The organism is Falsiroseomonas algicola, from assembly GCF_011040385.1.
Lineage (GTDB): Bacteria > Pseudomonadota > Alphaproteobacteria > Acetobacterales > Acetobacteraceae > Falsiroseomonas > Falsiroseomonas algicola.
In genome coordinates this window covers 278,601-332,815 of record NZ_JAAIKB010000006.1, presented here as the reverse complement: position 1 = coordinate 332,815, position 54,215 = coordinate 278,601, and the positions used below count along the sequence as shown (strand labels likewise).

Sequence of the window (54,215 nt, the reverse complement as noted above, 5' to 3'; positions counted from 1 at the left end):
TCCGCCGCGGCCAGCGCCGCGCGCTCGCTCGGCGGGGACATGCAGACCTTCCTGAAGCTGCTGACGACGCAGCTGCGCAACCAGGACCCGACCCAGCCCATGGACCCGAACCAGCTGACGCAGCAGCTGGCGCAGTTCGCGGGGGTGGAACAGCAGATCGCGACCAACCAGCACATGGAATCGCTGCTGACGCTGCAACGCACCTCGGCCCTGGTCGCGGCGACGCCGATGATGGGGCGGGAGGTGGAGGTGGCCTCCGACCACCTGCAGCTGTCGAACGGCACGGCGCAGGAAGTGCGGCTGCCCGCCGCGACAAGCACCGTCACGCGCGCGCGCGTGGCGCTGACGGACAGCACCGGCGCGGTGATCCGGGATGCCGTGGTGCAGCTGGGCGCCGGGACCACGAGCTGGAGCTGGGACGGGAAGAACGCGCAGGGCCGCGCGCTGGCCGATGGCCGCTACGGGCTGACGGTGACGGGCGTGGACACCACCGGCGGCAGCACCGGCACGCTCTCCGCCGTGGTGGCGGGCACGGTCACGGGCATGTCGCAGGACCGGGATGGCGTGCAGCTGGCGGTCGGCGCGCTGACCACGGGCTTCGATACCTTGCGCCGCGTGCGTTGAAGGAGGGGCCGGGCGCGGGGCACCCGGCAGGGAATGCCGGTGCCACGCACCCGGAATCAATGGCTTGCGAGGCGTTGTTTCGCCTTGAAATGACTCAATAACCGATGCCACCGGAACGGGCCGCGGTTAACAGGAGGTAAAGGCACCCGGCAGAAGATGCCCACCGCGCGGCAGGACGCCGCCCGGGAGATCGCATGGTGCGCAAGCTTGCAACGGGCATGAAGGCGGGGCGGTGATGGGTGGCCTCGGCAACCTTCTGGCGGTCCTCCGTGGCCTCGGCCCCGCGCGCCTCATCGCGCTGGGCAGCGTCGCCGTCGCGACGCTGGGCGTCATCGGGTTCCTGGCCCTGCGCAGCGCCGATGCGCCGATGGCGCTGCTCTATGGCGATCTCGACCAGCGTGATGCGGCGCAGGTGGTGCAGGCGCTGGAACGGGCCCGGGTGCCGCACCGCATCAGCCAGAACGGCGCCGAGGTGCTGGTGCCGGTGGAGCAGGTGGCGCGGCTGCGCCTGCAGCTGGCGCGCGATGGCATTCCCGCCGGCGGGTCCGTCGGTTACGAGATCTTCGACCGCCAGGGCGGCCTGACCGCGACCCCCTTCCAGCAGGACCTCAACCGCGTGCGCGCGCTGGAGGGCGAGATCGCGCGGTCCATCCGCACGCTGCACGGCGTCTCCGCCGCGCGCGTCCACCTGGTGATGCCGCGGCGCGAGCCCTTCTCGCGGGAACGCGGCGAGGCGCAGGCGTCCGTCGTGCTGCAGATGCGGGGCGCGCAGCGGCTGGACCGGGAGGGCGTGCAGGCGGTGCTGCACCTCGTCTCCGCCGCCGTGCCGGGGCTGAAGCCGCAGAACGTCTCCATCGTCGATGGCCGCGCCGAATTGCTGGCGCGCGGCGGCCAGGCGCTGCCGGGGTCCGAGCAGGGCCTGGCGTTGACGGCGGAGGAGATGCGGCGCGCGCAGGAGATGCGCATCGCCCGCGGCGTGGAGGAGATGCTGGAGCGCACGCTCGGCACGGGCCGCGTGCGGGTGGAGGCGACGGTCGAGCTGGATACCGACCGCGTGCAGATCACCGAGCAGCGCTTCGATCCCGACAACCAGGTGCCGCGCAGCACCGCCTCCTCCACCGAATCGTCGCGCAGCGGGGAGCCGCAGAACGTCTCCGTCGCCAACCAGCTGCCCGGCGCGCCGACGACGCAGTCCTCCGGTCCGCAGACCTCCGAGAACAAGCAGGAGGAGACGACCAATTTCGAGATCGGCCAGACCAGCCGCACCACGGTCCGCCAGGCACCCGTGCTGAAGCGCCTGTCCGTCGCGGTGCTGGTGGATGGCGTGATGGATCCGGGCGATGGCACCGCGGCGCCGCGCTTCCGGGAGCGGAACCGCGAGGAGCTGGACCGGATCGCGGCGCTGGTGCGCGGCGCCATCGGCTTCGACGAGCGCCGGGGCGACCGGCTGGAAGTGGCGAGCCTGCGCTTCGCGGAGCCGATGGGCGGCCCGGCGGCCGAGGATGTGCCGAGCCTGCTGGCTTCCCTGCTGACGCCCGCCGTGGTGACGCGGCTGACGGAAAGCGCGCTGCTGGCGCTGGTGGCCCTGATGGCGCTGCTGCTGCTGGGCCGGCCCGTGGTGTCCCGCATCACCGCCTCCCTCCAGCCGCAGGCGGCGCTGGCCGGCGCGGGCGGGGGCATGCTGCCGGAGGATGGCGCGGCGCTGGCCACGACGCCGGCCGGCGCGCTGCCCGGCCCCGCCGGTGCCGTGGCGGAAGGCGCCGCCGCCACGCCGGAAGAATACGTCGATGTCGCGATGGTGCAGGGGCAGCTTCGCGCCTCCTCGCTCAGCCGCGTCTCGGCGCTGGTCGAGAAGCACCCCGATGAGGCGCTGGCCCTGATCCGCCGCTGGCTGTCGCCGGAGGACCGCCGATGAACATGACCTATTCCTCGACCGCGACGCTGTCCGGCCCGCACAAGGCCGCCGTGCTGATGCTGGCGCTGGGCGAGGAACGCGCGGCGATGCTGCTCGGCCGGATGCATGATGACGAGGTGCGCGACGTCTCCGCCGCCATGGCGTCGCTCGGGCCGGTTTCCGCGCCGGTGGTCGAGCAGCTCTGCAACGAGTTCAGCGACGCGCTGGGCGATGCCGGGTCGCTGATGGGCGGCTGGGAGGCGACGGAGCGTCTGCTGCTGCGATCCCTGCCCAAGGAACGCGTGACGCAGATCATGGATGAGCTGCGCGGCCCGGCCGGGCGGACCATGTGGGACAAGCTCGGCAACGTGAATGAAAGCGTTCTCGCGAACTACCTGAAGAACGAATACCCGCAGACCGTCGCCGTGGTGCTGTCCCGCATCCGGCCGGACCATGCGGCGCGGGTGCTGTCGCTGCTGCCGGAAGCCTTCTCCATGGAAGTCGTCATGCGCATGCTGCGCATGGAAAGCCCGCAGGCGGAGGCGCTGGAGGGCGTGGAGCGCACGCTGAAGGCGGAGTTCATGTCGAACCTGGCGCGCGCGTCGCGCCGCGATCCGCATGAGCTGATGGCGGAGATCTTCAACAACCTCGACCGCTCCACCGAGAACCGCATGATGGCGGCGCTGGAGAGCGTGTCGGACGACAGCGCGGCGCGCATCCGCCAGCTGATGTTCACCTTCGAGGACCTGAAGCGCCTCGACAACAACGGCATCCCCGTGCTGCTGCGCGCGGTGGAGAAGGACAAGCTGGCGATCGCGCTGAAGGGCGCGTCCGAATCGCTGCGGGAGATGTTCCTGCGCGGCATGTCCGAACGCGCCGGCCGCATGCTGCGCGACGACATCGCGGCCCTCGGTCCCGTGCGCCTCAAGGATGTCGAGGAAGCGCAGGCGATCATCGTCGCGCTGGCCAAGGACCTCGCCCAGCAGGGCGCGCTGCGCCTGACCGATGGCGCGCAGGAGATGATGGTCGAATGAGCATGCCCGACGAAGGTGGCGCGGGCTGGATCGCCGCGCTGCCGCGGCCGCTGTCCCGCGCTTCCGCACTGGCGGGCACGCCCTATGCCTTCGCGCTCGACGACTTCAGCGACCAGGAGCCGGATGTCGTGGCGCCGGAGCCCGAGCCGGAACCCGAGCCGGAGGTCGATCCGCTGCCCGCGCTGCTGGAGGCCGCGCGGGCCGAGGGATTCGCAGCCGGGCGCGAGGCCGGGCGCGACGAGGCGTTGCGCAGCATCGAGGCGGCGGCGGCGGCGACGCTGCGCGACGCGGCCTCCGCCCTCGCGCTCGGCGTGACGGAGGCGCGGGAGGTGGCGGAGGCGACGGCGGATGCGGTGGCGCGCGCGGCGCTGGCCGCGGTGGTCGCCGCGCTGCCGACCCTGGCCGCGCGATGCGGGGAGGCGGAGGTGATCCGCTTTGCCAGCGCGCTGCTGCCCTGCCTGGCCGGAGAGCCCGGCGTGACGCTGCGCGTGGCGCCGGAGCTGGTGGCGCCGGTGGCGGCGCGCTTCGCCCATGAGGCGCGGCTGGAAGTGATGCCGGATGCGACGCTGTCCCGCGGCGATGCCCGCGCGACCTGGCGCGGCGGGGAGGCGGCGCGGCATGCGGAAGCGGCGCGCCGGGTGGTGATGGATGCATTCGCCGGCTTCGGCCTGGCCTGAGGAGCGCAACATGAGCGAAAATCGCAATCCCCTGGTGCTGGACGAGCTGAAGGAGGGCGACCCCGCGCTCCGTCGTGCGGCCGGCAATGGCACCGGCGACCTCGGCGCCATCTACGACATCCCTGTCCAGGTCAGCGCCGTGCTGGGCCGCGCGACGATGCAGGTCAGCCAGCTGTTGAAGCTCGGCCGCGGCGCGATGATCGAGCTGGACCGCAAGCTGGGCGAGGCCGTCGACATCTACGTCAACAACCGCCTGGTGGCGCGCGGCGAGGTGGTGATGGTCGGCGACAACCGGCTCGGCATCACCATGACCGAGATCGTCAAGACCGACCGGGCGGGGTGATCGCATGTCCCGCCTGCTGATCCTCGGCGCGCTGTCCGGTCCGCTCGGCGTCGCCGCGCGCATGGCGCAGTCCCGCGGTGCGGCGATCGCGCAGGCGGACAACCTCGGCGCCGCGCTGGCGCATCTGCGCGGGCCGGGCGCGGACCTCGTCTTCTGCCATGTCGGACATGACGTGGCGGCGCTGCTGCGCGGCATGGCGGCGGAACGGATCGCCTGCCCCGTCATCGCCTGCGGGCCGGAGGAGAATGCGGTGGAAGCCATCGCCGCGGTGCGCGCGGGAGCGCGGGATTTCCTGCCGCTGCCGCCGGATGCCGACCTGATCGCGGCCATGCTGGAAGCCGCCGCCGGGCATGGGGAGGGGACTCAGGCGCCGGTGGCGCGCGATCCCGCCATGCTGGCGGTGCTGGCGCGCGCGAACCAGGTGGCGCGGGCGGAAGCGAGCGTGCTGATCACCGGCGAGAGCGGCACGGGCAAGGAAGTGCTGGCGCGGCACATCCATGCCGCGAGCCGCCGCGCGCGCGGCCCCTTCGTGGCGCTGAACTGCGCCGCGCTGCCGGAGGCGCTGCTGGAGAGCGAGCTGTTCGGGCATGAGAAGGGCGCCTTCAGCGGCGCCGTCGCCGCCCGCCGCGGCAAGTTCGAACAGGCCGATGGCGGCACGCTGCTGCTGGACGAGATCGGCGAGATGGACCCGCGGCTGCAGGCCAAGCTGCTGCGCGCGATCCAGGAGCGGGAGGTGGACCGCCTGGGCGGCACGCGCCCGGTCAAGGTCGATGTGCGCATCCTGGCCGCCACGAACCGTGACCTGGCCGCTGAAGTCCGCGCCGGGCGGTTCCGGGAGGATCTCTATTTCCGCCTCGACGTGGTGCGGCTCAAGCTGCCGCCGCTGCGCGAGCGCCCGGCCGACATCCTGCCGCTGGCCGAGCATTTCGCGCGCCGCTACGCCGATGCCAACGGGCTCGATCGCCGCCCCTTCGCCGCCGCCGCGCGCGCCGCCCTGCTGCGCCATCCCTGGCCCGGCAATGTGCGGGAGCTGGAGAATGCCGTGCACCGCGCGGTGCTGCTGGCCGAGGGGCATGAGATCGGCGCCGAGGCGATCGAGCTCGCGCCCTGCGCGCCCGCGAGCCTGCCGGTGGCCGCGGCGCCCGGCGGCGTGGAGGCGCTGGTCGGGCGGAAGGTGGAGGAGGTGGAGCGCGACCTCATCCTCGGCACGCTGTCGCATTGCCTCGGCAACCGCACGCGGGCGGCGGAGATCCTCGGCATCTCCATCCGTGCGCTGCGCAACAAGATCCATGACTACCGCGCTTCCGGCCTCTCCGTGCCCGCGGCGCCCGGCTATGCGGTGGATTGATCGATGAGCACGACGACGACGCGCTTCTCCGTGCCCGGCTGGGTCTCCGACGCCAGGCCGGGCGGCGACATCGCGCTGGCGCTCTGCGTCGTCGCGCTGCTGGCGATCATGCTGGTGCCGTTGCCGACGGTGCTGCTGGATTTCGGCCTCGCGGTCTCCATCACCTCCTCCGTCCTCGTGCTGATGGTGGCGCTGTTCCTGAACCGGCCGCTGGAATTCACCAGCTTCCCGACGGTGCTGCTGCTGACGACGCTGCTGCGCCTCGGCCTCAACATCGCGACGACGCGCGCGATCCTGACGCATGGGCATGAGGGCCCGGCGGGGGCGGGGCAGGTGGTGTCCGCCTTCGGCGCCTTCCTGATGGGCGGCGACGTGCTGATCGGCCTCGTCGTCTTCGCCATCCTGCTGATCGTGAACTTCATGGTGGTGACCAAGGGGTCGGGCCGCATCGCGGAAGTCGCGGCACGCTTCAGCCTGGACGCCATGCCGGGCAAGCAGATGGCGATCGATGCCGACCTGTCCGCCGGCATCATCGACGAGACGGAATCGCGCCGCCGCCGCAAGGAGCTGGAGCAGGAAAGCGCCTTCTACGGATCGATGGACGGTGCCGCGAAGTTCGTGCGCGGCGACGCCATCGCCGGCATCATCGTGACCTTCGTGAACCTGCTGGGCGGGCTCGCCATCGGGCTCGGCCGGCATGGCATGCCGCTGGCGGATGCCATCCAGTCCTACTCCCTGCTGACGGTCGGCGACGGCCTGGTCAGCCAGATCCCCTCGCTGCTCGTCTCCGTCGCTGCCGGCATCGTCGTGACCAAGGCGGGGGCGGAAGGGCGTGCCGACCAGCTGCTGGCGACGCAGCTCGGCGGCGGGCCGAAGCCGCTGGCGATCGCGGCGGGCGGCGCGGTGCTGATGGCGCTGATGCCGGGCATGCCGGCGCTGCCCTTCCTGGCGCTGGCCGGCGCGGCCGGCGGCGCCGCCTGGATGGGCCGCAACGCCAAGGGCGCGACCCCCGCCGAGGCCGCCGGCGCCGTCCCCGCCGCCGCCAGCGCAGCGGCGAGCGAGGAGGCGCAGGCGCAGGAGGCGCTGCGCGTGGATGGCGTGCGCGTCGAACTCGGCTACGGGCTGCTCTCGCTGGCCGCCGGCGACGCGCCGCGGATGACCGAGCAGATCCGCGCGCTGCGGCGCACCTTGGCGGCGGAGATGGGCTTCATGCTGCCCTCCATCCGCGTGCAGGACAACCTGACGCTGGAGCCCGACCAGTACCTGATCCGGATCAAGGAGCTGGAGGCGGGACGCGGTTCGCTGCGCGCGGCGCGGCTGCTGGCGATCGATCCCTCCGGCGGCGAGCCCTCGCTGCGCGGCGAGCGCTGCCAGGAACCCGCCTTCGGCCTGCCCGCCGTCTGGATCGAGGAGCAGCAGCGCGAGGAAGCGCTGGCCAGGGGCTGCACGGTCGTGGATGCCGCGGGTGTCCTGGCCACGCATCTCACCGAGATCATGCGCGAGAACATGGCGGAGCTGCTGTCGCACGCCGATACGCGCAAGCTGCTGGACGGGCTGCCGGAAGAGCAGCGCCGCATCGTGCAGGAGATCATCCCCGCCCAGGCCAGCATGGGCACCGTTCAGCGCGTGCTGCAGACGCTGCTGGCGGAGCGCGTTTCCATCCGCGACCTGCCGACGATCCTGGAGGGCATCCAGGAAGCGGTTTCCGCCGGCGCCCGCGCGGTGCCTGCCATCGTCGCGACGGTCCGGCTGCGCCTGGCGCGGCAGCTGACCGATGCGGCGCGCGGTCCTGCGGGACATGTGGCGCTGGTCTCGCTCGGCGCCGAATGGGAAGCGGCCTTCGGGGAGGCGCTGGTCGGGCCCGCGGAGGACCGCCAGCTGGCGATGGCGCCGTCGCGGCTGACGGAGTTCGTGCGGCGGCTGCGCGATGCGCTGGACCACGCGGCGGCGCAGGGGGAGACGCCGGTCGTCGTCTGCTCCGGCGCCATCCGCACCCATGTGCGCGCGGTGGTGGAACGCTTCCGGCCGATGACGACCGTGATGGCGCAGGGCGAGATCCATCCGCGCGCCCGCATCCGAACCCTCGGACAGGTCTGACACCATGCGAATCCGGGTGTTGAGAGCGGCCTCCATGCCGGAGGCCATGGCGCGGCTGCGGGAGGAGCTGGGGCCGGATGCGGCGCTGCTTTCCAGCCGCCCGGTGAATGGCGGCGTGGAGGTGACGGGCGCCCTCGACCTCGATGACGAGGAGGAGGAGCTGCCGGTGCTGATCGGCGCGCCGCCGCGCGCGCCGCTGCCCGCCGCCTGCCGGCTGCGTGCCACCGACGATGCGGCGGCCATCGCGCTCGACTTCCACCGCGTGCCGGAAGCGCTGGCGCGGCGCCTGGCGGCGGCGCCGCTGGAAGCCTCGCTGGAAGCGAGCCTGCGCTTCGCGCGGCTGCCGGATGGCGTGGCGCGGCCGCTGCTGCTGGCGGGCCCTGCCGGCGCGGGCAAGACGCTGACCTGCGTCAAGCTCGCCGCGCGCCGCGTGCTGGGGGGCGAGGAGCCGCCGCTGGTGATCAGCGCGGATGCGGAACGGCCGGCCGCGGCGGAACAGCTGGCGGCCTTCACCACGCTGCTGGGCGCGACGCTGGCCGTGGCGCTGACGCCCGCCGCGGCGGCGCTGGCGATGGAACAACGCAGCCCGGGCCAGCCCGTGCTGATCGACACCGCCGGCTGCGATCCCTTCGACCCCGCCCAGGCGCGCATGATCGCGCAGCTGATCGCGGTGACGGGTGCGGTGGTGGCGCTGGTGCTGCCGGCGAGCACGGATGCGGCGGAAGCGGCGGACCTGGCGCGCGCCTTCAGCGCGCTGGGGGCCACGCATCTGGTGGCGACACGGCTCGACGCCTCGCGCCGCATCGGCGCGGTGGTGTCCGCGGCGGCGACGGCGGGGCTGGCGCTGGCGGAAGCCGGCACGGGGCCGCAGGCCGCGGATGGGTTGACGATGATGGAACCGGCCTGGCTCGCCGCCCGGCTGCGGCAACGATCGCATATCGAGGTCTCCGCGTGGGAGGGAGTGGCACCATGAGCGCTGGAAACGGCCGCCTGATCGCCGTGGCTTCCGGCAAGGGGGGCGTGGGCAAGACCTGGCTGTCCATCACGCTGGCGCAGGCGCTGGCGCAGCGCGGGCTTCGCGTGCTGCTGGCGGATGCGGATTTCGGCCTGGCGAATGTGGATGTGCAGCTCGGCATTCATCCCTCGATCGACCTGATGAACGTCCTGACCGGCCGCGCCAGCTTCAAGGGCGCGGTGGTGCGGCACGAGGAAGGCGGGTTCGACGTGCTGCCGGGCCGTTCCGGCGGCACCGCCATGGCGAACCTGCCGACCGAGGCGATCGAGCATGTCGGCCTGCTGATGCGCAGCGCCGCCAATGCCTGGGACGTGGTGGTGCTCGACCTCGGTGCCGGGCTGGCGGCCGGCAACCGGCATCTGGCCGCGGTGGCGGATACGCTGCTGGTGGTCACGACCGATGAGCCGACGAGCCTGACGGATGCCTATGCCGTGCTGAAGCTGCATGGGCGCGACCGGCCGGATGGCGATGCGCGGCTGGTGGTGAACCAGGCGCGGGACGAGGCCGCGGGGCGGCGCACGGCGGCGGCGCTGCAGCATGCCTGCCGCACCTTCCTGCGGCGCAACCTGCCGGTGGCCGGGATCCTGCGGCGCGACGACCGCGTGCCGGATGCGATCCGCAAGCAGGCGCCGCTGCTGCTGCGCTATCCCAATTCCATGGCGGCGATGGACGCCACCGCGCTCGCCCGCGCGCTGTAGCGCGGGCGGATTCACGAAGGGTCCGGTGCGATGCACCGGGCCCATTCTCGTGGTCGTGACGAGCGCATGAAAAAGGCGCCGCCGGTTGCCCGGCGGCGCCTGGTCAGGCGGCGTGGTTCAGAGGTTGAAGCCGAAGCTCGGCGCCTGGATGGTGGAGGTGTCCTGCGCGATGGTGAGGTAGCGCTGGATCAGCTTCTCCTTCTTCGCGGGATCCGTCAGGTCCTCCACCTTGAAGCTGCGGTTCAGGGTCCGGGCCTGGGCCTCCACCTCCTGCAGCGCCAGCTCCTTCGGCAGGCCGGCGATGGTGCTGGCGATGCGGCGGAGCACCTTGTTGCCGAGCACGTCATAGACGCCGGTCTTGGTGTCGGTGGACATGTTCTTGAGGTAGAGCGCGTCGGAGACCGCCTGGCTCTTCGCCTCGATCGCCGTCAGACGCTTGTACTCCACCAGCCCGTCCAGGATGGCCTTTCGGGTGGAGGGCAGGCGCAGCGTGGAGAGGCCCGTATTGGCCATGTCCAGCTTCTCCGCCGCCGTCTTCCAACGGGTGTCGGAGAGGGTGTTGGCGAGTGACTTCTTGTCCTTCAGGTCGGACATAAGCACGCGCTTCGCCATGCCGACATTCTGCGCATTGTCGGCGAGGCCGAGCGCCTGGAGGACGATTCGCGTCGCCTCCGTGTCCTTGAACAGGTCCTCCGGCTTCTTCGCCTTGGCCAGCACGCGGTCGAGGCGCGCCATGTCGCGAAGGATCGCCGGATCCTTCGCGAGCCGCGCCTTCTCCTTCTCCGCCGAGGAGAGGCTGGTCTTGTAGTAGGTGAAGCGTTCCGGCGCGGTCAGCGTGACCGTGTTGGTGGAGGATCCGAACAGCGTGGCGAGCTGGGCGCTGGTCAGCATCCCCGCTATTCCTGCGGGGGGGCGGAGAGCATCGCGTCGTCATGCGGGAAGAGTTCCCGCACCCGGCGCATCGCCTCCCAGCACTTGCCTTCCTCCAGCTCCTCGATCGCGCGATCGATCAGGCGCTTCACGGTGGGGGAGGTGCTGGCTTCCGCATAGTCGGCGGCGAGCCCGCGGGCGAGGTCGAGGAACTGCGGACGCTCGTGATCCTCGCAGATATAGGCGGCCTGGATGGCGAAGTAGAGCCGGCGGGCCGGCGTGTTCGCATCGTTGGGCGCCAGGATCTGCTTGCCGAAGAGGAAGCGCACGCGGTTCGAGAGCACGACGGAGGCGCGCGTCTGGAACTGCAGCGCGGCTCCGTTGACCAGCATCTTGTCACCGGCCCGGAATTCCAGGACGAGGCGGCTGCTGCGGTTGGAGGGGGGGTTCATGGCGGCGCTCATCAGGCAGCCCTCTGGCGGGCACCAAGGCCCGCGGCGAAATCCTCGGCGATGGAGGCGAGGAAGTCGAGGTCGGGTGCCTCGGCATTCGCTTCCTTCACGGCACGGCGGGCGACGGCGGCGATGTTCAGGCGCAGGTCCCGCGGCAGGGTCGAGACGGGATCGAGGACGATGCCCTCGACGGTCGCGAAGACGCGGTGCGCATCGGCGGCGGCGCGGACGGCGCTGAGCGGCGAGGCATCGCGGATCGCATTGCGCAGGCGGGCGGCGAGGATGGCGAAGACATCCGCCTCCTGTTCCCGTTGGGACCGGCCGGACTGGGCGGCACCATAGGCACGGAAGGCAAGGGCGGCGTGGGCACGCGGCACATCTTGGGCCTCGGACAGCATGGCCGGTGTCTTCCTCGGCGACGGCGCGCGGGGCGCCTGGAAAGGGTCGGGTCTTGGTGGAGGGGTGGTCATGGGCCGGGGTCTCCCCCGGCCCATAGCCGTTCAGATCACTGGAACAGCTTCAGGAGCGCCTGCGGCGCCTGGTTGGCCGTGCTCAGCGACTGGGTGCCCAGCTGCTGGCGGATCTGCAGGGACTGCATGCGCGCGCTTTCCTTGGCCAGGTCGGCGTCGATCAGGGCGCCGAGGCCGCCGGACAGCGCGTCCAGCTTGTCCTTGTTGTAGGCGATCTGGCTGTCGATGGCGCGGCTGTCGTTACCGTAGGTCGCCATGGCCAGGTTCGTCTGCGCCTCGATGCCACCGAACTCACCGGCGCCGGTGCCGCTCAGCGCGGCCTTCCAGAGCAGGGCGTTCGCCGCATCGTCGGCGCCGGTCGCGACGGTCGCGGAGAGCGTCAGGTCGAAGGCGCCGGCCGTCTGACCCGCGAAGCTGTACGTGTCGCCCTTCTCGTTGCGCACGACGTTGTAGCTGCTGCCGTCGGCCGCAGTCGCACCGTCCGCATTCGCCGAGACGCCGAGCAGGGACTTGCCGTTGTACGTCGCGTCGTTGACGTACTGGCCGATCTGCTTGGCGAGCTGGTCGTACTGCTTCATGTAGTTCTCACGATCGGTGCCGGTGACGTTGTCGTCAGCCAGCTTGATCATGACGGTCTTGACGTCCTTCAGCGCGGAGCCGATCTGCGTCAGGCCGGCGAGCGTGGTGTCGAGCAGGCCCTTGGCATTGCCGAGCTGCTCGTTCGCGCTGGTCACGCCGGCGACGTCGCCACGCACCTTCTGGGCCACGGCGAAGGCCGCGCCATCGTCCTTCGCGTCGGAGACGCGCAGGCCGGTGGAGACGCGCTTCTGCGTCGTGGACATTTCGTCGGCTGTCCGGTTGAGCGACTGCAGCGCGACCATCGCACCGTAGTTCGTCATGACGGAGTTGGCAGCCATGGTTGTCATCCTCTTGCGACATCGCCCCGCGGATCTTCCGGGAGCGTGGAGCCAGCGGCCCACTCTTCGGGGCATGGCACCGGGGAACGACGGTCGCCTTCGGGATCATCCCCGGCACCATCAGGTCCGCTCGTTCATGGAGCGGCGGTGAGGGAAAGCTGATGCACGTCTATTGCCCAGCTGTTGACGGAACGCGTCATCCGCGCCGCCCCCCCGGCCCCGGCCGCGATTAACACGGCAGCACCAAATGCCTGCGATCAAGGCGGCGCCCTCATTGTCTGGATGTGCGATGGAAGACCTGCTCGCCGAGTTTCTCGCAGAGACGAGCGAAGCGCTCGCGGATCTCGATACCGCCCTTGTCGCCCTGGAACGCCAGGGCGGTGACAAGGAGACCCTCGCCCAGATCTTCCGCACCGTCCACAGCGTGAAAGGCGCGGCAGGCTTCCTCGGCCTGCACCGCCTGAGCGCGGTGGCGCATGCGGCGGAGAACCTGCTCGGCCTCTACCGCGATGGTGCCGCGACGGTCAGCCCCGCCGGCGTCACCGCCGTGCTGGGCGCGGTCGATGCGATCCGCACCATCCTGGCGGGCCTGGCGGAGAACGGCACCGAGCCTGCCGGCGACGATGCCGCGCTGGTGGCGGCGCTGGAGGCCGCGCAGAGCGGCGACGTGCCCGCATCCGCCCCGGTCGCGGAGAAGCCCGCCCCGATCATCGAGGCCGCGCCGCCGGTGGTCGAGAAGCCCGTGGCGGAAGCGGCCCCGGCGCCCGCCCCCGCGCCCGCCCCGGTGGCCGAGGCGCCGGCCGCGGCGCCGGCCGAGGCGGCCGCGGCGCCCGCCGCCAACCTGCCGACGCAGAGCATCCGCGTCTCGCTCGGCGTGCTGGACGAGCTGATGACGCTCGCCTCCGAGCTCGTGCTGGTGCGCAACCAGCTGCTGCAGATCGCGCGGGGCGAGGAGGCATCGCCCTTCGCCGCGCCGCTGTCGCGCCTGTCGCGCATCACCTCCGACATGCAGGAGGGCGTGATGAAGACGCGCATGCAGCCGGTCTCCGCCGCCTGGGGGCCGCTGCCGCGCATCGTCCGCGACCTCGGCACCGAGCTCGGCAAGAAGATCGACCTGGCGATGTCGGGCGGCGACACGGAACTCGACCGCCAGGTGCTGGAGCTGATCCGTGACCCGCTGACCCACATCGTCCGCAACAGCTGCGACCACGGGCTGGAAAGCCCGGAGGTCCGCCGCGCCGCGGGCAAGCCGGAGACGGGCCGTATCTCCCTCTCCGCGCGGCAGGAAGGCGGGCGGATCGTCATCGAGATCGCCGATGACGGCAAGGGGCTGGACCTGGTGCGCGTCCGTGCCCGCGCGCTGCAGCGTGGCCTGGCGACGGAGCAGGAACTGGCGGCGATGCGCGACGAGGATGTCGCGCGCTTCGTCTTCCATGCCGGCTTCTCGACCGCGGAGGCGATCACCGCCGTCTCCGGCCGCGGCGTCGGCATGGATGTCGTGCGCAGCAACATCGAGCGCATCGGCGGCACGGTGGACCTGCAGACCTTCGCGGGGCGGGGCACCACGCTGACCATCCGCATCCCGCTGACGCTGGCGATCGTCTCCGCCCTCGTCGTCCAGGCGGCGGGCGAGCGCTTTGCCGTGCCGCAGGCGACGGTGGTGGAGCTGGTCGGGCTCGGCGGCGGCGGCGCTTCCGTCGAATGGCTGGATGCGGCGCCGGTGCTGCGGCTGCGCGGGCAGCTGCTGCCGCTCGTGGCGCTCGGCCCGCTGCTGGGGCTGGAGCCCGCGCAGGAAGGCGGCGCGCCGGTCGGCGGCTTCGTCGCCGTGCTGCAGGGCGATGCCGGCCGCTACGGGCTGCTGGTCGATACCGTCTTCGACACGGAGGAGATCGTGGTGAAGCCCGTTGCGCCGATCCTGCGCGACCTCTCCGGCTTCTCCGGCAACACCATCCTCGGCGATGGCAGCGTCATCATGATCCTCGATCCCGGCGGGATCGCGCGCATGGCGGGTGTCGGCGCGGGCAGCACGGTGGTGGACCAGGCGGAAGTGGATACGCGGGACCTGACGCAGGTGCTGATCTTCCGTGCCGGCGGATCGCCGACGCCGATCGCGGTGCCGCTCGGCGTCGTGGCGCGGCTGGAATCGCTGCCGGGCAAGAGCATCGAGGTCGCGGGCGGCAAGCATGCCGCGCAGTATCGCGGCCAGCTGATGCCGCTGGTGCCGATCGGCCACTGGATGCCGCCGGCGCCGGAGGCGATGCAGCCCGTGCTCGTCTTCCAGGATGGCGCGCGGCAGCTCGGCCTGGTGGTGGACGAGATCGTGGACGTGGTGGAGGAATCGCTGGCGCTGCGGCCTTCCGCGGACCAGCCGGGCTTCCTCGGCTCCGCCATCGTCTCGGGCCGCGTCACGGATGTGCTGGATTGCGCCTTCTGGCTGCGCCAGGGCGACCCCAGCTGGTTCGGCAAGGCGGATGCGACGATCCCGAAGCTGCTGCTGGTGGAAGACAGCGGCTTCTTCCGGCAGATCGTCGTGCCGGCCCTGACCTCCGCGGGTTGGGACGTGACGGCGAAGGCCGATGCGGTGCAGGCCCTGCAGCTGCGGGCCGAAGGCCAGATGTTCGACGCCGTGCTGACCGACATCGAGATGCCGGGCATGGACGGCTTCGAGCTGCTGGAGGAGGTGCGCCGCGAAGGCCCCTGGAAGCGCACGCCGATGGTGGCGCTGACGGGCCGCGCGGGTCCGGCCGAGGTGGCGCGCGGGCGTGCCGCCGGCTTCCATGACTTCGTCGCGAAATTCGACCGGGACCGCGTGCTGAGCGCGCTGGCCGCCGCCATCGGGCAGGAGAACCGCGCATGAGCGCCGCCGTTTCCCAGGAATCCGACCTGCTGCTGACGCTGCAGGTCGGCGGCCGCCTCTGCGGCCTTCCCGTCTCCCGCATCCGGGACGTGATCCGCTGCGAGCGGATCGCCAAGGTGCCGCTGGCGCCGCCTGGCGTCGCGGGGCTGCTGAACCTGCGCGGCCGCATCGTGACGGCGGTCGATCTGCGCGACCGGCTTGGCCTGCCGCCCGCCGCGCCGGACGCCCAGCGCATGAACGTGGTGGTGGAGGAGCGGGGCGAGCTCTACAGCCTGCTGGCCGATGGCGTCGGCGAGGTGCTGTCGGTGAACCCCGAGAGCCGCGACGACGTGCCGCACACGCTGCGCGGGCCGTGGCGAGAGCATGCCGTCGCCGTGCACCGGCTGGAGGATGGCCTGCTGATCGAACTGGATGCCGACCGCATCCTGGCCTTCGGCGCCCGCAGCGGCGGCGACATGCGTCGATGACCATCGAGCCGCTGCGCGTCCTTGTCTGCGACGACAGCGCCGTGGCGCGCGCCGCCGTGGTGCGCATCCTGGATGGGGATCCCGCGATCCGCGTCGTCTCCCGCGCCCGCAACGGGCGGGAGGCGGTGGAGGCGGTCCGCGCCGGCGGCATCGATGTCGCGCTGCTCGACCTGGAGATGCCCGTGATGGACGGGCTGACGGCGCTGCCGCTGCTGCTGCGGGCTGATCCGGGGCTGCGCGTGCTGGTGGTTTCCTCCCTCTCCGCGCAGGGCGCCGGCGTCGCGATGAAGGCGATGCGGCTGGGCGCCGTGGACTGCCTGGGCAAGCCATCGCCGGGCCAGGACGGCATCTTCGCGGAGGAGCTGATCGCGCGGATCAAGGGCAATGGCGCGCTGCGCCGCCGCGGCGTGCCGCCTCAGCCCGCCCCCGCGCCGGCCGCGCCCATCCGGCGCGCGCCGATCGCGCCGGGGATGGGGCCGGCGGTGCTGGCGATCGGTGCCTCCACCGGCGGGCCGGAGGCGCTCGCCACCATCTTCCGCGCCTTCCGCGTGCGGCCGCGCATCCCGATCCTGGTCACGCAGCACATGCCGGATGCCTTCATCCCGATGCTGGCGGAACATCTCTCGCGCCTCGGCCCCGTGCCGGTGACGGTGGCGAAGGACCATGGCGCGCTGGTGCCGGGGACGGCGCTGCTGGCGCCGGGCGGGTCGCATCTTGTCGTCGCGCAAGGGCCGGAGGTGACGCTCTCCACCACGCCGCCGGAGCATTTCTGCCGCCCGGCGGTGGACCCGATGCTGCGCAGCGTCGCCGCCATCTACGGCGCGCGCGCCGCGGCGGCGGTGCTGACGGGCATGGGATCGGATGGCGGCACGGGGGCCGTGGCGGTGAATGCCGCGGGCGGCCTGGTGCTGGCGCAGGACCAGGCGAGCAGCGTGGTCTGGGGCATGCCGGGCGCGGTGGTGGAACGCGGCGCGGCGCGGGAAGTGCTGCCCATCCAGGAACTGGCACGGCGCGTCGCCGAGATCTCGGGGGGCGCATGACCGACGCCGGTTTCAACGAGATCGCGCGGGCGATCCGCGCCGTCTCCGGCCTCGCGCTCTCTGCCGACAAGGGCTACCTGCTGAAGGCGCGGCTGGCGCCGATGATGAAGCAGCGTGGGCTGGCATCGCTGACGGACCTGGCCAGCCGCCTGCCGACGGCGGAAGGACCCGCGCTGCTGCGGGAGATGGCGGAAGCGACGACGACGAACGAGACGAGCTTCTTCCGCGACGTGACGCCACTTCGCCAGATCGCGGAGGTGGTGCTGCCGGAACTCGATGCCGCGCGCCCCGCGGGCGCGCCGATCCGGGTCTGGTCCGCGGCCTGTTCCTCCGGCCAGGAAGCCTATTCGCTGGCGATGGCGGCGGAGGAAGCGGGCAGCCGCCGCCGCCTCGACATCCTCGGCACGGACCTGTCGGCAGCGATGGTGGAACGCGCGCGCGCCGGGCTCTACACGGCCTTCGAGATGGAGCGCGGGCTGTCCACCGCGCAGCGCACGCGCTGGTTCCGGGAGGAACGTTCGGGCTGGCGCGTGGCGGAGGCGGTGCGCCGCTGCTGCCGGTTCGAGGTGCTGAACCTGCTGGGCGACCTGCGCAGCCTTGGCACCTTCGACATCGTGCTGCTGCGGAACGTGCTCATCTATTTCGACCCGCCGACGAAGGAACGCGTGGTCGCCGCCTGCGCCGCGCATCTGGCACCGGATGGCGTGATCTGCCTGGGGGCGACGGAAACGCTGCTCGGCCTGCAGGCGCCGCTGGCGCCGGTGGCGGGGCTGCGCGGCGTGTGGAGGCGCGCATGACGATCGCGCTTTCGGCCCGCCGCGCGGCCGATGCGCTGCGGGTCGTGGGATCCGGCGAACGCATCCAGGGCGCGGTCGCGTCCATCGATGCGCTCTCCGTCGAGGTGACGGGGTTGAGTGGCTTCGTCGCGGTGGGGTCGCGGCTGACGCTGGCCTCGCCGGAGGGCGAGGTGCCGGCGGAGGTCGTCGCCATCTCGCCCAAGGCGGCGCGGGCCGTGGCTTTCGCGCCGCTGGATGGCATCCGGCTCGGCGCGCCGGTGGCGCTGGCGGGCACGGCGACGCTCTCCCCCGGGCCGGGCTGGCTCGGGCGCGTGGTGGATCCGCTGGGGCGGCCCGTGGATGGCAAGGGGCCGCTGCCGCCGGGGCCGGTGGCGCTGCCGGTGCGGGTGAAGGCGCCGGAGGCGGCGCTGCGCGCGCGGCTCGGGCCGCGGCTCGACCTCGGCGTGCGGGCGCTGGACGGGTTCTGCACCATGCGGCGCGGGCAGCGCCTCGGCCTCTTCGCGGCATCCGGCGTCGGCAAGTCCACGCTGATGTCCATGCTGGCGCGCGGCGCCGACTGCGATGCCGCGGTGATCTGCCTGGTCGGTGAGCGCGGGCGGGAGCTGCGCGAGTTCATCGAGGACGACCTGGGCGAGGAAGGGCTCGCGCGCAGCGTCGTGGTCTGCGCGACCTCCGACGCGCCGGCGCCGATGCGGCGGGAAGCGGCCTTCGCGGCCATGACCATCGCGGAATCGCTGGCGCGGGAGGGCAAGCATGTCCTGCTGATGATGGACAGCGTCACGCGCTTCGCGCTGGCCTGCCGGGAGATCGGCCTGGCGGCGGGCGAAGTGCCGGCGACGCGCGGCTATACGCCCGGCGTCTTCGCGGAGCTGCCGCGGTTGCTGGAACGCGCGGGCCCCTGCCTGGAGAATCAGGGCGGGCATATTACCGGTCTCTTCACCGTCCTGGTGGAGGGTGATGACCATGACGAGCCGGTGGCGGATGCGGTGCGCGGAATCCTGGATGGGCATGTGGTGCTGGATCGGAAGATCGGCGAGCGCGGGCGCTGGCCCGCGATCGACGTGCTGCGCAGCCTGTCCCGCACCGTGCCGGGCTGCCTGACGGAGGCTGAGCGGCCAGTGGTGCTGCGGGCGCGGACGCTGCTCTCCATCGCGGCGGAGATGGCGGACCTCGTCCGCCTCGGCGCCTATCGCGCCGGCACCGATCCGGCGGTGGATGAGGCGCTGCGGCTCGCTCCGCGCATCGAGCAGTTCCTGGCGCAGCGCAAGGATGAGCCGCGCATCGGTGTCGATGCGGCCTTCACGCGGCTGGCGGAGGCGATGCGCTGATGGCGCGGCACGATCCGCTGGCGGCGCTGCTGAAGCTGCGCGGGCTGGAAGTAGCCGCGGCGCGGCGGGACCTCGTCGCCCGCCAGGCCGGCGCGGCGGCGGCGGCGGAGCGCGAGGCGGCGGCGCGGCGTGCGATGGAGGCGGAGCTGGCGGGCGGCGGTGATTTCGCCGACAGCCTGGCGGCCTGGCTGCCGGTGGCGCGCGCGGCGCGGGAACGCGCGGCGGGCGAGGCCGCGCTGGCGTCCCAGGCGGTGGAGGCCGCGCGGATGGCGCTGGCGCAACAGCGCGCGCAGGAACGCGCGGTGGAATGGCTCCGCGACCGCCGGAAGCAGGAAGCGCGGGACAAGGCGATGCGCGCCGAGCAGAACGCGCTGGACGAGGCGTCGCAGCGGCGCGGTCACACCAGCGGACCGGTCGCTTGACCGGTCCGAGCGCCCGAATGGGCGCCGCCGCTGATGCGGCGAAGCCAGGCAGGCCGGAGGCCTGCGCCCGGCGCATGAGGGGCCTTGGAGCGGTCACGCGAACGGGCCATTGGCATCAGTAGCGCGGCTGCTTCAGCCGCCAGACCAGGGCGATGATCTCCGCCACCGCGCGGAAATGCTCCTCCGGGATCTGCGCATCCTCGGGCACCTTGTAGAGCGCGCGGGCCAAGGGCGGGTTCGGGATGATCGGCACGCCGTGCTTGTCGGCCGCCGCGCGCATCTTGGCCGCGAGTTCATCGACGCCACGGGCGATGATGCGGGGCGCGGCGTCCTTGCCGCGGTCGTATGCCAGGGCGACGGCGTAGTGCGTGGGGTTGGTGACGAGGACGGTGGCGTTCGCGACCTCCGCCACCTGGCGCCGGCGGCCGCGGCGGCGCATCAGCGCCAGGCGATGGGCGCGGAAATGCGGGTCGCCCTCGCTCTCCTTGTGCTCGTCCTTCATCTCCTCCCGCGTCATGCGCATCTTCCGGGCGAAGCGGATGCGGGTCCAGAGCAGGTCGATGGCGGCGATGCCGCAGACCGCGACGAGCGTCGCCGTCAGCAGGCTGCCGAGCCGCGTGCCGATCGCCTCCGTCAGCGCCTCCGGCCCCTCCGCCAGCGCGGCGACGAGGGGGGCGATATCCTCCATCTGCCAATACAGCGAGGCGCCGACGGCACCGAGCTTCCCCAGCGTGCGGGCCAGCTCCTCCAGCGCATGGGGGCCGACCATCTTCTTCAGGCCCGCGATCGGATTGAGGCGGTTGAACTGCGGCACCAGCCCCTTGCCGGAGACGAGGAACTGCGTCTGCAGCAGCGTCGCGGCCACGGCAGCCACGGCGGCCAGGCCACCGACGCCGAGCACCGCCGGCGCCGCGGCCAGCGCCAGGTCGATCGCGGCGTCGCGGGGTTGCAGCTGGTGGGCATTGGCGAAGAGCGCGGCGGTGGCCTGCATCAGCGCGCGGCCGCTTTCCGGCCCCATCATCGCGAGGCCGAGCGCCGCGCCGCCGAGGGAGGCGGCCTGCACCGCTTCCCGCGACATCGGCACATCGCCCTCCCGCCGCGCCTTCTCCAGCTTCTGCGGTGTGGCGGCCTCTGTCTTGTCGTCGGCGTCCTTGTCGTCACCGGCCATGGCTCAGCCCAGCCCCGGCAGCAGCGACCAGGCGGCGCGAGCGCTGTCCAGCCATTGCGAGAAGATGGCGGGCAGCAGCAGCGCGAAGAGGGCGAGGCCCGCCAGCACCTGCGCCGGCGCGGCGAGGACGAAGACCTGCGCCTGCGGCGCGACGCGGGCCAGCAGGCCGGTCGCGGCCTGCGCGACCACGGCCAGCAGCAGCAGCGGTGCCGCGAGCCGGGTGGCGAGGATGAGGCTGGCGGCGCTGGCTTCCGTCACGGCCTGCGCGGCGAAGTCGCCACCCAGCGCGGCGCCGGCGGGCAGCACGGCGTAGCTCTCGGCCAGCGCGCGCAGCGGCAGCGCATAGAGGCCCGAGGAGAGGGCGAGCGCCGCGGCGGCGAGCCCCATGAAGCGGGAGAGCGCGGTACTGCCCGCGCCCATGGTGGGATCGGGCGCGAAGATGCTGGACAGGCCGATGAAGCTGCCCGCGAGCTGCCCCGCCATGACCAGCGCCAGCGCCACCAGCCGCGCCAGCAGGCCGATCCAGATGCCGATCGCAACCTCTCCGCCCATCAGCAGCGCATAGGCGCCGATGTCGTCGGGCGCGGGCGGCAGGCTGGGCATCAGCCCGGGCAGCAGCAGCGGCACCAGGGCCAGCACCAGCGCCAGGCGGAAGGGGGCGGGGATGTCCATCTCGCCGAGACCGGGCAGCAGCAGCGCGCAGGCGCCGAGCCGGGCCACGAGCAGCATGGCGGCGAAGGCGATCTCCGCGAGTTCAGGGGTCGGCGTCACCCGGCCCCGCCGACGGCGACGATGCGATCGAAGAGAGTCGTGGTGAAGCCGCGCATGATGCCGGCGGCGGCGGAGCCGCCGAGCAGCAATGCGATGCCGAGTGCGAGCATCTTCGGCACGAAGGCCAGCGAGGCCTCCTGGATCTGCGTCAGCGCCTGCACGACCGCGATCGCCATGCCGATGACGAGCAGCAGCACGAGCAGCGGCCCGCCCAGCAGCAGCGCCGTCCACAGCGCCTGCTGGCCGGCCAGCGCGATGGTATCGCCATCGGCCATGGGAAACCGCCTCCTGCGGTTCAGTCGTCGCGAAAGGCGCCCGCCGGAGGCGGGCGAGGCCGCGAATGCGGCCCGCCGCAAGTGCGGCGAAGCCAAGCGCGCGGAGCGCGCGCCCGGCGTCTGAGGGCGGCGAGCCGTTTACACGGCCATGCGCATCACGTCCTGGTAGGCGGTGACCATGCGGTCGCGCACCGCGACGGCGGTCTGCAGCGCGAGTTCCGCGCGGCTGACGGCCATGACGACTTCCGTCGTGCCCATCTGGCCCGTGAGGCCGGCCTGCGTTGCCTGGTCCGCCTGGCGGGCCTGGGTGACGGCCTGCTGCATGACCTGGCCGAGCACGGCCTCGAACCCCTCGCCGGGGCCGCCGGCAGCGCCGGGCGCTTCGGCACCGCCCAAGCCGGCGGTGGCGCGATAGGCGTTGAGGGCCGGGGTGGCGCTGGAGAAGGTCATCATCCGCGAAGGGCCTCGATGGTGCGCATGAGCATGCCGCGCGTGGTTTCGACGACGGAGAGGTTGGCGCCGTAGCTCCGCTGGGCTTCCCGCATGTCCATCACCTCGACGAGGCTGTTGACGTTGGGCGTCTTCACGTAGCCGCGTTCATCCGCCGCGGGGTGATGCGGCTCGTAGCGTTCAGGGAATTCCCCGGGATCGGTGCCGATGCGCAGTGCCTGCACGGTGGGGGCGCCGAGCGCCTGGTCCATGCGGTTGGTGAAGGTGACGGTGCGGCGCCGGTAGGGATCGGCGCCCGGCGTCTGGCCGGTGCTGTCGCGGTTGGCCAGGTTCTCCGCCACCACGCGCAGCCGCGTGGACTGCGCGGCCATGCCGGCGGCGGAGATGGTGAGGGCGCGGTCGAGGTCCATGCGGTCCCTTTCCTTCAGCTTCCGCGGCCGAGCGCGGTGCGGTACATGCCGGCCCAGCGGCGATGGAGCGCGAGCGCCATCGCATGGGCCTGGTCGGTATCGGCGACCTTCAGCGCCTCGCGGTCCAGCGAGACGCCGTTGCCATCCGGGCTGGTCTCGACCGCGGCGCGATCGGGGCGCGCGCGGCCATCGCCATTGGGCCCCGTCATGTGGCGGGGCGAGGTCTGCGCCAGCGCCTGCTGCGCCGTGTTCACGGCCTGGGCGAAGGGCGTCAGGTCCCGCGGCCGGTAGCCCGGCGTATCGGCATTGGCGATGTTCTGCGCCAGCACGCGCTGGCGCTGTTCCAGCCAGTGCAGGCGCCGTTCGGCCAGCGCCATGGGCGTGGTGCGGTTGCTGTCCATGCGATGACCTTCGCCCTGGGGTGATTCAGGCGTGTTAACCACGCTCAGCGCAGCGCGCGGGACTGGTTCTGCAGCGCGCGGGCGCCGGCGATCTCCTCCCGCAGTCGCGGCAGGTTCAGCGTGCCGGTGCTGCGGGAGGCGAGGGCCGCGAAAGCTTCCGTGAAGGCGCCGGCGGGCAGGCGGGGCGCATAGCGGTCGCGCAGCGCATCGAGCCCGGCCTGGTCGCCGGCCAGCGCCAGGAAGGCCGCCATGCGCAGCAGGTCGCGCCGCGCGGCATCGTCGAGCGCGCCTTCCGCGGGCATGCTGCGCGCCATGTGCTCGTTGAGTGCCGCAGCGGCGCCGGCCCAGTCCTGGCCTTCCGCCAGCAGCTCCGCCAGCGGCGCGGCGCCATCGGGGCCGAGGGCGCGCAGCACGCCGATGGCGCCGGCGCGGTCGCCGGTCTGGCGGCGGGCATTGGCTTCAGCGAGCGCCCGGCGCAGGCCGATCTCGCCGGGCAGCGCGGCGCCGCCGCTGTTGCGCAGCGCCTCCAGCGCCGCCGTCGCGTCGCCCTCCGCGAGGCGCGCCTCCGCCAGGCGGACGGAGAGGCCGCCGGGATCGGCGGCGTTGGGCACGGCTTCCCGCAGCAGCGTCGCGGCCTGGGCTGGCAGTTCCATGGCCATCAGCCGGTCCGCGATGCGCGCCACCGCCGCATCCAGCGCGGGATCCGGCACGAGGTTGGCGCGCTGTTCGGCCAGCAGGCGCGTGGCGTCCAGCGGCGGCGTATTCGCATCCGCCAGCGCGGCCACGGTGGCGCCGCGCATGGCGGCGCGCAGGCTCTCCGCGGCTTCGGGGAAGGCGGAGGCGGTGTCCTGCATCAGCGCCAGCGCCTGGCCGTGCTGGCCGGCGCGGGTGCGGAGTTCCGCGGCGCGTTGGCGGCGCTGCAATTCGCGGCGGTCGCCGCGCCAGGCGGGGATGGCGGCTTCCAGCGCCTCCGCCGCCGCGGCCGCGTCGATGCGGCCGGTCGCGAGGCGCAGTTCCGCCAGCCGGCCGATGGCGCGGGCGCGCGCGTCGCGGTCGCGGCTTTCGGTCAGCGTGGTGTAGGCCAGCAGCGCGGGTTCGACCTCGTTCCGCGCTTCCAGCACGCGGGCCCAGGCGAAGCGGGAGAGCGGGTGGTTGGAGGCGTCGCCGCCGGCCTCGATCAGCGCCGCGGCATCGCGCATGGCGCCGCCTTCGGCCAGCGCCGCGGCGATCGGCGGCAGCAGGCGATTGCGCAGCGCGGCGGGATAGGCGGTCAGCAGCGGCAGCGCGGCGCGGAAGGCAGGGTCGGAGACGCGCCCATCCTCCTGCATCGCGGCGACGCCGCGCCAGAGCGCGACTTCTCCGTCGGCAGGCAGCACGGGGTTGGCGAGCGCGTCGCGCGCATCCTCGAGCCGCCCGGCCAGCAGCGCGGCGGCGGCGGAGAGCAGCAGGGCCTGCGGCTGTTCGACTCGGCGCGGATCGTCGCCGGTGGCCAGGCGCAGCGCGGCCTGCGCTTCCGGCGCCAGGCCGAGGGCCAGCAGCGTCTCCGCCAATTCGCCGCGCAGCGAGTCGCGCATGGCGGCGGGCGCCGTCGCGATTCGGGCCAGCAGGTCCTGCCGCCGCGCCAGCAAGGTGGAATCGCTTTCGTCGCGGAGATGCAGCAGGCGCGGGATGTTGGCGTGCGCGGCCATGGGATGTCGCGCATCCGGCAGCAGCGACAGCGCATTGCCGAGCCGCGTGGGGTCGATCGACGGGCCGCGCGGCGATGGCGCGGTGGCGGGCGTGATCAGCCAGCCCTGCGCATCGCGGCTGATGCCGGAGGCCGCGGGCAGGCGGAGCGCGGTGCCGCCGGGCATCTCCACGATCTCCGCGCCGGCCAGCAGGGGGCTGATGCGGCGGAGCATGGCGATGTCGGGCGCGGTCGCATCCTCGAACACCAGCAGCACGCTGTCGCCGCGCATGACGGCGGCGGTGGCGCCGGTGAAGGGCAGGCGGATGGGCGCGGGGCCGGTGGCCGTGCCGGGGGGCGGCGCGACGATGGGGGGCGCCGCGGGCGGCAGGGTGGCGACCGGCATCGCCGCGGGCGGCGTTGACGTGGCCGCGGGCGGCGTTGACGTGGCCGCGGGCGGCGTTGACGTGGCCGCGGGCGGCGCGGCGACGGGCATGGGCGCGGGTGGGGGAGGGACGACCGCGACGGGCGCGGGCGCCGCGACCACGGGCGGCGGGGCGGGCGGCGCTCCCTTGGGCGGCGATGCGGGCGTGGCGGATGCCGTGCGCGGCGGCGCGGAGGCCTCCGGCACGGGCGCGCCGGGCGCGGGCTGGGGGGGCGCCGCGGCCGTGGCGGGCGGGCGCTGCGCCGTGGCGGGCGGTGCCGGCTGGGGCGCGCGCGGCGGGGCGGCGGCCGGCGCGACCGGGTCCATCAGGTCCACCACCACGGAATTGCCGACCCTGAGGTCACGCACGCGAACGCCGGGGCGCAGCGCGAAGACCATGCCCTCCGCCGAGGGCTCCGCGCCTGCCAGGTTGCGCAGCGGGCGGGAGAGCGCGGTGGCGTCGAGCCGCGCGGGACGGGCGAAGTGCAGCTCCGCCGTCTCCCCGTTCTGCACGATGCTGTAGGGCACCTGGTCGGGCCAGTCGAAGACGATGCGCGTGAAAGTCGGGTGGATGCCGGTGCGCACGCGGATGGAAGGCGCGGACCCGCGCACATCCTGCCCCGCCACGGGACCGCCCAGGGCGAGAAGGCCGGCGCAGAGCCAGGCGGCGACGCGGGTGCGGGACATCGGGCGGGAACCTCGTGAGGAAGGCGGCGGGGCGCGGTGGCGCCCCGCCAGGCTCAATCGAACAGCGCGTCGATGGCGGACTGGCTGATGCCGTTGCCGGGCAGCTGCGGGCCGTTCAGCAGCGACGCCGTCGCGGCGACGATCGGCAGGCGGTCCGGCAGGCCCTGGCGGGCGCGGGCGATGCGCCGTTCCACCGCCTGCAGCGCGGCCACCACCTTGGCGATGCGCTGGCCGGTGATGTCCTGGAAGGAACACGCCTCGTAGATGCGCGTGATGGCGCCCTGCAGCACCTCCGCATCCGCGTCGCCGACGCGGGCGGAGACGGTCTCCAGCGCCTCGCAGCTGTCCAGGATCTCATGCGTCGCCTGGGCGGTGTGGGAGACGATGGCCGCCAGTTCATCCGTCGCGCCGGGGATGTCGGCGATGTCGGAATCATCGGCGCGGAGTGCGGCAACCTCCTGCCGCGCATCGGCGATGATGCGGCTCAGCGCATCCAGCTCCGACATCAGCGATCGGACGGTGGTGTCCAGGTCCCCCCGGATCGCCACGGGTGGGCCCTGGTCAGGCATGGACCAGGACCTTCTCGATCTTGTCGCGCAGCGTCTCCGCGTTGAAGGGCTTGACGATGTAGTTGGACACGCCGGCCTGCTTGGCGGCGACGACGTTCTCCGTCTTGCTCTCCGCCGTCACCATGATGAAGGGCAGGTGCTTCAGGCGGGCGTCGGCGCGCACTTCCTTCAGCAGGTCGAGGCCCGTCATCGGCTGCATGTTCCAGTCGCTGATCACCAGGCCGAAATTGCCGGCGCGCAGCTTGGCCAGGGCCTCATGCCCGTCGCTGGCCTCATCCGTCTCGTTGAACTCGATCTGCTTCAGCAGGTTGCGGATGATGCGCGTCATCGTCTTGTAGTCATCGACAACGAGAACCTTCATGTTGCGGTCGATGCTCATGGCTGTCCTGTCCCTTCTGTTCAGGCTGCGATTGCGGGCCGCCGGCGTCAGGCCGGTGGGCGGGCGGCACGGAGGCGGGCGAGTTCGACGGTCAGCTGGCGGACACGGTCCGGCAGCATGGCGCCGAGAACGGGGGCGGCCTTGCGGTCGTTCATCCGTTCGACGACCTGCACGAGGACGGGCAGGTCGAGTTCGTTGAAGACGGCGGCGGCTTCGCGCGGCCGCATCGTCTCATAGAGCTTGGCCATGGTGCGCCAGTGCGATTCCTCGCGCTCCCGCGCATCGACATCGGCCTGTTCCAGGCGGCCCTGCAGGGCGGTCAGTTCCGCGAGCCGCGCGGCCAGGCGCTGTTCGGCGACGGCCAGCAGGGCTTCGCGCGTGGCGATGGAACGCTCCCGCTCCTCCAATGCCTCGCGCCGCGCGCGCAGGCCTGCCGCCATGGCGTCCGTCGCGCTGGGGGCGGCGGCCGGCGCGGGGGTGGTGGCGGGCGCGGGTGACGGCGCCGCGGGTGCCGGATCGGCCGCCAGCGCGGTGGTGGAGAAGGCCGGGATCGCGCGCGTCAGCAGCGGGAAATCGCGCACCAGCGCCATCCCCTTCAGGCCGAGCAGGAAGCCGGCGATGACGAGGAGGACGCGCACGGCATTGGCGGCGTTCATGCGCTGCGGCTCCGGCTGATCGCGCGCAGCAATTCCTGTTCGGCGCGCGCGCGGGGAATGGGGGAGACGTTGGCGGCCTCCGGCACGGGGGGACGGCCACCGCCGCGCAGGCCGGTGTCGAGGCGATCCGCGGCGACGCCGGCGCGTTCCGTCAGGAAGCGGAGGTCGTCGCGCAGCGCCGTCGCCGCCGCCACCTGTTCCGCCACGCTGCGGGATGCGCTGTCGGCGGTGGCACGCAGCCGGCCGATGGAGGCTTCCGCCTGCTTCGTCGCTTCCGTGAAGCCGCGGACGCTGTCCATCACGGCGGACTTGTCCTTGCTGAGGCCGCTGAGCGCGCGTTCCAGTCGCAGCGCCGGGGGCAGGGCGGCGATGATGCCGGCCACCAGGGCCGCTTCCAGCAGCCACTCCATCATCGCCATGCTCATGCCAGATCCTCCGCTCCACGGCTGGCATCTTCGCGCGCCAGCACATTCTCGATCCTGACCGCCAGGCGGTCGTTGCGCCGGCCGACCAGCCCCTCGAACAGCGATGTTTCCCCGCAGCGCAGCCGCACCGGCGCGCCGGGGCCGACATTCAGCAGGATCTGGTCGCCAACCTGCAGGCGCAGCACGTCGGAAAGGGCCATGGTCTGCTCATCCAGCACGACGTCGAGGGCGACGCCGGTCTGCCTCAACTCCTCGGCCAGATGTGTTTCCCAGATGCTGTCGCGGCCGAACTTCTCGCCCATGAACTGCTGCAGCAGCAGGTCGCGCACCGGCTCCAGCGTCGCGTAGGGCAGCATCAGCTGCAGCTCCCCGCCGCGGCTGTCCATGTCGATGCGCAGCCGAACCAGGACGGCGGCGTTGGAACTGCGGGAGATCATGGCGAAGCGCGGGTTCACCTCCAGCCGCTCGAACTTGAAGCGGACGGGGGAGAGCGGCGCGAAGGCCTCCGACAGGTCGTTCATCACGACATTGACCAGCCGCTCCACCAGCGTGCGTTCGATGGTGGTGTAGGGCCGGCCCTCGATCCGCATGGCGGAGGTGCCGCGGCGGCCGCCGAGCAGCACGTCCACCACCGAATAGATCAGCGCGGAATCGACGACGACGAGGCCGTAATTGTCCCATTCCTCCGCCTTGAAGACGGAGAGCATGGCGGGCAGGGGAATGGAGTTCAGGTAGTCCCCGAAGCGCAGCGACTGGATCTCATCGATCGAGACCTCGACCGTGTCGGAGGTGAAGTTGCGGAGCGTGGTGGAGAGGATGCGGACCAGGCGATCGAAGACGATCTCCAGCATCGGCAGGCGTTCATAGGAGACAAGGCCGCGCGCGATGACGCGTTCCATCCCGCTGCCGCCGCCATCATCGCCCCCGGCGCCGTTGCCGAAGCCGAGCAGGCTGTCGATCTCGGCCTGGTTGAGCACACGGGTCGGCTCCACCGGGCCCGCGACGGGAACGGGATCGGCCAGGATGCGCTCGGCAGCCGCATGCGCGGCCAGGTCGTCCTCCGCGGCCTCCGCCAGGGCGGCGCCCCAATCATCCTCTGCCGGCTCCTCGACGGCGGTCTTCGGCAGTTCGTCGCTCATTGCACGATCAGCTCGACGAAGAGGACATCGGTGACGGTGCCGGGCCGCGTCGCGAGGTTGGCGCGGGCCAGCAGCTCCTCCCGCAGCCGCTGCGTGCCGATGCTGCCGCGCAGCTCCTCCGGCCGCATCTCCCGCAGATAGGTGGTGAAGAGGTCCTGGAGGCGGGGCATGGCGGCGGTGGCGATCGCCGCATCCTCGCGCCGCGCCACTTCCAGCCGCGCCTTGACGCGGACGAAGGACTGACGGCGCGCGCCGGCGTTCAGATTGGCCACGATGTCGGGGATCTCGACGAAGACGGGCGGCGCGGCCTGTGGTGCGCCGGCTTCCTCATGGCTGGCCTCGCCGCCGCCGAAGGGCGGCAGCTTGAGGAAGAAGGCAGCGCCGGCCCCGCCACCGGCGAGCAGCACGATGGCGCCCGCGATGATGAGCAGTCGCGCCTTGCCCTTCTTCGCCGGCGCGTCCTTCGGCTTTGAAGCGGCGTCCGTCATGGGGCCCCCGTCCTGGAATGCAGGATCGATCTATGCCCCGGCTGTTAACGTGTCCTTGCCCGGCAGGACCCCCCTTCAGAGGCCGGAAACAACTGCGCCGTAGATCGAGACCCGAGGCGGAAGAACTGCCGTGGACCCTTGCCTGGCCCTGACCGGCCGGCGACGCGGTTGCGAGGATCTCAGCCGCCAGCCCCCATGCGCATCGGCCGGGATTCCGGCCATGCGCCACGTAAGGACCGCGGCGCATGGACACGCCTGGCTACATCGTCCTGTCACGCCTGGCCGCGCAATCCCGCGCGACGGAGGTGCTGGCGGCGAACATCGCCAATGCCGGCACGCCCGGCTTCAAGGCCAGCCAGACCGTCTTCGCCCAGCAACTGGCCCGGCAATCCGGCGCCGAGACGCCGACGGGCGGCGAGCAGCTGGCCTTCACCATGGATCGCGCGACCTGGCGCGACATGTCGGCCGGCGCGGTGCGCCACACCGGCAACCCGCTGGACCTGGCGCTGGGCAGCGACGGCTTCTTCGCCGTGCAGACGCCGCGCGGTGAACGCTTCACGCGCGCCGGCCACTTCACCCTCTCCCCCGACAGCCAGGTGGTGGACCCCGACGGCAATCCGGTGCTGGGCGAAGGCGGGCAGCCGCTGACCCTGCCGCCCGGCGATGTGCGGCTGGAGATCAAGGGCGACGGCACGATCAGCAGCGAAAGCGGCGTCGTCGGACGTCTGCGCGTGGTGCGGTTCGAGCAGCAGCAGCGCCTGGTCGCGGAGGGATCGCGCCTGTTCAACGCGCCGCAGGGCGTGGACGCGCTGCCGGTGGACCGCCCCAACGTGGTGCAGGGTGCCGTCGAGGAATCGAATGTCAGCCCGGTGGCGGAGCTGACGCGGCTGACCGCCGGGCTGCGCGAATTCCAGTTCGCCGCCCAGTTCATCGAGAAGGAAGGCGAGCGCCTGGGTGGCGCCGTCGATCGCATCCTCCGCCGCCGCTGACCGAACAGGAGTCGAAGACCACATGCGCACGCTCGACATCGCTGCGACGGGGCTGCAGGCCCAGCAGACCAACGTCGAAGTCATCTCCAACAACATCGCGAATATGAGCACGACGGGCTACAAGCGCCGCCGCGCCGAGTTCCAGGACCTGATCTACCAGAACCTGCGCCGCGCGGGGTCGCAGAGCAGCGACCAGGGCACGGTTCTGCCCTCCGGCGCGCAGCTCGGGCTCGGCGTCCGCACGGCGGCGATCTACCGCATCTCCGAACAGGGCAGCCTGACCCAGACGGAGAACCGCTTCGACCTGGCGGTGCGCGGCAATGGCTACTTCCCCGTGACGCTGCCGAGTGGCGAGACGGCCTATACCCGCGCCGGCAGCTTCGGCCTTTCGCCCGAGGGCACGATCGTGACCGCGGACGGCTTCCCTGTCTCCGGCGGCATCGTGGTGCCGGCCGCGGCGCGCGACGTGACGATCAACGCGGCGGGCGAGGTGCTGGTGAAGCTGGATGGCCAGGTGCAGCCGCAGAATGTCGGCCAGATCCAGATCGCGATCTTCCCGAACGAGGGCGGGCTGGAAGCCACGGGCGACAACATGTTCCTGGCGACGCCGGCATCGGGCCAGGCGCAGCCGGGCGTGCCGGGCGGCGTCGGCTACGGCCAGATCCAGCAGGGCTTCCTCGAGTCCAGCAACGTGAACGTGGTGCAGGAGATCACGAACCTGATCACCGCGCAGCGCGCCTATGAGATGAACAGCAAGGTCATCACCGCGGGTGACGAAATGCTGTCCACCCTGACGCGGATGCGCTGATGCGCGCGTGGTCGTCCCTCCTCGTGCTGGCGCTTCTGGCGACGCCTGCTTTCGCGCAGGCGCCCGCGCCGCGGGCGCAGGCCGTCGTGGAATCCGCCGTCGTGACGCTGGGCGACATCTTCGACCATGCGGGCGCGCGGGCGGAGACGACGCTCGGCCCCGCCCCGGCGCCGGGCCGCCGCTTCGTGGTGGAGGCGCCGCAACTCGCCGCCATCGCGCGCGACTACGGCCTGGCGTGGCGACCGGTCCTGGGCGATGAGCGCGTGGTGGTGGAGCGCCCTGGCCGCGCCATGCGGCGGGAGGAGGTGCTGGAGCCGCTGCGGGCGGAACTCGTCGCACTCGGCGCCGATCCCGAGCTCGACCTCGACATCCCGGGCTTCCAGCCGCCGAGCCTGCCCGCCGGCGCGCCGGATGCGCGCGTGGCGGTGGATGGCGCGCTGTGGGATGGCGTGTCGCGCCGCTTCTCCGCGACGCTGGTCGTGGTGGCGGAGGGCATGCCGACCTTCACGCAGCGCGTCAGCGGCCGGGCGGTCGCGATGCGCGACGTGGTCGTCGCGGCCAAGGCGCTGCGCGCCGGCGAGATGGTGATGCCCGGCGACGTCACGCTCAGCCGCATGGCGGTGGATCGCGCCCCCGCCAGCGTCGCGGAGGATGTGGAAGCCGTGACCGGCCAGCGGCTGCGCCGCGCCATCGCCGCCGGGCAGGCGCTGTCGCCGGCGGACGTTGCCGTCGCCGCCATCATCGCACGCGAATCCGCCGTGCAGCTGCTCCATCAGGCGCCGGGCCTGACGCTGACGGCGCAGGGCCGCGCGCTGGAGGACGGGTTCCGCGGCCGCAGCTTCCACGTGCTCAACCTCGCCTCCGGCAGCGTGGTGCAGGCGGAGGTGATCGGCCCGGGCCGCGCCCGCGCCATCGGCGCTGCCACCAGCCTGCCCCCCGCCATCGCCGCCCGCGTCAACCGCAGGGATCAAGCCTCACGATGAAGCGCACCCTCCCCCTCCTCCTGCTGCTGTCCATGACGGGCTGCGCGGAGCGTCTGTCCGAACTCGGCCGCGCGCCGAGCATGGCGCCGATCGAGAACCCGAACGTCCGCCCGGTGAGCATGCCGATGCCCGCGCCGCAGACGGCACCGGCGGAGGCCAATTCGCTGTGGCGGCAGGGCAGCCGTACCTTCCTGCGCGACCAGCGCGCGGCGCAGGTCGGTGACCTCGTCACCGTGCTGGTGCAGATCGAGGATCGCGCGCAGCTGCAGAACAGCACGGAGCGCACGCGCGCCAATACCGAATCGCTTGGCCTGCCGCGTCTGCTCGGCCTCGATTCCAGCTATGGCCGGCTGCTGCCGAACGGCTTCGATCCCTCGCGCTTGGTCTCCGGCGCCTCCGACAGCTCCTCCGCCGGCAATGGCCAGATCCAGCGGACGGAGACGGTGACGCTGCGCGTCGCCGCCACCGTCACGCAGGCGCTGCCGAACGGCAACCTGGTGGTGGCGGGCCGCCAGCAGGTGCGGGTGAACCATGAGCTGCGGGACCTCCAGGTCTCCGGCATCATCCGGCCGCAGGACATCGCCAGCGACAACACGGTCAAGCATGACCGCCTGGCCGAGGCGCGGATCGCCTATGGCGGCCGTGGCACGGTCAGCGACGTGCAGCAGCCGCGCTACGGGCAGCAGCTGCTCGACATCATCCTGCCGTTCTGACCATGCGCAGCCTGATCTTCCTGCTGGGCCTGCTCATCTCCCTACCCGCGCTGGGCCAGGGCGTGCGGATCAAGGACATCGCGGATGTCGAGGGCATGCGCGACAACCAGCTGGTGGGCTACGGCCTGGTCGTCGGGCTGAACGGAACGGGCGACCGGCTGCGCAACGCGGTGTTCACGCGGCAGTCGCTGATCGGCATGCTGGAGCGGCTGGGCGTCAATACGCGCGACCAGGAACGGCAGCTGGAGACGCGCAACGTCGCCGCCGTGATGGTGACCGCCAATCTGCCGGGCTTCGCGCGCACGGGCAGCCGGATCGACGTTTCCGTCGCGGCCCTCGGCGACGCCACGAACCTGACGGGCGGCACGCTGGTGGTGACGCCGCTGCTGGGGGCGGATGGAGAAGTCTATGCGGTGGCGCAGGGTGCGGTCGCGACCGGCGCCATCGCGGCGCGGGGCGCGGCGAGTTCGGTGACGCGTGGCGTCCCGACGGCGGCGCGCATCTCCAACGGCGCGATCGTGGAGCGCGAGGTCGGCTTCGCCTTCGCGTCCCGCCCGGCCATCCGGCTGGCGCTGCGCAACCCCGACCTGACCACGGCGCGGCGCATCGCGGCCGCGATCAACCGCTACGCCCCCGGCAACCCGGCCAGTGCCACGGATCCGCGCAGCGTGACCATCGCGCTGGCCGGCCGCGACGCGATCGGCTTCATCGCGGAGATCGAGCAGCTGCGGGTCGAGCCCGACAGCGTGGCGCGCGTGGTGATCGAGGAAGCCAGCGGCACGATCGTGATGGGTGCGAATGTCCGCATCTCCACCGTCGCGATCGCACAGGGCAACCTGACCATCCGCGTGACGGAAACGCCGCAGGTCAGCCAGCCCGGGCCGCTGTCCAACGGCCAGACCGTGGTGGTGCCGCGCACCAACGTGGAAGTGGACGACCAGAACGAAAGGCGGATGGGCATCCTGCGGGGCGGCACGACGCTGCAGGACCTGGTGCAGGGGCTGAACCAGCTCGGCGTCGGGCCGCGGGACATGATCTCCATCCTGCAGACCATCAAGGCGGCCGGCGCGCTGCAGGCCGAGCTGGAAGTGAGGTAGCGAGCATGGACCCCACATCGCGGGTGCCGGCGGCGACGCAGCCGGCGATCAACGCGCCACGCAACGCAGGAACCACCACCGCGCAGCGCGCCGCGGCACAGAACTTCGAAGGCCAGGTGCTGGGCGCGCTGCTGCAGCCGATGTTCGCCGGGCTGGACGGCAAGGGCCTGTTCGGCGGCGGCACCGGGGAGGCCCAGTGGCAGCCGATGCTGGTGCAGGAAATGGGCAACGCCATCGCGCGCCAGGGCGGGCTCGGCCTGGCCGATGCGGTGCTGCGAGAGATGCAAAGGAACAGCCGATGAGCACGGAGCTGCTGGAAGCCGCGGAGGTGCTGGAAGCCCTGCTGCGGGAGGAGACGGCCGCGCTGAAGGCGCGCGACCTGCGCGGCGCGGCGGCGCTGCAGCCCGCGAAGAGCGTCGCGATCGAGGACTTCGTGAAGGCGCGCGCGACGCTCGACACCAGCGGGACGCTGGACCATCGCCTGGCGATGCTGGTGGACGGGCTGCGGGACAGCGCCGCCGCCAATCGCGCGGCGCTGGAGGATGCGCTGGCGCTGCAGGCCCGCGTGGTGAAGGCCATCGCCAAGGTCGCGACGCGGCCGGAGGGCAACGGCATGCCGGGCTATGCGCGCCCCGCGCGCCCCGGTGCCGGCGCCATCGCCATTTCCGTGCGCGCCTGAAGGCGGCGCGGTTAACAGCGGATAAACGGCCAGGCTTCTTCTTCAGGTCCATCGACTGGCACGGCAGGAGGCCGGCTTCATGGACCCCCAATCGATCGGGACGGCACTCGCCGCGTTGGCGGGCGTGCTGCTCCTCATCATGCTGCTCGCGCGCGGGCTGCGCCGGCTTGGCTGGGCGCCCGCGGCGGCAAGCAGCGCGACGCGCCGCCTGGCGGTGGAGGAGGCGCTGCCCATCGACGGGCGCCGCCGCCTGCTGCTGCTGCGCTGTGACGGACGCCCGATGCTGCTGCTCACGGGCGGGCCGACCGACGTGCTGATGCCGCTGCCGGCGGAGGCATCGTGATGCGCCGCATCCTCGTCCTTCTCCTCCTCATGATGCTGCTGGTGCCGGGGCTGGCGCTGGCGCAGAGCGTCAACATCGACATGGGCCAGCAGGGCGGCGCGGGTGCCACGGCGCGGCTGGTGCAGCTGACGGCGCTGATCGGCCTGCTGTCCCTGGCGCCGTCGCTGCTGGTGATGGCGACGGCCTTCGGGCGCATCATCATCGTGCTGTCGCTGCTGCGCAGCGCCATCGGCGCGCAGGGCGTGCCGCCCAACCCCGTGCTGATCGGGCTCGCGCTGTTCCTGACCTGGTTCGTGATGCAGCCGGTGCTGGAGCAGTCCTGGACGCTCGGCCTGCATCCGATGTCCCAGGGGACGATCGACGAGATCGCGGGGCTGAAGGCCGCGGCGGAGCCCTTCCGCGCCTTCATGGTCACGCATGCGCGGGACACCGACCTGGCGCTGTTCCTCGACCTCGCGAACCTGCCGGTGCCGGCAGCCGGCGAGGAGATGCCCTGGCGCGCGCTGGTGCCCGCCTTCATGGTCGGCGAGCTGCGCCGCGCCTTCGAGATCGGCTTCCTGCTGTTCCTGCCCTTCCTCATCATCGACATTGTCGTCGCCAGCGTGCTGATGGGCCTCGGCATGATGATGCTGCCGCCGCCGGCGATCGCGCTTCCCTTCAAGCTCGTCTTCTTTGTTCTGGTTGATGGGTGGCGCCTCATCGCCGGAAGCCTCGTTCAGGGCTTCGGTGTCGGCAACGGTTGAGAAGTGTCGCGGCACAAGGGTATCAACAGAAGCTAAATACTTGGCTCGCAGTTTGGTGATCGACCACTCTGCGGATGCTCTCCCGTGCCCCCCTTCGATCATGCAGCCCCGTTGCCACCGGGCCGTGCCGCCCTTCCAGGCGCGGCGTCGGCGCTGCTCGCGCAATGGGTCGAGCTGGGTGAGATCGAGCGCCGCGCCTTCATCGCGATGACGGAGGAGGTGACCGCCTCCTCCCGCCTCATCGAGGACAGCACGGTCACGCTCAGCGCGCAGTTCCGCCATCTGGCGGAGGCGGCGGAATCGCAGACCGCGCGGGTGGAACGCGTGGCCGCCATCGCCCGGATGATCGAGGTGGAAGGTCGGCCCATGCCGCTGGCGGAGGCGACGGCCTTCGTCGAGGCGATGCTCGGCCAGGCCGTGAACGGACTTCGCGATGCGGCCGCCCAGGCGGCGCGCATGATGGCCGCGCTGGAGGAGGTGACGCGCGAGGTCCGCGGCGTCGAGCAATGCGTCACGCGCATCGAGGCCATCAATCGCCAGGCACAGTTCGTCGCCATCAACGCGACGATCGAGGCGCACCGCGCCGAGGCCGCCGGCGGCACCTTCAAGGTCATCGCGCATGAGCTGAAGGAGCTGGCGAAGGAGACCAACGCCACCTCGCGCCTCGTGCATGAACGGATCACCGCGGCGGGCAGGGGCGTGAGCGCGGCGCAGGCCGACCTGGCGCGCATCGCCGGCACGGAGAATGGCGGCGTGACGGACGGCCAGGCGCGACTGGCGGCGGTCATGGCGGGGATGATGGAACAGAACCGCGCCCTGTCGGAGACGCTGGCCGAGGCGCGGGAGGCGGCGGCGGGCATCGATGCCATCGTCGACAGCCTTGTCACCGGCACGCAGTTCCAGGATCGCACCACGCAGCACCTGACCCATGTGGTCGAGGCGATGGGCGCGATCGGGGAGGCGACGCAAGCGTTGCAGGCGGAGACGACGCAGGCGCTGCCGGACCTGGTGCCGCATGTGCGCGCCGACGGCCCGCTGCTGCGGCGGATGCTCGACCAGCAGTCGCTGAGCAGCGTGCGCCAGCGCTTCCTCAACCGGCTGCTGCATGACGAGGGCGCGGCACTGGTCGCGGAGCCCGCGGGTGCGGGCGAGATAGAGCTGTTCTGAGCAATACGGCCAGCGGGATGGATTTCATGATCGACGCGGAAGTGAAGCCGGGGGCCGGCGGCGATTCCTATCGCCTGCCGCCGGTGCTGGACCTGGCGGCGGCGGAGCCGCTGGCGGCGGCGCTGCGCGCGCTGCTGCCGGACGGTCCGATCCGCGTCGATGGCGCCGCCGTCGAACGCGCGCTGACGCCCGGCCTGCAGGTGCTGGCGGCCGCGGCGGCCACGGCCAGGACGCGGGGCATCGGCTTCCGCGTGGAGAATGCCTCCGCCGCGATAGTGGAGGCGATCGAGGATCTGGGACTGGGGAAGGCCCTGGAAGGGGACGAATGACATGGCGAAGCGTGTGATGACCGTGGATGACTCGCGCACGATGCGCGAGATGGTGTCCTTCACCTTGCGCAAGGCAGGCTTCGAGGTGAGCGAGGCGGAGGATGGCCAGAAGGCCCTGTCCGCGCTGCAGGCGAAGCCGGTTGATGTGGTGATCACCGACCTCAACATGCCGGTCATGGATGGCGTGGCGCTGATCCGCGCGCTGCGCGCCGACCCGAAGTGCCGGTCGCTGCCGATCCTGATGCTCACGACGGAATCGGATTCAGGGAAGAAGCTGGAGGGCAAGAATGCCGGCGCGACCGGCTGGCTGGTGAAGCCCTTCGATCCGGAGAAGCTGGTGGATGTCGTCAAGCGGGTGGCGGGCTGAGCCATGGGCTTCGACCACCTCCGCGCCACCTATTTCGAGGAGAGCGGTGAGCTGCTGGAGAGCGCCTATGCGCAGCTTTCGGCGCTGGCCGAGGATCGCGCGGATGGCGATACGATGCATGCGCTGTTCCGCGCCATCCACTCGATCAAGGGTGGCGGCGGCGCCTTCGGCTTCACGCGGCTCGTCGGCCTGGCGCATGTCATGGAGACGCTGCTGGACCGCCTGCGCGACGGCGCGCTGGAGGGCACGCCGGAGCGGATGGCGTTGCTGCTGAAGGCAACCGATGCGCTGGCCGACCTGCTGGCGGCGGAGCAGCGCGACGAGGCGATGCCGGCGGGCTTCGAGGATGGCCTGATCGCCGCCCTGGCCGCGGTGGTGGAGGCGCCGGGCGCCGCAGCGCCCACCATGGCCGCGCCGGCCGCGCCGGCCGCGCCGGCCGCGGCGGCCGTGCCGGAAGGAACGGGCTGGCGGATCGAGTTCCGTCCGCACGCCGCGCTGTTCAGGCATGCCAATGAACCGCTGCTGCTGATCCGCGCCCTGCGCGCGCTGGGGCCGCTCACTGTCTCCGCTGCGCTGGACCGCCTGCCGGGGCTGGAGGCACTGGAGCCGGAGGATGCCTATCTCGCCTGGACGCTGGTGCTGGCGGCGCCGCTGCCGCGCGCGGCGGTGGAGGAGATCTTCGAGTTCGTCGTCGATGACTGCGACCTCTCCATCGATCCGCTGGTGCCGGCCGTGGTGCAGGATGATGCGCCGGTCATGGCGGCTGCCGCGGTGGCGGCTCCCGCGGGCGCCCGGCCCGAACCGACCGCCGCGCAATCCGTGCGCGTCGATGTCGCCAAGGTCGATCGCCTCGTGAATCTCGTCGGCGAACTCGTCATCAACCAGGCCATGCTGCTGCAGCTCGGAAGCACGGTGCCGCCGGAGGTCTGCCCCGGTCTGGTCGCGGGGCTGGAGACGCTGTCGCAGCATCTGCGGGAGTTGCAGGAAGGCGTCATGGCCATCCGCACCCAGCCGGTGAAGTCCGTCTTCTCCCGCATGCCGCGGCTGGTGCGCGAATTGGCGGCGCAGCTCGGCAAGGATGTGCGCCTGGTGGTGACCGGGGAGGCGACCGAGATCGACAAGACGGTGGTCGAGCAGCTCGCCGATCCGCTGACCCACCTGCTGCGCAACGCGCTGGACCACGGGCTGGAGACGCCGGAAGCGCGGGAGGCCGCGGGCAAGCCGCGCCAGGGCACCGTGCATCTCTCCGCCGAGCAGCGCGGCGGTCGCATCCTGATCGAGCTCAGCGACGATGGCCGCGGCATCGACCGCGCGCGGGTGCTGGCGCGGGCGAAGGAACGCGGCATCGTCGCGCCGGATGCGGTGCTGAGCGATGGCGAGATCGATGAGCTGATCTTCATGCCGGGCTTCTCCACCGCCGCCGCCGTCTCCTCCGTGTCCGGCCGCGGGGTCGGCATGGATGTCGTGCGGCGCAACATCCAGTCGCTGGGTGGCCGCATCGCGGTGGAGTCACGCTTCGGGGAGGGATCGCGCTTCGTGCTGTCCCTGCCGCTGACGCTGGCGGTGATGGATGGCCTCGTCGTCTCCGTGGGGCGGGAAGCCTACATCCTGCCGATCGCGGCCATCGTGGAAAGCCTGCGCCCGCGCCCGCAGGACATCGATGAGGTGGTGGGCCGCGGGCAGGTGCTGTCCATCCGCGGGGCCTACATCCCTCTGCTGCCGTTGCATCGCGCCTTCGGCGTCGCCGATGCGGTGCTGGACCCGTCGCGCGGCATCGTCGTGATCGTGGAGACCGACAATGCCGGCCGCGTCGGCCTGCTGGTGGATGACCTGGTCGGCCAGCAGCAGGTGGTGGTGAAGAGCATGGAGGCGAATTACGGCACGATCGCTGGCATCGGTGGCGCGACGATCCTCGGCAATGGGCGCGTCGCGCTGATCCTGGATGTCGCGGGGCTGGCGACGCTGCCGCAGGCCGGTGCATCGGCGCGGCACGCCACCGCGGCCGCCGTCGCGCTGCACTGAGTGGAAGTGCGGCATGGCTCGATCCCGTGCCGCGACCGCATTGCCGGATGCCGCAAAGGCGATGGCCACAAGAACGATCGTGAGGAAGAACAGCCATGTTCATGGAACGCGCCGCGCGGGCCCTGCTGCCCGCCGGCTTCACCGATCGCCGATCGGGGCAGGACCGTCGCGCCACGATGCGCAGCCTGGTCGCGGCGCAGGCCGCGCTGCAGCGCGCGCAGGCGATGCTGACGCTGTCCGTCGATGGTCGCATCCTGGAGGCGAATGAGCGCTTTGCCGCGCTGCTGGGCATGGCGCCCGAAGCCGTGGCGGGTCGTCCGCTGGCCGCGCTGCTGACGCGTCTGGAGCGCGACGGCGCAGCCTGTCGCAGCCTGCTAGAGAAGCTGTCGCGCGGCGAGGATACGGTGGCGCGCTTGTGGCACCAGGGATCCGGCGGCATCGACGTGCTGCTGGACTACGCTTGCGCCCTGCTGCCGACGGAGGAGGGCGCCGTTGCCGCCGCCGCCGTGGTGGTACGCGACGTGACGGTGGCCGCGGCCGGGGAAGCGCGCGCACTGGCCGACCGCGCGACCATCGAGGCGTCCGCCACGCCCATGATGATGCTGGATGCGGACGGTGTGTTGCGCCATGCCAATGGCGCGGCGCGCGCGATGCTGCGCCAGCATGCGGCGGGGTTCCGCGCGCATTGGCCTGATCTCGATCCTGCGGCGCCGGATGGGGCGCGCCTTACCGACTTGCCGCGGGACCTGTTCGCGCGGCGCGGTGGCGCGCAGCGCGCGGAGATCGACATCGGCGCGGCGCGCTTCGCCCTGGTGGCGACCGCTCTCGAGGGAAGCGGGGAGCGCCTGCTGGAATGGCAGGACATCACGGAGCAATCCGGCCAGCGCGCACGCTTCACGGCGCTGGACCGCGCCATGGGGCGGATCGAGTTCGGGCTGGATGGCCGCGTGCTGGACGCGAATGCGGGCTTCCTGGCGACCTTCGGCTACACGCTGGAGGAGGTGCGGGGACAGCATCATTCACTGTTTGTTGATCCGGCCGAGCGCCTGACGCCGGAATACCGCGCCTTCTGGGAGAAGCTCGGCCGCGGCGACTACGATGCGGGCCGCTACAAGCGGATCGCCAAGGGCGGGCGCGAGGTCTGGATCCAGGCGAGCTACAACCCCGTGCTGGATGCGGAAGGCCGGCCGGTGCGGGTGGTGAAATACGCCGCCGATGTGACCGCGGCGACGGAGCGCGAGGCCGATCTGCGCGGCCAGATCGCCGCCATCGACAAGGCGCAGGCGGTGATCGAGTTCAGCCTGGATGGTCGCGTGCTGACCGCCAACACGAACTTCCTGACCGTGCTGGGCTACACGCTGGACCAGGTGCGCGGGCAGCATCATTCGATGTTCGTCGATCCCGCCGAACGCATGTCGCCGGAATACCGCGCCTTCTGGGACAAGCTCGGCCGTGGCGAATACGATGCCGGGCGCTATCGCCGGCTCGGCCAGGGCGGGCGGGAGATCTGGATCCAGGCCAGCTACAACCCGATCCTCGACCTGAACGGCCGGCCCTTCAAGGTCGTGAAATACGCCACCGACGTGACGGGCGAGGTCATGGCCGCGCGCGCGCTCGCCGCCATGGTGGCGAAGGCGGAACAGGTAGTGGCCGCCACGCTCCGCAACGAGTTCGGCAGCCGCATCCCGTTGGACGGGGTGGAGGGCTCCATCGCCGCGCTGGCGGAGGGCATCAACCGCATCGCCGATGGCATGGAGGCGCAGTTCCACTTCGCCGAGGCGCTACGCCTGGCCGTGGGCGAGACGCAGGCGGTGGTGGCCGCGGCTCAGGCCAACGACATCAGCCAGCGCGTGCCGCTGGAGGGCAAGACGGGGGAGATCGCGGCGCTCTGCGGCGGCGTGAACGGGTTGCTTGATACGATGCGCAGCGTCCTTTCCGCCATCGCGGAGGGCTGCGGCACCATCACCACCGCGTCGCGCGAGATCGCGATGGGGAACACGGACCTGTCGCAGCGGACGGAGGAGCAGGCTTCGAGCCTGGAGGAGACCTCGGCGAGCCTGGAGGAACTCACCAGCACGGTGAAGCAGAACGCCGACAGCGCGGTGCAGGCGAACAAACTGGCGGCGTCCGCCAGCGAGATCGCGACGCGGGGCGGCATGGTGGTGACGGAGGTGGTGCGGACGATGGACGGCATCACGCAGTCCAGCCGCAAGATCAGCGACATCATCGGCGTGATCGACGAGATCGCGTTCCAGACGAACATCCTGGCGCTGAACGCGGCTGTGGAGGCGGCGCGGGCCGGTGACCAGGGCCGCGGCTTCGCGGTGGTGGCGGCGGAGGTGCGGAACCTGGCGCAGCGCAGTGCCAATGCGGCGAAGGAGATCAAGGCGCTGATCTCCGACAGCGTGCAGAAGGTGGATAGCGGGTCGAAGCTGGTGGCATCGGCCGGGCAGACGATGGACGAGATCGTGCGCTCGGTGAAGCGGGTGACGGACATCATGGCGGAGATCTCGGCCGCGTCGCAGGAGCAGTCGGCGGGGATCGAGCAGGTGAACGTGGCCGTCGCGCAGATGGACAAGATCACGCAGCAGAATTCCGCGCTGGTGGAGGAGGCCGCCGCGGCCGCCAAGTCCATGGAGCAGCAGACGGACACGCTGATGCAGATGGTCGCGGCCTTCAGCCTGGACGGCAAGGTGGCGGCCCCGCCCGCGCCGAAGTCGGCCGCGCCGGCTTCTGCGCCCCGGGCGGTGAAGCGGCCAGCGCGCGTCACCGCCGATGCAGCGGATTGGCGGGAATTCTGACGGAGTTCGGCGCCGGCCAGGCCGGCGCCCATCGGTTTCGGGAAGACAGCAATGCAGACCTTGATGCAGCCCCGGCAGGCCGGGACAGAGGCCCCGCCGCACACCGGCCTGGCGGGCCCACCACAGATGGGCATGGCGGCGCAATACATCACCTGCACGCTGGGTGACGCGGAATATGGCATCGACATCCTGTCGGTGCGGGAGATCAAGGGCTGGACGGAGACGACCGCGCTGCCCCATGCCGCGCCCTGGGTGCGGGGCGTGATCAACCTGCGCGGCACGATCGTGCCCATCCTCGACCTGCGCGCGCGCTTCGGCCAGGGCATGACCGTGCCGACGGCGATGCATGTGGTGGTGATCATCCAGACGGCGACGCGCATGGCCGGCCTGCTGGTTGATGCGGTGTCGGACATCATCACCGTGGCCGCGGAGGAGATCCGCCCGGTGCCGGAAATCGGCGCCGGCGTGCCGGAAAGACTGCTGGGCGGGCTGATCCCGCGCGAGGGCGGCATGGTCTCCCTCGTCTCGCTCGACAACCTCATCACCATGCCGGATGCCGAGGCGGCGTCCGGCCTTCTGTCCTGATCCTGCCCAAGAAAGGCATCCCATGTTCATGAGCCGGACTGCGCGGGCGCTGCTGCCCGCGAGCTTCACCGACCGACGCGCCGGCACCGACCGTCGCGCCAGCGCGCGTGACATGGCTGCCGTGATGGCCGCCATCGATGCCGTGCAGCCCCTGATGGTGCTGGGCACCGACGGGCAGGTGCAGGACGCCAATGCGCCGATGGCCGCGCTGCTCGGCGTGGCGGCGGAAGCGCTGGCCGGGCGGCCGCATGGCGCGCTGCTGGTGGAGGCGGAGCGCGACGGCGTGGTGCATCGCCGCTTCCGCGAGGCGATGGCGGCGGGACAGCCCTGCCAGGCGCGGCTGCGGCATGTGGCGGGCAGCGGCAGCGTGGTGCTCGACCTGCAGGCGCAGCCGCTGGCGGCGGAGCCCGGTCGCCCGGCGCGGGCGGTGGTGCTGGCGCGCGACGTGACGGCGCAGGCGGCGGCGGAGGCGCGCAGCCTGCATATCGGCCAGGCGATGGACAAGGTCTCGGCCGCCATGATGATGGTGGATCGCGACTTCGTCGTCACCCATGTGAACCGCACGACGATCGATCTGCTGAAGCGCTATGAGCCGGAGTTCCGCAAGCTCTGGCCGAGCTTCACGCCGGAGCGGATCGTCGGCATGTGCATCGACACCTTCCACCGCGACCCTACGCATCAGCGCCGCATGCTGGCGGATCCGTCGCGCCTGCCGCACCGCACCGACATCAGCGTGGGCGAGGTGAAGTTCGCGCTCTGCGTGAATGCCAGCTACGCGTCGGATGGCACCTATGACGGCAACATCCTGGAATGGCAGGAGGTGACGACGCTGCGCACCCAGCAGGGGCAGCTTGCGGCGATCGACAAGGCGATGGCGGTGATCGAGTTCGGGCTGGATGGCCGCGTGCTGCACGCCAACCAGAACTTCCTGGGCGCCATGGGCTATACGCTGGAGGAGGTGCGCGGCCAGCACCACTCCCTCTTCGTCGATCCCGCCTATCGCCAGAGCGCCGAGTACAAGGCGTTCTGGGAGAAGCTCGGCCGGGGTGAATACGAGGCCGCGCAGTACCGGCGTGTCGCCAAGGGCGGGCGCGAGGTCTGGATCCAGGCCAGCTACAACCCGATCCTCGACATGAACGGGCGCGCCTTCAAGGTGGTGAAGTATGCCACCGACGTCACCGCCCAGGTGCAGGCCGCCAATGCGCTGAAGCTGGCGGTCACGCAGACGCAGGAGGTGGTGACCGCGGCGCAGGCCAATGACCTCAGCCGCCGCGTGCCGCTGGAAGGCATGACGGGGGAAATCGAGCAGCTCTGCGCCGGGCTGAACGGGCTGCTCGACACCATGTCGGGCGTCGTCGCCGGCATCACGGAAAGCTGCGCCACCATCGCCACCGCGTCGCGGGAGATCGCGATGGGGAATACCGACCTGTCGCAGCGGACGGAGGAGCAGGCGTCGAGCCTGGAGGAGACCTCGGCGAGCCTGGAGGAGCTGACCAGCACGGTGAAGCAGAATGCCGACAGCGCGGTGCAGGCGAACAAGCTGGCGGCCTCCGCCAGCGAGATCGCGACGCGCGGCGGCATGGTGGTGACGGAGGTGGTGCGGACGATGGACGGCATCACGCAGTCCAGCCGCAAGATCAGCGACATCATCGGGGTGATCGACGAGATCGCGTTCCAGACGAACATCCTGGCGCTGAACGCGGCGGTGGAGGCGGCGCGCGCCGGCGACCAGGGGCGTGGCTTCGCGGTGGTGGCGGCGGAGGTGCGCAACCTGGCGCAGCGCAGCGCGAATGCGGCGAAGGAGATCAAGGCGCTGATCTCCGACAGCGTGCAGAAGGTGGATAGCGGGTCGAAGCTGGTGGCCTCGGCCGGGCAGACGATGGACGAGATCGTGAGCTCGGTGAAGCGGGTGACGGACATCATGGCGGAGATCTCGGCCGCGTCGCAGGAGCAGTCGGCGGGGATCGAGCAGGTGAACGTGGCCGTCGCGCAGATGGACAAGATCACGCAGCAGAACTCGGCGCTGGTGGAGGAGGCCGCGGCGGCGGCGAAGTCCATGGAGGAGCAGACCGAGGCGCTGGCCGGCATGGTTTCCGCCTTCGTGCTGGAGGAAGCCGCACCGGCGCCGAAGCCGGCACCGAAGGCGCGCGCCAAGGCCACGCCGCCCGCCGCGCGCCCGGCACGGCCGGCGCCGGCCAAGGCGGCCGCGGATGACGAGTGGAAGGAGTTCTGATCCATGTCCGCCGTGGCGGCCCTGCCGGCCCCGACCGTCGCGCAGCTGATGCAGGAGGTGATCCTGCATGACGAGGATTTCGTGGCCATCGCCGCCATGGTGCGGGAAGCCTCGGGCATCGTGCTGAGCGAGACGAAGCGGGACCTGGTGCATGGGCGGCTGCGGCGGCGGCTGCGCGCCCTGCGGCTGACCAGCTTCGCCGACTACCGCGCGATGCTGGACGGGCCGGAGGGCGCGCAGGAACGGGTGCGGATGATCAATGCGATCACCACCAACCTGACCGGCTTCTTCCGCGAACCCCATCATTTCGACGCGCTGGCGGAACGCGTGCTGCCGGCGCTGCCGCGCGACCGGCGGCGGCTGCGCATCTGGTCCGCCGGCTGTTCCTCCGGCGAGGAACCCTACAGCATCGCGATGACCCTGCACCGCGCCATGCCGGACCTGGCGGAATGGGATGCGAAGGTGCTGGCGACGGACATCGATACCGACATGGTCGCGCATGGCGCCGCGGGGCTCTATGGCATGGAGCGTGCAGCGGCGATCCCGGCGGAGCTGCGGCGCGCGCATGTGCGGCGCGTGGATGCGCAGACGGTGGCGATGGGGGAGGAGCTGAAGGAGCTGATCGCCTTCCGCCCGCTGAACCTGCTCGGCCCCTGGCCGATGCGCGGGCCCTTCGACGTGATCTTCTGCCGCAACGTCGTCATCTACTTCGACAAGCCGACGCAGCGCGTGCTGTTCGACCGCTATGCGGAAATGCTGAAGCCCGGCGGCATCCTCTTCGTCGGGCATTCCGAGAGCCTCTACCGCGTCAGCGACCGCTTCACGCATCTCGGCCGGACCATCTACCGCAGGGTTAAATGAGCGCCGCGCTGGCATCGCCGGACCCGCCGCTGGCCTCCCGGCTGCTGCTGTCCGGCGATCCGCTGGCGGGACGGCGCGCGGTGAAGGTAGGGCCCGGCGACTGGCATGTGGCGGCGGAGGAGGAGGCGGTGATCGTCACCGTGCTCGGCTCCTGCATCTCGGCCTGCATGCGTGATCCCGTCGCGCGCGTCGGCGGGCTCAACCACTTCATGCTCCCGGTCGGCGTGGAGGGGGGCTGGGGCAAGGCGGCGGCCAGTCTGCGCTACGGCAATTTCGCCATGGAGCGGCTGGTGAACGAGCTGATGGCGCGCGGCGCCCGGCGCGACCGCATGGAGGTGAAGCTGTTCGGCGGCGCACGCGTCGGCAGCGCCACGGATTCCGTGGGGCAGCGGAACATCGAATTCGCGGACGCCTATCTGGCGGCGGAGGGCATGCGCCCGCTGGTGCGCGATGTCGGCGGCACGCGGGCGCGCAGCATCGTCTACCAGCCCGTGTCCGGGCGCGCCTTCATGCGGCTGCTGCCGGAGGCGACGGCGGAGGTCGCGGGCGTGGAGGGGCGGCTGCGGCGGCACCTGGCGACGCGGCCGGTGGCGGGCAGCATCGAGATCTTCGAATGAACGGAAGGAAAGGCGCGATGCCGATCAAGGTCCTGGTGGTGGATGACAGCGCGCTGATCCGCCAGCTGCTGACGGAGCTGCTGTCTGCCGACCGGGGGATCGAGGTGGTGGGCACGGCCAACGATCCGATCGCGGCGCGGGAGAAGATCAAGGCGCTGGCGCCGGATGTCATCACGCTCGACATCGAGATGCCGAAGATGGACGGGCTCAGCTTCCTCGAGAAGCTGATGGCGCTGCGGCCCATGCCGGTGGTGGTGGTCTCCACCCTGACGCAGAAGGGCACGGATGCGGCGCTGCGGGCGCTGGAACTCGGTGCCATCGACTATGTCGCCAAGCCGCTGATCGACATCCGCAGCGGCATGACGGCACTGGGGGAGGAGCTGGTCGCGAAGGTGCGCACCGCCGCGGCGGCGCGGCCACGCGCGCGGGCAATGCGTGCCGCACCCAGCGCGCCGCTGCAGGTGGATGCGGCGCTGTCGACCGCGGGGCGCATCGTCGCGGTCGGTGCCTCCACGGGCGGGGTGGAGACGCTGCAGCAATTGCTGCTGCAGATGCCCGCGACGGCGCCGGCCATCGTCATCACCCAGCACATGCCGGCGGGCTTCACCAGCAGCTTCGCCAGGCGGCTCGACCAGCAATGCGCCATGACGGTGGTGGAGGCGAGCGACGGGCGGCGCATCATGCCGGGCCAGGTCTATATCGCGCCCGGCGCGCGGCACCTGGAGGTGACGCGCACCGGCGCGCATTACGCCTGCCGCGTGCATGATGGCGCGCCGGTCTCCGGCCACCGCCCCTCGGTCGATGTGCTGTTCTATTCCGTCGCGGCGGCGGCGGGGGCGAATGCGATGGGCATCATCCTGACCGGCATGGGGAAGGATGGTGCGCATGGGCTGCTGGCGATGCGGCGTGCGGGGGCGCGGACGCTCGGCCAGACGGAGGCGAGCTGCGTCGTCTATGGCATGCCCAAGGCCGCGATGCAGGCCGGCGCCGTGGAGCAGGAGCTGACGGTGGACCAGATCGCGCGGGAGGTCGTGCGGGCGCGGGAGGGAGAGGCAACCCGCCGCGGCGCGGCCTGATCAGCGGGCCCTTGCCCAGGCGGCGAAGCGCGTCGCGGCCTCCGCGTTCACCGCGCCATCCGGCATCTCGCCCCGCGCCAGCAGGCCCACCTGGCGCACCGTGTCCATCGCCTGGTGCTCCGCCGCTTCGGGCGTGAGGCCGCCGACATGCGGCGTCGCCACCACGTCGGGCCTTGCCGCGAGGCGCGGGTTCGGCCGCTGGTCCGGCGCGCTGCCGACATCCATGGCGGCGCCGCGCAAATGGCCGCTTTCCAGCGCCGCCTCCAGCGCGGCTTCGTCCACCAGCTCCCCCCGGCTGAGGTTGATTAGCAGCGCGCCTCGCCTCATGCGGGCGAAGGCCTCCGCATTCATGAGGTGCCGGGTTTCCGGCGTGGAGACGGCGAGCGGCATGACGACGTCGCTCGCCGCGAGCAGCGCGTCCCGCGTCACGCTCTCCGCACCCTCGACCGGGGCGTAGGGGTCGTGCACCACCACGCGCATGCCCATCGCCGTCGCGATCGGCGCGATGCGGCGCGCGATGCGGCCCCAGCCGATCAGGCCGAGCGTCTTGCCCTCCAGCTGCATGCCCATCCGCACCGCCGGCAGCACGCCGCTGTGGTAGGCGGTGCTGCTGGCGGAGACGCCGCGCGCGAGATCCACCATCATGCCGATGGCGAGTTCCGCGACGCTGGCGGTGAAGCCCGGCGTCGCCTGCGTCACCAGCACCCCGGCGGCGGAGGCGGCCGCGACATCGATGGTGGAGATGTCGACGGCGACGCGCAGGAAGGCCAGCAGGTCGGGCGCGGCGGCGAAGGTGGCGGGAAGGCCCGGCGTCGACCGGTCCGCCACGATGCAGTGGCAGCCGGAAGCGGCCTCCGCCAGCGCGGCGCCGGAGAGCGGCGTGGTCCCGGTGTGGAGCACGACCTCCGCCACCTCGCGCAGCGCGGCCTCGGCCCGGGGCGGGTAGTAGCCTTCCCGCATCTCCGGCGTATGGGTCAGGAACACGCGCAGCATGGACGTCTCGCCCTTTCATTCTTCTCATCCTAGCCTAGGCCGCATGAGCACGACGCACGAGATCCCCTTCACCGCGGGCACCGCGCCCCCCCGCATCCCGGTGCCGCGCGGCGCGGTGGATTGCCACCACCACGTCTATGACGCCGCCGCGCCCATCGCGAAGGGCGGGCGGCCGCATGCGGATGCGAGCCTCGCCGATCACTCGCGCGTGCTGGCGCGGCTTGGCGTCGATCGGCATGTGCTGGTGCAGCCCTCGACCTATGGGCTCGACAACACGCTGCACCTGGAAGCGCTGCGGGAAGCGGGCCCGGCGCGGGCGCGGATGGTGGCGGTGGTGGCGCCGGACACGCCACGCGCGGAGCTTCGCGCCATGGCGGAAGCGGGCGTGGTCGGCGCGCGGGCCAACCTGGTGCAGGGCATCCCGCTGAGCATCGAGGATGTCGCGCCGCTCGGGCGGACCATGGCGGAGATGGGCTGGCACCTGCAGCTCTACGCGACGCCGGCGATCATCGCGGGGCTCGGGCCCGTGCTGCGCGCGCTGCCCTGCCCGGTGGTCTTCGACCATTTCGCGCAGCTGCCGCTGGCGGGGTGGGATGCCGATCCGGCCTGGGGCGTGGTGATGGAGCTGATGCAGGCGGGGCGGGGCTGGATGAAGCTGTCATCGCCCTATGCGCTGGACCAGGCGCGGCCGGAGGCGGTGGGGGACCTGGCACGGGCACTGGTCAACGCGGTGCCGGAGCGGCTGGTCTGGGGCACCAACTGGCCGCACCCGAATGCCACGGCGATCCCGGACGACGCCGCGCTGCTGGACCGGCTCGCGGATTGGGCGCCGGAGGACGGCGTGCGCCACCGCATCCTGGTGGACAACGCGGCGCGGCTCTACGGCTTCGGCTGAGGGCCAGCCCAGCTCGCCAGGGGAAAGCGCAGTTCCGCCTGCAGCCCGCCTGCTGTCCAGTCCAGCGACTGCGTGCCGCCGAGGCGGCGGATCTGCGAGTGGATCACCGCCATGCCGGTGCCCTTGCGGGCGGGCGGCGCAGCGATCGGGGCGCCGCCCTGCTCCGCCCAGCACAGCACCACCTCCGCGCCCTCTCGCCTGGCCGCGATCCGCACCTGGCCGCCGGCGGTGGCCAGCGCCCCGTGCTTCGCGGCATTGGTCGCCATCTCGTAGAGGATCATCGCCACGGGTTGCACCGCATTCGCGGTGAGGTCCGGGACGCCATCGACCTCCAGAGTCAGGTGGTCGCGATAGGCGGCGAGTTCGGAGGCGATGAGCAGGGCGAAGGCGGCGGGATGCTGCGCCGCCTGGTCCAGCAGCGTCTGGGTGCGGGCGAGCGAGAGGATCCGACCCTCGAGCCGCCGCTTGTAGTCCGGCATGTCCGCGGCCTGGGTCAGCCGGACCAGCGCCTGCACGACGGAGAGCGTGTTGTTGGCGCGGTGGTTGACCTCCCGCACCAGCAGGGCGCGGCGGGCCTCGGCCTCCGCCGCATCGGTCACGTCGCGCAACATGCCGACGATGTGGGTACGCGCGCCGGGCGGGCCGAACATGCGGCCGAGGAACTCGATATGGCGGATGGCGCGGTCGGTCTGGCGGATGATGCGGACGCGTTCGCAGTAGATGTCACGGTCGCGTTCGCCGCGGAGGTCGGCGGCGAAGGTGGCGCGGGCGGCCTCCAGATCCTCGGGGTGGTAGCATTCCCAGAACCCCGTGCGGTCCACGGGCATGCGCGGCGGCACCGGCAGGCCGAACATGGCGAAGGCGTTGGGGCTGACCACGACCTGGCTGGTGGCCATGTTGGATTCGAAGAAGGCGATGCCGAAATTCTCCATGGCCAGCCGCGCACGTTCCCGTCCGGCTTCGGAGCCCAAATCGAAGCCGATCATCCCGCCACCATGTCCCGCAGGCTACCACGCTCAGCCCTTCTCAACCCTGAGTATATCAGCCTGTCCAGACCCGGGCCAGCAGCAGCGCGGCAAGCCCGGCTGCCATGGCCGGCAGCAGGCGGCGCCCGGCGAGCCACCAGGCGAGGCCCCCGGCGGCGAGGCCGGCGAGGCGCGCCGCAAGCGGCACCGTGGCCAGCAGCCCTGCCGGCGTCGCGATGGCGAGGGTGACGAAGCAGGCCAGCGTGGCGACGGAGACGGCGGAGGCCCAGGCGATGAAGCCATGGTCCGGCCGCAGCGCGCCGCCCAGCGCCAGCCCGGCCGCGCGCAGCAGCAGCCCGATGGCGATGGTCAGCACCAGGGCGGCATCGGCGCTGGTCATCGGCGCAGGACCAGGAAGGCGATGGTGCCGGCGATGAGGCCCGCGACGGGCAGGCCCCAGGCGCCGCCGATCCAACAGGCCAGCGGCGCCGCCGCCACGCCCGCCAGGATGGCGGCGCCCACGCCCGGCCGCGCGATGTCGGCGCCGAGCAGCAGGGCGAAGTAGAGCGGGTTGGTGAAGAGCGCCGCGGCCCGCAGCGCCGGTGGCAGCAGCGGCGCCGCGAGGTGCCCCGCCGCGGTGGCGCCCATGGCGGCGCACCAGGAGGCGATCGCGAAGCCCAGGAACCAGTTCAGGCGCGCGGGCTCCGGCAGGCCCGGCAGCACGCGCATCCCCGCCGCCCAGGGGGTGATGGCGATGAAGGGAAGGGAGAGGTATCGCCGCCAGCCCCGCCCCAGCAGCGGCGCGATGGCGACGGCCATGGGCAGGAAGCGCGCATTGGCGGCCGTCGCCGCCACCACCGCCGGCAACGCGGCCCCGCCACCGGCCGCGACCTGCAGCAGCACCAGTTGCCCCGCCATGCCATAGACCGCGCCGGTGCAGAGCAGCGCCCATGGCAGGGAAAGCCCCGCTTCCGCGACGGCGGCGCCGAAGGCCAGGAAGGTGGCGCCCATGGCGAGGGCCGGGGCGCCAAGCGCCTCCCGGATGCCGGTGCGGAGGGGCGGATGCATGCGGGAAGCATGCGCGGGGGTGGCGCGGGCGTCACTCCCCCCGCCAGGCCCCGGCCGCAGGACGGTCCAGCGGCGCGCCGTTACTCCGCCGCGGCGGGCGTCGTGGACGGCCGCCGCCGCGGCAGCAGGGCGAGGGGCGCGAGGCAGATCACGGCGAGGAAGGCCACCAGCGCCTCCGCGCTGTCCGGGATGCCGATCGCCAGCAGGGTTTCCGGCAGGTCCACCGGCGTGAAGCTGATGAAGGCCTGCTCCTGCAGTTCCTGCACCGCCGCCGCGGTGAAGCGCGCCGCCATCACCAGCAGAAACAGCGAGGTGCCAAGGAAGAGCGGCCGCAGCGGCAGGCGGCGCGTGCCGCGGCGGATGACGACCCAGAAGCCGAAGAGCACCAGCGCTGCCACCACGGCGCCCGCCAGAACAGGGATCGGCTGCTGCTCCGCGCCCAGCGCGGCGAGGAACAGCACCGTCTCCGCGCCTTCGCGGAACACCGCGAGGAAGCCGATGGCGGCGACGGCGACGGCCACGCGGCGGCCGGAGAGCGCCCGATCCGTGCGGGTCTTCAGCGCCGCCGACCAGGCGCGGGGATCGGCGTGGCGGGCCAGCCAGCCGCCGGTCCAGAGCATGAGGCCGGCCGCCAGCAGGCAGGTCGCGGCCTCCACCCGGTCATCATGCTCCCCGCCGAGGTAGAGGGCGTAGAGAATGGCGACCACGAGGCTGGCGGCCAGCCCGAGGGCGGCGCCCGCGCCCAGCGCGCCGGTCCGTTCGGGCGCGGCGCGGCCGAGGAAGGCGGCCAGGGCGGCGAGGACGAGGACGGCTTCCAGCCCCTCCCGCAGCAGGATCAGGCCGGCATCGAGCATAAGGGACATAGGGGTGGGGCTTTCTGCAATTGCGAAGCGTTCGCAATTTAAGCCCGAAGCATCACGATTTCACGTGAAACAACGGCAAGCCGCCGCCCAGGGGGGTACGCTGCCCCGGGCGGCGGCGACAGGCAGGCGATGACGGCGATGCCGTCGGGGTCAGGCGATGACGGCGATGCCGTCGGCGGCCCGGCTCTGCACGGCGGCCTGGAATTCCCAGAAATCGGCCAGCGCTACGGCGAGGTCGGTGGTGGTGGCGCCATTGGCGAAAAAGGCGCTCCACACCGCCAGCTCCGCGGCATCCGGTGCACGGCCAAGCGCACCTTCATGCAGCAGCGTCGCGACCCCGGCCTCGTCCAGACCCGCGATGCGGGCCTGGTATTCATCGGTCATGGTCAGCTCCCGGGCGAGGTCGGCCGGGGACCAGCCGGAATCGAGCTGGGCGTCCAGGGCGCGAAGCTCCGCCACCGTGGCCTCCCGCCCATAGGCCATCTGGACCAGGCCGGAGGCGAAGCTCATGCCCCAATCCGCGATGAAGATGCCGCTGGTCATGGCGGGCTGCGCGGCCAGCACCTCGCCCTCCGTCGCCACCATCACGAGGAAGTCGGCGCGGTTGGTGGCCTCGAGCCGTTGCAGCAGCAGGGCGGTGCCGCTTTCGACGGGCGGCGCGCCATAGGCGTTGGTCCAGGCCGCCGTGACGAAGTCCCGGTCATCCGCGATCTCGCCGATGCCGCCCTGCGCCAGGAAGCCCTGGGCGAGGTCGCGGGCCTCGATCCGCCCGGCATCCAGCGCATCGGCCGCCCAACCGGTACCGAGCAGGGAGGTGTCGCGGCCGAGCACGATGTCATGCAGCCGGTCCACCAGCCCGGCGGTGCCGCCATGGCCGATCACCTCCCGCCCATCGGCGAAACGGATCTCGCTGCCGGTCACGGTGGCGCTGCGGCCATCGGCGGTGGTGACCAGGGCGGTCTCGGGCGCCGTGATCGTGACCGTCACCTGGTCGCGGAACAGGGCGGTGGTGTCGATCACGGGGGTGGGCGGGGGTGGGGCGAGGGCGGCGGGCGGCGGCGCCGGCGCGGGCTCGGGGATCGGCGCGGGCTCCAGCACGACGGGCGGCGGCGTGACCACGACAGGCGGCGTGGCCGGGGCCGGTTCGGGGCTTGGTGCGGGCTCCGCGACCACGGGCGGCGCGGCGGTGCCGATGGCGACGCCCTGGGCCGCGGTCCAGACCGGCAGGCCCGAGGAATCCATCACCGCATGGCCCTGGCCGGTGCCGCTCGCCCCCCACAGCTTGCCGATGCCATAGGCGTAGTCGAGCACCGCGCCGGCCGGCAGGGCCTGGCCGAAGCTGACCACGAGGCTGTCGGCATCGAGGATCGTGGCCCCGGTCGCGGCCACCAGCGTGCCGTCGGCGAGGCGGGCGGACCAGCCGACGCCGGACGCGGCATCCGCATCCAGCGCCAGGAAGCCGCTGGTGTCGTCATGCCGCACATCCACCTGCAGCCGCGTCGCGTCCAGCAGCGTCGCCGCCACCACCTGGGGGCCGTCCGAGGCGATGTTGCCGCCTGCCAGCGCGACGGGCGAGCCGGGCTTGGCATAGGCGGCCCATTCCTCCGCCGCCGCGCGGGCGATGCGGCTGGCGATGATCAGCGCATCGGAGGCCGAGATATGCGCGCCGCCATATTCCCGCGTCGCCTCGTTGCCGTCGTAATTGTCCAGATCGACGTTGAGGTCCGGCGCGCGGGCGGCGATGCGGGCGTTGAAGGCCG

At 72.1% G+C, this 54,215-nt stretch carries 58 protein-coding genes (2 of these 58 cut by a window edge); 35 read left to right on the top strand and 23 right to left on the bottom strand.

The window, feature by feature from the left end:
• The 9 genes from G3576_RS17225 to G3576_RS17185 all read left to right on the top strand — a co-directional run.
• Positions 1 to 624 carry the 3' portion of a flagellar hook assembly protein FlgD gene (locus G3576_RS17225; RefSeq protein WP_164695657.1) on the top strand. The gene continues 90 nt to the left of window position 1, outside the view, so 624 of the gene's 714 nt are visible here — the last part of the coding sequence; the start codon falls outside the window, past its left edge; it ends in the stop codon at positions 622 to 624.
• A 235-nt stretch (positions 625 to 859) separates the two neighbouring features.
• Positions 860 to 2,539 (top strand): flagellar basal-body MS-ring/collar protein FliF, encoded by a 1,680-nt coding sequence (gene fliF / locus G3576_RS17220; protein ID WP_164695656.1) that lies wholly within the window; start codon positions 860 to 862, stop codon positions 2,537 to 2,539.
• Positions 2,540 to 2,541: 2 nt separating this feature from the next.
• The gene (fliG, locus tag G3576_RS17215) at positions 2,542 to 3,552 is read left to right on the top strand and encodes a flagellar motor switch protein FliG (RefSeq protein WP_456237347.1); all 1,011 of its coding nucleotides are present in this window, start codon (positions 2,542 to 2,544) and stop codon (positions 3,550 to 3,552) included.
• Positions 3,549 to 4,229 carry a FliH/SctL family protein gene (locus tag G3576_RS31290; RefSeq protein WP_207622864.1) on the top strand — a complete coding sequence of 227 codons (681 nt, stop codon included), beginning with the start codon at positions 3,549 to 3,551 and terminating at the stop codon, positions 4,227 to 4,229. The genes fliG and G3576_RS31290 overlap by 4 nt, the downstream gene beginning before the upstream one ends.
• Positions 4,230 to 4,239: 10 nt before the next feature.
• On the top strand, positions 4,240 to 4,572 hold the full coding sequence (gene fliN, locus G3576_RS17205; protein ID WP_164695654.1) for a flagellar motor switch protein FliN: 333 nt from the start codon (positions 4,240 to 4,242) through the stop codon (positions 4,570 to 4,572).
• A 4-nt stretch (positions 4,573 to 4,576) separates the two neighbouring features.
• Positions 4,577 to 5,920 carry a sigma-54 dependent transcriptional regulator gene (locus G3576_RS17200; protein WP_164695653.1) on the top strand — a complete coding sequence of 448 codons (1,344 nt, stop codon included), beginning with the start codon at positions 4,577 to 4,579 and terminating at the stop codon, positions 5,918 to 5,920.
• 3 nt (positions 5,921 to 5,923) lie between these two features.
• Positions 5,924 to 8,017, top strand: a complete 2,094-nt coding sequence (flhA, locus tag G3576_RS17195; protein WP_164695652.1) for a flagellar biosynthesis protein FlhA — start codon at positions 5,924 to 5,926, stop codon at positions 8,015 to 8,017.
• A 4-nt stretch (positions 8,018 to 8,021) separates the two neighbouring features.
• Positions 8,022 to 8,990 (top strand): flagellar biosynthesis protein FlhF, encoded by a 969-nt coding sequence (locus G3576_RS17190; protein WP_164695651.1) that lies wholly within the window; start codon positions 8,022 to 8,024, stop codon positions 8,988 to 8,990.
• A complete protein-coding gene (locus G3576_RS17185; protein WP_164695650.1) occupies positions 8,987 to 9,730 on the top strand; it encodes a nucleotide-binding protein in 744 nt (247 codons plus the stop codon). Before G3576_RS17190 ends, G3576_RS17185 begins: the two co-directional genes overlap by 4 nt.
• 117 nt (positions 9,731 to 9,847) lie before the next feature.
• Here the strand turns inward: G3576_RS17185 and G3576_RS17180 are convergent, their stop codons facing one another.
• From G3576_RS17180 to G3576_RS17165, 4 genes are all read right to left on the bottom strand, one after another.
• Positions 9,848 to 10,621, bottom strand: coding sequence for a DUF1217 domain-containing protein (locus G3576_RS17180; protein WP_164695649.1), 774 nt, complete (start codon positions 10,619 to 10,621; stop codon positions 9,848 to 9,850).
• 5 nt (positions 10,622 to 10,626) lie between these two features.
• The gene (locus G3576_RS17175; RefSeq protein WP_164695648.1) at positions 10,627 to 11,052 is read right to left on the bottom strand and encodes a flagellar biosynthesis repressor FlbT; all 426 of its coding nucleotides are present in this window, start codon (positions 11,050 to 11,052) and stop codon (positions 10,627 to 10,629) included.
• Positions 11,053 to 11,063: 11 nt separating this feature from the next.
• On the bottom strand, positions 11,064 to 11,450 hold the full coding sequence (locus G3576_RS17170) for a flagellar biosynthesis regulator FlaF (protein ID WP_164695647.1): 387 nt from the start codon (positions 11,448 to 11,450) through the stop codon (positions 11,064 to 11,066).
• A 107-nt stretch (positions 11,451 to 11,557) separates the two neighbouring features.
• Complete coding sequence (locus tag G3576_RS17165; RefSeq protein WP_164695646.1) at positions 11,558 to 12,439, bottom strand: flagellin; 882 nt, start codon at positions 12,437 to 12,439, stop codon at positions 11,558 to 11,560.
• Positions 12,440 to 12,728: 289 nt separating this feature from the next.
• Between G3576_RS17165 and G3576_RS17160 the strand changes: the two genes are divergently transcribed.
• From G3576_RS17160 to G3576_RS17135, 6 genes are read left to right on the top strand one after another with little or no spacing between them, the layout of a single operon-like run.
• Entirely contained in the window at positions 12,729 to 15,296 is a 2,568-nt protein-coding gene (locus tag G3576_RS17160) for a hybrid sensor histidine kinase/response regulator (protein WP_164695645.1), read from the top strand.
• Positions 15,293 to 15,763 carry a chemotaxis protein CheW gene (locus tag G3576_RS17155; protein WP_164695644.1) on the top strand — a complete coding sequence of 157 codons (471 nt, stop codon included), beginning with the start codon at positions 15,293 to 15,295 and terminating at the stop codon, positions 15,761 to 15,763. Before G3576_RS17160 ends, G3576_RS17155 begins: the two co-directional genes overlap by 4 nt.
• On the top strand, positions 15,760 to 16,803 hold the full coding sequence (cheB, locus tag G3576_RS17150; protein WP_164695643.1) for a chemotaxis-specific protein-glutamate methyltransferase CheB: 1,044 nt from the start codon (positions 15,760 to 15,762) through the stop codon (positions 16,801 to 16,803). The genes G3576_RS17155 and cheB overlap by 4 nt, the downstream gene beginning before the upstream one ends.
• Complete coding sequence (locus G3576_RS17145; protein WP_164695642.1) at positions 16,800 to 17,600, top strand: CheR family methyltransferase; 801 nt, start codon at positions 16,800 to 16,802, stop codon at positions 17,598 to 17,600. The genes cheB and G3576_RS17145 overlap by 4 nt, the downstream gene beginning before the upstream one ends.
• A complete protein-coding gene (locus G3576_RS17140) occupies positions 17,597 to 18,928 on the top strand; it encodes a FliI/YscN family ATPase (protein WP_164695641.1) in 1,332 nt (443 codons plus the stop codon). The genes G3576_RS17145 and G3576_RS17140 overlap by 4 nt, the downstream gene beginning before the upstream one ends.
• Positions 18,928 to 19,350 carry a flagellar FliJ family protein gene (locus G3576_RS17135; RefSeq protein ID WP_164695640.1) on the top strand — a complete coding sequence of 141 codons (423 nt, stop codon included), beginning with the start codon at positions 18,928 to 18,930 and terminating at the stop codon, positions 19,348 to 19,350. The genes G3576_RS17140 and G3576_RS17135 overlap by 1 nt, the downstream gene beginning before the upstream one ends.
• Positions 19,351 to 19,465: 115 nt before the next feature.
• Here the strand turns inward: G3576_RS17135 and G3576_RS17130 are convergent, their stop codons facing one another.
• The 13 genes from G3576_RS17130 to G3576_RS17070 all read right to left on the bottom strand — a co-directional run bounded on the left by G3576_RS17130 (position 19,466) and on the right by G3576_RS17070 (position 29,258).
• Positions 19,466 to 20,518: an EscU/YscU/HrcU family type III secretion system export apparatus switch protein gene (locus G3576_RS17130; protein WP_164695639.1), complete on the bottom strand. Its 1,053-nt coding sequence runs from the start codon at positions 20,516 to 20,518 to the stop codon at positions 19,466 to 19,468.
• Between the two features lie 3 nt (positions 20,519 to 20,521).
• Positions 20,522 to 21,289: a flagellar biosynthetic protein FliR gene (locus G3576_RS17125; RefSeq protein ID WP_328729264.1), complete on the bottom strand. Its 768-nt coding sequence runs from the start codon at positions 21,287 to 21,289 to the stop codon at positions 20,522 to 20,524.
• Positions 21,286 to 21,564: a flagellar biosynthetic protein FliQ gene (locus G3576_RS17120; protein WP_164695638.1), complete on the bottom strand. Its 279-nt coding sequence runs from the start codon at positions 21,562 to 21,564 to the stop codon at positions 21,286 to 21,288. Before G3576_RS17120 ends, G3576_RS17125 begins: the two co-directional genes overlap by 4 nt.
• 138 nt (positions 21,565 to 21,702) lie before the next feature.
• A complete protein-coding gene (locus G3576_RS17115; RefSeq protein ID WP_164695637.1) occupies positions 21,703 to 22,017 on the bottom strand; it encodes a flagellar hook-basal body complex protein FliE in 315 nt (104 codons plus the stop codon).
• Positions 22,014 to 22,424 carry a flagellar basal body rod protein FlgC gene (gene flgC / locus G3576_RS17110; protein ID WP_164695636.1) on the bottom strand — a complete coding sequence of 137 codons (411 nt, stop codon included), beginning with the start codon at positions 22,422 to 22,424 and terminating at the stop codon, positions 22,014 to 22,016. Before flgC ends, G3576_RS17115 begins: the two co-directional genes overlap by 4 nt.
• Positions 22,425 to 22,438: 14 nt before the next feature.
• A complete protein-coding gene (locus tag G3576_RS17105; RefSeq protein ID WP_164695635.1) occupies positions 22,439 to 22,825 on the bottom strand; it encodes a flagellar basal body rod protein FlgB in 387 nt (128 codons plus the stop codon).
• Between the two features lie 44 nt (positions 22,826 to 22,869).
• The gene (locus G3576_RS17100) at positions 22,870 to 25,602 is read right to left on the bottom strand and encodes a hypothetical protein (RefSeq protein WP_164695634.1); all 2,733 of its coding nucleotides are present in this window, start codon (positions 25,600 to 25,602) and stop codon (positions 22,870 to 22,872) included.
• Positions 25,603 to 25,655: 53 nt separating this feature from the next.
• Positions 25,656 to 26,171 (bottom strand): hypothetical protein, encoded by a 516-nt coding sequence (locus tag G3576_RS17095; RefSeq protein WP_164695633.1) that lies wholly within the window; start codon positions 26,169 to 26,171, stop codon positions 25,656 to 25,658.
• Positions 26,164 to 26,550, bottom strand: a complete 387-nt coding sequence (locus G3576_RS17090) for a chemotaxis response regulator CheY (RefSeq protein ID WP_164695632.1) — start codon at positions 26,548 to 26,550, stop codon at positions 26,164 to 26,166. The genes G3576_RS17095 and G3576_RS17090 overlap by 8 nt, the downstream gene beginning before the upstream one ends.
• 47 nt (positions 26,551 to 26,597) lie before the next feature.
• Complete coding sequence (locus G3576_RS17085) at positions 26,598 to 27,206, bottom strand: MotE family protein (RefSeq protein WP_164695631.1); 609 nt, start codon at positions 27,204 to 27,206, stop codon at positions 26,598 to 26,600.
• Complete coding sequence (locus tag G3576_RS17080; RefSeq protein ID WP_164695630.1) at positions 27,203 to 27,631, bottom strand: DUF6468 domain-containing protein; 429 nt, start codon at positions 27,629 to 27,631, stop codon at positions 27,203 to 27,205. Before G3576_RS17080 ends, G3576_RS17085 begins: the two co-directional genes overlap by 4 nt.
• Positions 27,628 to 28,770, bottom strand: a complete 1,143-nt coding sequence (gene fliM / locus G3576_RS17075) for a flagellar motor switch protein FliM (protein ID WP_164695629.1) — start codon at positions 28,768 to 28,770, stop codon at positions 27,628 to 27,630. The genes G3576_RS17080 and fliM overlap by 4 nt, the downstream gene beginning before the upstream one ends.
• Entirely contained in the window at positions 28,767 to 29,258 is a 492-nt protein-coding gene (locus tag G3576_RS17070; protein ID WP_164695628.1) for a flagellar basal body-associated FliL family protein, read from the bottom strand. Before G3576_RS17070 ends, fliM begins: the two co-directional genes overlap by 4 nt.
• A 245-nt stretch (positions 29,259 to 29,503) precedes the next feature.
• Between G3576_RS17070 and flgF the strand changes: the two genes are divergently transcribed.
• The 19 genes from flgF to G3576_RS16975 all read left to right on the top strand — a co-directional run bounded on the left by flgF (position 29,504) and on the right by G3576_RS16975 (position 47,671).
• Positions 29,504 to 30,247: a flagellar basal-body rod protein FlgF gene (flgF, locus tag G3576_RS17065; protein ID WP_164695627.1), complete on the top strand. Its 744-nt coding sequence runs from the start codon at positions 29,504 to 29,506 to the stop codon at positions 30,245 to 30,247.
• Between the two features lie 22 nt (positions 30,248 to 30,269).
• Positions 30,270 to 31,055, top strand: coding sequence for a flagellar basal-body rod protein FlgG (flgG, locus tag G3576_RS17060; RefSeq protein ID WP_164695626.1), 786 nt, complete (start codon positions 30,270 to 30,272; stop codon positions 31,053 to 31,055).
• Complete coding sequence (flgA, locus tag G3576_RS17055) at positions 31,055 to 32,038, top strand: flagellar basal body P-ring formation chaperone FlgA (RefSeq protein WP_164695625.1); 984 nt, start codon at positions 31,055 to 31,057, stop codon at positions 32,036 to 32,038. Before flgG ends, flgA begins: the two co-directional genes overlap by 1 nt.
• On the top strand, positions 32,035 to 32,751 hold the full coding sequence (gene flgH / locus G3576_RS17050) for a flagellar basal body L-ring protein FlgH (protein ID WP_164695624.1): 717 nt from the start codon (positions 32,035 to 32,037) through the stop codon (positions 32,749 to 32,751). Before flgA ends, flgH begins: the two co-directional genes overlap by 4 nt.
• A gap of 2 nt (positions 32,752 to 32,753) precedes the next feature.
• Positions 32,754 to 33,848 (top strand): flagellar basal body P-ring protein FlgI, encoded by a 1,095-nt coding sequence (locus G3576_RS17045; RefSeq protein WP_164695623.1) that lies wholly within the window; start codon positions 32,754 to 32,756, stop codon positions 33,846 to 33,848.
• 5 nt (positions 33,849 to 33,853) lie between these two features.
• Positions 33,854 to 34,150, top strand: a complete 297-nt coding sequence (locus G3576_RS17040) for a rod-binding protein (RefSeq protein WP_164695622.1) — start codon at positions 33,854 to 33,856, stop codon at positions 34,148 to 34,150.
• Positions 34,147 to 34,527, top strand: coding sequence for a hypothetical protein (locus tag G3576_RS17035; protein WP_164695621.1), 381 nt, complete (start codon positions 34,147 to 34,149; stop codon positions 34,525 to 34,527). Before G3576_RS17040 ends, G3576_RS17035 begins: the two co-directional genes overlap by 4 nt.
• 79 nt (positions 34,528 to 34,606) lie before the next feature.
• Complete coding sequence (locus G3576_RS17030; RefSeq protein WP_164695620.1) at positions 34,607 to 34,870, top strand: hypothetical protein; 264 nt, start codon at positions 34,607 to 34,609, stop codon at positions 34,868 to 34,870.
• The gene (gene fliP / locus G3576_RS17025; protein WP_164695619.1) at positions 34,870 to 35,613 is read left to right on the top strand and encodes a flagellar type III secretion system pore protein FliP; all 744 of its coding nucleotides are present in this window, start codon (positions 34,870 to 34,872) and stop codon (positions 35,611 to 35,613) included. The genes G3576_RS17030 and fliP overlap by 1 nt, the downstream gene beginning before the upstream one ends.
• Before the next feature lie 84 nt (positions 35,614 to 35,697).
• Positions 35,698 to 36,780, top strand: a complete 1,083-nt coding sequence (locus tag G3576_RS17020; RefSeq protein WP_164695618.1) for a methyl-accepting chemotaxis protein — start codon at positions 35,698 to 35,700, stop codon at positions 36,778 to 36,780.
• A gap of 26 nt (positions 36,781 to 36,806) precedes the next feature.
• Positions 36,807 to 37,109: an STAS domain-containing protein gene (locus G3576_RS17015; protein ID WP_164695617.1), complete on the top strand. Its 303-nt coding sequence runs from the start codon at positions 36,807 to 36,809 to the stop codon at positions 37,107 to 37,109.
• Position 37,110: 1 nt separating this feature from the next.
• Positions 37,111 to 37,476 (top strand): response regulator, encoded by a 366-nt coding sequence (locus G3576_RS17010; protein WP_164695616.1) that lies wholly within the window; start codon positions 37,111 to 37,113, stop codon positions 37,474 to 37,476.
• 3 nt (positions 37,477 to 37,479) lie between these two features.
• The gene (locus G3576_RS17005) at positions 37,480 to 39,498 is read left to right on the top strand and encodes a chemotaxis protein CheA (RefSeq protein WP_164695615.1); all 2,019 of its coding nucleotides are present in this window, start codon (positions 37,480 to 37,482) and stop codon (positions 39,496 to 39,498) included.
• A gap of 95 nt (positions 39,499 to 39,593) precedes the next feature.
• Positions 39,594 to 42,299: a methyl-accepting chemotaxis protein gene (locus G3576_RS32605; protein ID WP_164695614.1), complete on the top strand. Its 2,706-nt coding sequence runs from the start codon at positions 39,594 to 39,596 to the stop codon at positions 42,297 to 42,299.
• 51 nt (positions 42,300 to 42,350) lie between these two features.
• Complete coding sequence (locus tag G3576_RS16995) at positions 42,351 to 42,884, top strand: chemotaxis protein CheW (protein WP_235952098.1); 534 nt, start codon at positions 42,351 to 42,353, stop codon at positions 42,882 to 42,884.
• A 28-nt stretch (positions 42,885 to 42,912) separates the two neighbouring features.
• On the top strand, positions 42,913 to 45,117 hold the full coding sequence (locus G3576_RS32600) for a methyl-accepting chemotaxis protein (protein WP_164695613.1): 2,205 nt from the start codon (positions 42,913 to 42,915) through the stop codon (positions 45,115 to 45,117).
• A gap of 3 nt (positions 45,118 to 45,120) precedes the next feature.
• Positions 45,121 to 45,978 carry a CheR family methyltransferase gene (locus G3576_RS16985; protein WP_235952097.1) on the top strand — a complete coding sequence of 286 codons (858 nt, stop codon included), beginning with the start codon at positions 45,121 to 45,123 and terminating at the stop codon, positions 45,976 to 45,978.
• On the top strand, positions 45,975 to 46,595 hold the full coding sequence (locus tag G3576_RS16980; protein ID WP_164695612.1) for a chemoreceptor glutamine deamidase CheD: 621 nt from the start codon (positions 45,975 to 45,977) through the stop codon (positions 46,593 to 46,595). Before G3576_RS16985 ends, G3576_RS16980 begins: the two co-directional genes overlap by 4 nt.
• 17 nt (positions 46,596 to 46,612) lie before the next feature.
• Positions 46,613 to 47,671, top strand: a complete 1,059-nt coding sequence (locus tag G3576_RS16975) for a protein-glutamate methylesterase/protein-glutamine glutaminase (RefSeq protein WP_207622863.1) — start codon at positions 46,613 to 46,615, stop codon at positions 47,669 to 47,671.
• Here G3576_RS16975 and G3576_RS16970 read toward each other — a convergent pair whose 3' ends face one another.
• Positions 47,672 to 48,664, bottom strand: coding sequence for an NAD(P)-dependent oxidoreductase (locus G3576_RS16970; protein WP_164695610.1), 993 nt, complete (start codon positions 48,662 to 48,664; stop codon positions 47,672 to 47,674).
• A 43-nt stretch (positions 48,665 to 48,707) separates the two neighbouring features.
• Here G3576_RS16970 and G3576_RS16965 point away from each other — a divergent pair, with 43 nt between their 5' ends.
• Complete coding sequence (locus G3576_RS16965) at positions 48,708 to 49,559, top strand: amidohydrolase family protein (RefSeq protein WP_164695609.1); 852 nt, start codon at positions 48,708 to 48,710, stop codon at positions 49,557 to 49,559.
• Here G3576_RS16965 and G3576_RS16960 read toward each other — a convergent pair.
• From G3576_RS16960 to G3576_RS16940, 5 genes are all read right to left on the bottom strand, one after another.
• The gene (locus G3576_RS16960) at positions 49,544 to 50,545 is read right to left on the bottom strand and encodes an HWE histidine kinase domain-containing protein (protein ID WP_164695608.1); all 1,002 of its coding nucleotides are present in this window, start codon (positions 50,543 to 50,545) and stop codon (positions 49,544 to 49,546) included. The genes G3576_RS16965 and G3576_RS16960 overlap by 16 nt on opposite strands.
• Before the next feature lie 55 nt (positions 50,546 to 50,600).
• On the bottom strand, positions 50,601 to 50,924 hold the full coding sequence (locus G3576_RS16955) for a hypothetical protein (RefSeq protein ID WP_164695607.1): 324 nt from the start codon (positions 50,922 to 50,924) through the stop codon (positions 50,601 to 50,603).
• On the bottom strand, positions 50,921 to 51,592 hold the full coding sequence (locus G3576_RS16950) for an AzlC family ABC transporter permease (protein ID WP_164695606.1): 672 nt from the start codon (positions 51,590 to 51,592) through the stop codon (positions 50,921 to 50,923). The genes G3576_RS16955 and G3576_RS16950 overlap by 4 nt, the downstream gene beginning before the upstream one ends.
• A gap of 80 nt (positions 51,593 to 51,672) precedes the next feature.
• Positions 51,673 to 52,455 carry an FTR1 family protein gene (locus G3576_RS16945; protein ID WP_164695605.1) on the bottom strand — a complete coding sequence of 261 codons (783 nt, stop codon included), beginning with the start codon at positions 52,453 to 52,455 and terminating at the stop codon, positions 51,673 to 51,675.
• 150 nt (positions 52,456 to 52,605) lie between these two features.
• Positions 52,606 to 54,215, bottom strand: partial view of a DUF4214 domain-containing protein gene (locus G3576_RS16940; RefSeq protein WP_164695604.1) — the 3' portion only. 523 nt of this gene lie beyond the right edge of the window; only the last 1,610 of its 2,133 coding nucleotides appear in the window; its start codon lies off the right edge, out of view; the stop codon is at positions 52,606 to 52,608.

Bases quoted from the DNA above. Each gene is read 5' to 3' on its own strand.
- G3576_RS17130 (WP_164695639.1), bottom strand. From the start codon at position 20,518: ATGGCCGGTGACGACAAGGACGCCGACGACAAGACAGAGGCCGCCACA.
- G3576_RS17035 (WP_164695621.1), top strand. From the start codon at position 34,147: ATGAGCACGGAGCTGCTGGAAGCCGCGGAGGTGCTGGAAGCCCTGCTG.
- flgH (WP_164695624.1), top strand. From the start codon at position 32,035: ATGAAGCGCACCCTCCCCCTCCTCCTGCTGCTGTCCATGACGGGCTGC.
- G3576_RS32600 (WP_164695613.1), top strand. From the start codon at position 42,913: ATGAGCCGGACTGCGCGGGCGCTGCTGCCCGCGAGCTTCACCGACCGA.
- G3576_RS17085 (WP_164695631.1), bottom strand. From the start codon at position 27,206: ATGAACGCCGCCAATGCCGTGCGCGTCCTCCTCGTCATCGCCGGCTTC.
- G3576_RS16975 (WP_207622863.1), top strand. From the start codon at position 46,613: ATGCCGATCAAGGTCCTGGTGGTGGATGACAGCGCGCTGATCCGCCAG.
- G3576_RS16980 (WP_164695612.1), top strand. From the start codon at position 45,975: ATGAGCGCCGCGCTGGCATCGCCGGACCCGCCGCTGGCCTCCCGGCTG.
- flhA (WP_164695652.1), top strand. From the start codon at position 5,924: ATGAGCACGACGACGACGCGCTTCTCCGTGCCCGGCTGGGTCTCCGAC.
- G3576_RS17190 (WP_164695651.1), top strand. From the start codon at position 8,022: ATGCGAATCCGGGTGTTGAGAGCGGCCTCCATGCCGGAGGCCATGGCG.
- G3576_RS31290 (WP_207622864.1), top strand. From the start codon at position 3,549: ATGAGCATGCCCGACGAAGGTGGCGCGGGCTGGATCGCCGCGCTGCCG.
- G3576_RS32605 (WP_164695614.1), top strand. From the start codon at position 39,594: ATGTTCATGGAACGCGCCGCGCGGGCCCTGCTGCCCGCCGGCTTCACC.
- G3576_RS17140 (WP_164695641.1), top strand. From the start codon at position 17,597: ATGACGATCGCGCTTTCGGCCCGCCGCGCGGCCGATGCGCTGCGGGTC.
- G3576_RS17120 (WP_164695638.1), bottom strand. From the start codon at position 21,564: ATGGCCGATGGCGATACCATCGCGCTGGCCGGCCAGCAGGCGCTGTGG.
- G3576_RS17115 (WP_164695637.1), bottom strand. From the start codon at position 22,017: ATGATGACCTTCTCCAGCGCCACCCCGGCCCTCAACGCCTATCGCGCC.
- G3576_RS17030 (WP_164695620.1), top strand. From the start codon at position 34,607: ATGGACCCCCAATCGATCGGGACGGCACTCGCCGCGTTGGCGGGCGTG.
- G3576_RS17185 (WP_164695650.1), top strand. From the start codon at position 8,987: ATGAGCGCTGGAAACGGCCGCCTGATCGCCGTGGCTTCCGGCAAGGGG.
- G3576_RS16960 (WP_164695608.1), bottom strand. From the start codon at position 50,545: ATGATCGGCTTCGATTTGGGCTCCGAAGCCGGACGGGAACGTGCGCGG.
- fliN (WP_164695654.1), top strand. From the start codon at position 4,240: ATGAGCGAAAATCGCAATCCCCTGGTGCTGGACGAGCTGAAGGAGGGC.
- G3576_RS17170 (WP_164695647.1), bottom strand. From the start codon at position 11,450: ATGCTGTCCGAGGCCCAAGATGTGCCGCGTGCCCACGCCGCCCTTGCC.
- G3576_RS17105 (WP_164695635.1), bottom strand. From the start codon at position 22,825: ATGGACAGCAACCGCACCACGCCCATGGCGCTGGCCGAACGGCGCCTG.
- G3576_RS17095 (WP_164695633.1), bottom strand. From the start codon at position 26,171: ATGCCTGACCAGGGCCCACCCGTGGCGATCCGGGGGGACCTGGACACC.
- G3576_RS16965 (WP_164695609.1), top strand. From the start codon at position 48,708: ATGAGCACGACGCACGAGATCCCCTTCACCGCGGGCACCGCGCCCCCC.
- flgC (WP_164695636.1), bottom strand. From the start codon at position 22,424: ATGGACCTCGACCGCGCCCTCACCATCTCCGCCGCCGGCATGGCCGCG.
- G3576_RS17090 (WP_164695632.1), bottom strand. From the start codon at position 26,550: ATGAGCATCGACCGCAACATGAAGGTTCTCGTTGTCGATGACTACAAG.
- G3576_RS17015 (WP_164695617.1), top strand. From the start codon at position 36,807: ATGATCGACGCGGAAGTGAAGCCGGGGGCCGGCGGCGATTCCTATCGC.
- G3576_RS17010 (WP_164695616.1), top strand. From the start codon at position 37,111: ATGGCGAAGCGTGTGATGACCGTGGATGACTCGCGCACGATGCGCGAG.
- G3576_RS16955 (WP_164695607.1), bottom strand. From the start codon at position 50,924: ATGACCAGCGCCGATGCCGCCCTGGTGCTGACCATCGCCATCGGGCTG.
- fliP (WP_164695619.1), top strand. From the start codon at position 34,870: ATGCGCCGCATCCTCGTCCTTCTCCTCCTCATGATGCTGCTGGTGCCG.
- G3576_RS17160 (WP_164695645.1), top strand. From the start codon at position 12,729: ATGGAAGACCTGCTCGCCGAGTTTCTCGCAGAGACGAGCGAAGCGCTC.
- G3576_RS17200 (WP_164695653.1), top strand. From the start codon at position 4,577: ATGTCCCGCCTGCTGATCCTCGGCGCGCTGTCCGGTCCGCTCGGCGTC.
- G3576_RS17100 (WP_164695634.1), bottom strand. From the start codon at position 25,602: ATGTCCCGCACCCGCGTCGCCGCCTGGCTCTGCGCCGGCCTTCTCGCC.
- flgF (WP_164695627.1), top strand. From the start codon at position 29,504: ATGGACACGCCTGGCTACATCGTCCTGTCACGCCTGGCCGCGCAATCC.
- G3576_RS16950 (WP_164695606.1), bottom strand. From the start codon at position 51,592: ATGCATCCGCCCCTCCGCACCGGCATCCGGGAGGCGCTTGGCGCCCCG.
- G3576_RS16995 (WP_235952098.1), top strand. From the start codon at position 42,351: ATGCAGACCTTGATGCAGCCCCGGCAGGCCGGGACAGAGGCCCCGCCG.
- G3576_RS17080 (WP_164695630.1), bottom strand. From the start codon at position 27,631: ATGAGCATGGCGATGATGGAGTGGCTGCTGGAAGCGGCCCTGGTGGCC.
- G3576_RS16970 (WP_164695610.1), bottom strand. From the start codon at position 48,664: ATGCTGCGCGTGTTCCTGACCCATACGCCGGAGATGCGGGAAGGCTAC.
- flgG (WP_164695626.1), top strand. From the start codon at position 30,270: ATGCGCACGCTCGACATCGCTGCGACGGGGCTGCAGGCCCAGCAGACC.
- cheB (WP_164695643.1), top strand. From the start codon at position 15,760: ATGACCATCGAGCCGCTGCGCGTCCTTGTCTGCGACGACAGCGCCGTG.
- G3576_RS16945 (WP_164695605.1), bottom strand. From the start codon at position 52,455: ATGTCCCTTATGCTCGATGCCGGCCTGATCCTGCTGCGGGAGGGGCTG.
- G3576_RS17040 (WP_164695622.1), top strand. From the start codon at position 33,854: ATGGACCCCACATCGCGGGTGCCGGCGGCGACGCAGCCGGCGATCAAC.
- G3576_RS17155 (WP_164695644.1), top strand. From the start codon at position 15,293: ATGAGCGCCGCCGTTTCCCAGGAATCCGACCTGCTGCTGACGCTGCAG.
- fliG (WP_456237347.1), top strand. From the start codon at position 2,542: ATGACCTATTCCTCGACCGCGACGCTGTCCGGCCCGCACAAGGCCGCC.
- G3576_RS17005 (WP_164695615.1), top strand. From the start codon at position 37,480: ATGGGCTTCGACCACCTCCGCGCCACCTATTTCGAGGAGAGCGGTGAG.
- G3576_RS17165 (WP_164695646.1), bottom strand. From the start codon at position 12,439: ATGGCTGCCAACTCCGTCATGACGAACTACGGTGCGATGGTCGCGCTG.
- flgA (WP_164695625.1), top strand. From the start codon at position 31,055: ATGCGCGCGTGGTCGTCCCTCCTCGTGCTGGCGCTTCTGGCGACGCCT.
- G3576_RS17070 (WP_164695628.1), bottom strand. From the start codon at position 29,258: ATGACGGACGCCGCTTCAAAGCCGAAGGACGCGCCGGCGAAGAAGGGC.
- G3576_RS17175 (WP_164695648.1), bottom strand. From the start codon at position 11,052: ATGAACCCCCCCTCCAACCGCAGCAGCCGCCTCGTCCTGGAATTCCGG.
- G3576_RS16985 (WP_235952097.1), top strand. From the start codon at position 45,121: ATGTCCGCCGTGGCGGCCCTGCCGGCCCCGACCGTCGCGCAGCTGATG.
- G3576_RS17135 (WP_164695640.1), top strand. From the start codon at position 18,928: ATGGCGCGGCACGATCCGCTGGCGGCGCTGCTGAAGCTGCGCGGGCTG.
- G3576_RS17045 (WP_164695623.1), top strand. From the start codon at position 32,754: ATGCGCAGCCTGATCTTCCTGCTGGGCCTGCTCATCTCCCTACCCGCG.
- fliM (WP_164695629.1), bottom strand. From the start codon at position 28,770: ATGAGCGACGAACTGCCGAAGACCGCCGTCGAGGAGCCGGCAGAGGAT.
- G3576_RS17145 (WP_164695642.1), top strand. From the start codon at position 16,800: ATGACCGACGCCGGTTTCAACGAGATCGCGCGGGCGATCCGCGCCGTC.
- fliF (WP_164695656.1), top strand. From the start codon at position 860: ATGGGTGGCCTCGGCAACCTTCTGGCGGTCCTCCGTGGCCTCGGCCCC.
- G3576_RS17180 (WP_164695649.1), bottom strand. From the start codon at position 10,621: ATGCTGACCAGCGCCCAGCTCGCCACGCTGTTCGGATCCTCCACCAAC.